Source organism: Pseudomonas sp. BF-R-01 (assembly GCF_019946615.1).
In the GTDB taxonomy this organism is placed as follows: domain Bacteria; phylum Pseudomonadota; class Gammaproteobacteria; order Pseudomonadales; family Pseudomonadaceae; genus Aquipseudomonas; species Aquipseudomonas migulae.
In genome coordinates this window covers 283571-326285 of the sequence record NZ_JAGYFX010000001.1, presented here as the reverse complement: position 1 = coordinate 326285, position 42715 = coordinate 283571, and the positions used below count along the sequence as shown (strand labels likewise).

Sequence of the window (42715 nt, the reverse complement as noted above, 5' to 3'; positions counted from 1 at the left end):
GTTCTGCAATGGGTGACGGTTCGGCCTGACCTGCCCAAGGACGAAAGTCGCCTTTCAGCGCCCGCTGGATCAGGCCCATCAGATAGGCTGCTGGCTTGCGAACTCCTCCGGCCGCACAGCGTGCCCCCCCTTCGTTGAGCACCGCCTGCCGATCCGCTGGTTTGAGCTTGTTCAGCGCCACGGCGACGGCCTGGCGCTCGCTTGGGCTCAGGTGCAGCGGCGTGGGCCAGTGCAGGTTATCCACCGCTGGGGTCGCGCGCGGTACTGTACAAATACTTTCTTTTAATACAGTACAGGCGGCGTTCGGATTCCGAACGGTGCCGGAAACATTGGCGTTCAGGCCGGGTTCGGAATCCGAACGAGGTTCCACACGATTCCGAACGTGGTGATCACCACCCAGTTCGGAATCGTGTAACGCTTCATCAGTTGCCTGATCCAATCCTTGCTGCGTCCAGTGTTCGCCCCAACTGTCGAGCCGCGTCGGTAGTCGACCCTGATCGAGATCCGTATCTTGGCGGACTTCTTCCAAAATGTGCTGGGCGACAATACGCAAAGCCTTGGTGTTATGGCTGAGGCAATATCCGACCAGCTCCAGGTAATCCTGATCCAGTTCCATGGCTTCGGCGGGGGTTAACGGCTCATCGTGCAGGACGTATAGAGAGCCTTGTAGGCGCCCGCTGAGCTGATCGCGTCCGCGACTCACCAAGCTGAGCCAGCGCGTCAGCCTTAGCATCGTCAAGACGCGAGCAATGGTTTCACGGGAGGCTAGCGCACCATAGGGCACGCTCGAAAGGTAAGGCTGCAAATCCTCATAGCGCGGCGTCACCACACCCTGACCTTGCAGCATGAGTCGAAACACCTGCCAGGCATTCCGTTCCAATGGCGTCAGCCGGTTATCCAACAGCAGGCGACGCGGCACGACTTCGTGTGATTGGCCACTGAACAGAAAGCCAGCCTGCAGAGCCTGGTTAGAGGGTGGTTCAGTGTTAGGGCGTGCGGGCCAGCACTCACTCAGCTGCTGGGTGCATTGCTGCAGGACACGCTGCCAGCGACTCGGAGGAGTGGTGTTCATGCTCCGTTGCTGTAATGGTCGATCTGCTGCCAAACGATGGTCAAGCTGATCTGTTGCTCTTCGGCCAGCATCATCATGGCGTCGAGCTGATCCTCGGTACCGTCTTGAGTACGTAGCTGGCACCATCGCTGCCAGAGCGCATGTTCCTGTGCTTCGCTCAAATGCTGAGGGCGGCCTTTACGGGTTTCGATCTTGAGCAGACGTCGGCGCAGGGCGGTTTCCGAATGCGCCAAGCCGAAGCACTGATACATGATGGTACTGCTGGCGCCGAGCTTGAGCGCTCGGTTGATCAAGCGCTCATTTTGCTCGTCGCGTTCGGCTTGCGCGATCAACCGATGCAGTACCGGCGAGTCAATCTTGACCTCAACCCAGGGTACGGTGGCATGGGCCAAGCGCGACAGGGTGGTGGGCGGTAAGGATTGCAACAGGTAGATGTCATCCTCCCCCAGGCCGAGCGCCTTGCAGCGTTGCAGATTACCCGAGCGCAGCTCATGCAGCACCTGAGTCAGCATGGCCTGGTTGAGCACATTGAAGGACAGGTTCATGGCAGCTCCTTCGGTGAGTCGTTTTCAGGGGAAAGCGTTAAGTCGATCAGGCGACGGGCCAGGCGGATCAGGCGATACAATTTGATTAACAGACTGTCGGGCAGTCGCTCCAGTCCTACGTCCACGGCGGGACGATCTGTCAGCGGGAGTTGATAAACCCCCAACAACAACTGCCCGAACAGGGCTGAAGGCAGTTGCCTGCGATCCTCCCAGTTCACTTCATCTTGAGCGCGTAGCAGGGCCATGAGCAGTAGGTGAACGCCGGTTGCGCGAGGCGCTGCAAGATCAAGTGGCTCGATGTTCAGGGCGAAGCCCAAGCCAAGCTTCTGATCGATAATGCTCTCAGGATGTCCGGCATATGCCGCCATTTCCCGAGCCAGCCCGGCAATGGCTGAGCGTAATTGTTCGGGGGTGTCCAGTGCTGGTGTGATGCTCCAGATGTCGTCGATCGTGCAAGTTTCGACGGTCGGTGTTACTTCAGTGGCTGTGTCGCGATCAATCTGTTCGCGAATCTGTTGGACACGTGACGGAGGGCTGACTGCTGATACGACATTCGTTTCGGATGGTGTGGGCAGTTCTTCCTGAGCTGTTTCGGTCTGGGTTCTGGTCTCAGCTGATTTGGGTTGAGACCCGGAGGAGGGAGACTTAACCGCGGCTTCATCAACGTTCGGCAGATGGCCGTTCTTCGAGGGCGTGCTGAGCACAATGCCAGGCGGCGAGATGACGTGTTGGGTATCGCTCAGTTCCAAGGCCAACATACGGTAGGACTGTCCGAGTAAGCGGCTCATGCGTTCGAGCAGTTCATCCTGGATTTGCTCAAGATCGAAAGACTCGGGTTCGGCATCGAAGTCGCCCAGGGTCTCGAGCCAAAATTCGGCGAACGCAACGGTGGCGGCTGGATAACGGTTCCAGGTTCGCTCGGCCTGGCTACGCAGACTAATCAGGCGTTCGATCTGGGTCTTACCCAATCCGGCATACAGGGTTTGTGGAATGGCGGGCAGTAGGTGTTCTAGGGTGTCGAGCATCCGGCTGATGTGCGACTGCGAAATTGGATAGCCCCCAGCGGCAAGACGTCGTGCCAGCTCGCGTTGCGAGAGCACAGCTCCCTCTGGTTCGAGCATGGTTTTGAGATTGGCTACCGCCAGAGCACGTTCAATGAAGATGAGCTGGCCGTGCAGATCGCTTTCGGCCAGATGGCCGAGGAGGGCAGTGATTTCATTGCTCCAAGGTCGGAACAAGCAATGAATGCGAAAGAAACGCTCGTCGCGGGTTTCTTGCCACAGCTCGCCGAGAATCGCCAAGCGAGTATTACCGCCGTTACGGATGATGAAATAGGTTTCTCCCGGGCGGCGGGTAATCGGCGGTGGTTGATCCAGCCCGCGTTCACGGATCGAGGCTTTGATATCGTTGTACAGCGGATTACGGATGAAACGCGGGTTGTGTTCGTAGGGCCGCAACTGCTCCAGCGTGACCAGCATAGGCGTGTCGATGATTGGATCGGACAGTTGCTCCAGTTCTGAACCCCGAGGGAAGTGGTCCTGGTGCAGCTTGTCGGTGATTTCCTCCTGACTGAGCTTCTTCATTTGTACAGCCTCACTTAACGCCGGGTGCGCAAATGGTCACCGACCTCGAACTTGACGATCTCGGCAGCCCCCGAACCTTCGAAATGTTGGGACAGTTCTGCGAGGAACCCACCCATGGCCGAGCGTCCACCCTGCAGGCGAAAGACCACCGTGCAGTACTTCTCGCTAGGTGGGTGGTGTGGTCGAATGGATGGTTGAACGATGATGGGAAACTGATCCAACATCAGAAGACTCCTTGCCAAGCACTTTTGGCCTCAAGGTTGAACAAACAAAATGACTTGGTGAAATGCCGGCTTGGTGATTCGTCTCATTGACCCTCCACGCACCTGCCCACCGTCGAGATCGCTTTGCGCCATTCCGGAAACAGTTCGATGGCTAACGCTTGCATGGTTTCCAGCGCTGATGGCGAGCGTCGTTCAGTTGACCGACGTGTTTCGATTCGGTGGACCGGTAGGCCGAGGGAGGCGGCATTGAGGTAAGCCACTCGGTCTGGAACTACGGTGTCTAGAACCGAGATATTGATCGCCCCAGCGAAGGTTTCGCGCAGGCCACGGATGATCATCCGGGTGTCCACTCGGATCGCGCTCACCTGGTTCAGTAGCAGTCGCAAGGGTGGCGGTGGAATGCCCAGGTGGCGGAATGGTTCGAGTTCACTCAGCAGCTTCAAGGTGCCGCGGTGCAGTTCGCGGGCGGCTAACATTTCCGGGGTGATGGGGGAAAGGGCGAGATCGGAGGCCAGGATGGCCATCTCCAGCAGCACGCTACGTGCGCCCTGGGTGTCGATCAAAAGCAGGTCATAATTGAGGCGGAAATTGGTGAGCAAATTGTGCAGCCGTAATCGCCCGTCGGGGGCATGCAGCAGTAAGGTGCTGAGTCGACCTTGATCGTCGTTGGAGAGGATCAGGTCGAGCCGTGCAATCACTGTCTTGGAAATAATCTGGGTAGGAGTTGTTAGGTTGAGTGCGATGAACTCGTACGCACCTGCACCAGCCCTCTGGCTCAAGGCGTAATAGCTGGAGAGGGTGGGTTGGTTATCCAGATCGAGCAGCAGGACGCGCAGGCCAGCATCTGCCAGCAGACCACCGAGGTTGGCGGCTACTGTGGTTTTTCCTACGCCACCTTTGGTGGAAACCACCGAGACTACACGCATGACATCAGGCCTGCTGATCCAAGCGTTCAACGACCCAACGCTCGATCTCCAGCGAGTCCCAGCCCACCGCGCGCAGTCCAATGCGTTTGGCTTGTGGGAATTTGCCTTCCTTCATCAAGTTGTAGATGTGTGCCCGCTTGAAGCCAGTTTTTCGTTCCACTTCGTCACGACGCATGATGTGACGTTCGACCTGTGGCTGAGGTGCTTCAACGATAGATGAGGATTGGCTTGACATGCTGGTCACTCCTGGCACCGACTGGCGTTTTATGGGAAGTGACCTGAATTCAACACCAGGAAATGAGATTAGTCATTGCTATGCAATTGACAATATTGCACCGCAATCCTTACCGCCTAGCTTGGGTAAGGCTACGTCGACCGGCCGCAAATTTTTCATCCAGCGAACGCTTACTCAACCCTGGAACCTCGCCGTAGTGCGCGGTTATAGAATCGACAATGGATGCTTGACTGTCGAATATAGAATGACGTCTTCCTGCTTCAGAAGAACCGAGCATGATATTGACTAGCGCTCCGATGACGTTGAGGAAACTGGCCTTGCTTTGCTCGCTCATGTCCTTTTTATTTTCGGCAAGCTCGCGAAGACTTTCTCGCTCCAATCCAGCAGCTACCAATTCGTCCATCAGATCCTGAAGTCTCGCTTCGGTTGCTTTTAACCGTACCTGCAGGGCATCTCTGTCTGCTTGCAGGATCAGGTATGTGCCGTAGTGGATAGCTTCGTGGCCAACTGATATTGGGTTAAAGAGAAAAAACGGTCGTTGATCTGGATAACGGTTACACATCCACGACTTTAAGTCCGAATGTCGGATGGTCAGTAGTTTGAGGTCGACAGGTGTTCCTGGCGTAACGGTGGTGCCTAGAGCACCGTAACGCAGCTCCTGATTTCGTATGGCATCCAGGATTTTTTCTAGATTCTTGTACAGACATGGCCATTGCGGAAAAGCTGAGATGAGACGCTCAGGACTATCCCAAGCTAACTCGAGAATCTTGGTTTCGTAATCCATCAAGTCGCACCAGCGTATGACTGCTTCGATGGGTCTGTAAAAGAGCTTTTCATAAGGGTTAACGCTATTAGGTCCGTACATAGAGGTAGCCTCCTGTCAAAGGGCAGACCCGCTAGGTACTGTCTAAAGATCTAATAGGGTGACCTCGGCTTCCGTGCGGTTGCTGTCCTATATTTACCTGATTACTTGCAAGCTTTGTATGTCCTCGTTGTTGAACGTTCGGAGTTATTGGAGCATCGCGCAAACGTGGACTATGCGGATGTTGGGAAGAAGCAATGTCTTTGTATGTCTAGGCTCCCGTAGGGTTTAAATCCTGACAGTTCTTTGTTGTTCACCGCACTGACCAAGCTGCTTCGATGTGACCTCCACATCCGCAAATTTCGCGTCAAGCTGATGTGTTATTGACCCTTGGAGTCATGTCATGCCTTCATTCGAGCCCAGCCAAAAAAACGACAGGTTAAGGCCGGATGGTCAGATATGTGACGATATTACAATTCGGTCACGTGTTGTCAACCGCCTTTGAGATGAGTAAGCTGTTCGCATGAACCAGCCATCAATATCCTCGCCCAGCTCCCGTGGCCCAGCCGAGCACGACATTCGTGACCAGATTGTCGCGGCGGCCAATGAGCATTTCAGTCAGTACGGTTACGGTAAAACCACGGTTTCCGACCTGGCCAAGGCCATCGGGTTTTCCAAGGCTTACATCTATAAGTTCTTCGATTCCAAGCAGGCGATCGGTGAAGCCATCTGCGCCAATTGCCTGGCGCAAATCGTTGCGGCAGTGGAGCAGGCCATCAAAGAAGAGGCCATTACACCGACGGAGCGCTTTCGACGCCTAGTCAAAACCCTGATCACCACAGGGGTGAGTCTGTTCTTTAATGACCGCAAACTCTATGACATTGCAGCGTTCGCAGCGTCGGAGCGCTGGCCCAGTTCGCAAGTTTATGACGCACAGATCAAACGCTTCGTGTTGCAAATCGTGCGCGAGGGGCGAGAGATCGGTGAATTTGAACGCAAGACGCCGTTGGACGAGACAGTAGACGCGATACATCTTGCTTTACGACCTTTCGTCAATCCCTTGCTGTTGCAGTACAACCTCGACTTCGTCGAGGAGGCACCGACGCTCACCACCAACCTCGTCTTGCGTAGCCTCATGCCTTGAGCTTTGACTGACGCTTGTACGCTGACGCATTAGTCATCCAGCTTCAAAAAACTACCCTCGCTTTGGTCGGAGGAAAAGCCTTTATTTATCTGTGTCGTGACTATTGACACAAATGGTCACGTGAATAAACATGGCGCATCTGCTCTTGGGGCATCGCTATGATTCAGCACCGTCATATTCACCGCGTTTTTCTTCGGGTCAGGTCACCACTCATTCAGCACATGCCATCCGATGGCTTCGGCTTTAATAGAGGCAGCTCAAGTGGGCTGTTGCGCGGTGATCAACATCAGTCAGTTCTGGGAGCGTCGACATGATGAGCTTTGCTCAGGTGTTGGCGCAATTTGATCCGGACGCGCCTTTTGTTTCGCCACCTAACTGGCAGCAGGGCCGAACGATCTTTGGCGGCCTGTCCGCAGCGCTGTCGCTGCAAACGGTTTTGCTTGAACGTCCTGTGGGCTTTCCCCCGTTCAAGTCCGCGCAGGTGTCATTTATAGGTCCGGTCACACAGGCGCAAACGTTCGATGTAAGCGTATTGCGTCAAGGGCGATCAGTCACTTCGGTATCGGTCGACTGTCTCTCGGGGGATGACCTTGCGTTGCGCACGACCCTGCTATTCGCCCAGCCGCGTGCGAGCAAGATTACCCATGATTCATGGGGTCCTCCGCTTGTAGATGGCCCATCCCATTACCCCAAAATGGAACTAGACAGCAAGGTTGCACCTGCTTGCGCCAATAACTTTGAGATGCGCCCTGCGGGCGGTTCGCTGCCGGTGTCTGGTGCTGAAAATCCCGAATTATTGATGTGGGTACGCCACTTGGATGCGCAGGGTGTGGACCCGGCAGTCGCCTTGATTGCACTCGCCGACAGTTTGCCGCCGGCAGCCATGACCTGCTTCACCGAACCAGCCGCCATCAGCTCAGCTTCCTGGATGATTGACCTGCCGCAGCCGGCCGTTGTTGGCGAATGGTTCCTTATCCATTCTTTTAGCCAGCAGGCTCTGGACGGTTACTCGTTACAGGATATGGAAATATGGGACGAAAGCGGTCGGCGAGTGCTATGGGCGCGCCAGACCGTGGCGATTTTCACGTAAGACAAAACGAACTGAATCCATTACCACAGCTACTTCGACTACTTCCTCTCAGTGATAACCATAGAGTTCTAATAATGAAAAAAATATTGCTCAAGACCCCTCTTGGTCTCGCGGTTGTGCTCGCATCTTCTAATGTGTTTGCGAGCGGTTTTGCTCTTAATGAACAAAGCATCAGTGGGATGGGCTCTGGATTTGCTGGTCGCTCATCCGCCGCTGAAGATGCGAGCACAGTCTTCGGTAATCCGGCGGGCATGTCTCGATTGAAAAGAGAGCAGGTCAGCGTGGGGGCGGCGACGCTTTTCGCCAAGTCCGACATAAGCCACACCCGCAGTACATTCGGCGGCCAGGAAGATGGTGACATGGTGCCCACGACCACGGTGCCTATGGGTTACTACGTCAAACCCATCGATGAGCATTGGGCTTTCGGTGTTGGTTTTTATGTACCGTTCGGTCTGATGACCGATTATGGCAGCGGTTTCGCTGGTCGTTACTACGCCAACAAAAGTGAGGTCACGACCCTTACGTTCCAGCCCACCATCAGCTATGCCTTCAACGACAAAGTTTCGATCGGGTTCGGTCCCACCATCAACCGTATCAGCGGTGAGATATCCGGGATGGTGCCCAATCCACTTAGCCCTGGTCGCAATGACGGAAAACTCAAAAGCACGGGTGACGACACGGCCCTTGGTTTCAACGCCGGTATCCTGGTGCAGGCTACAGATCGAACCCGTTTGGGCATGACCTACCATTCCAAGGTCAGTTATCAATTGGATGCCAAGACCAAGGTCACTGACGGCATCTTTAGCGTGTTGGGGGTCAGCGGCCGGAGTTATGACGCTTCGCTGGATGTGGATACCCCAGAGTCAGTGGATTTCTCGGTGACTCATCAGCTTAATAATGACTGGACCGTCTACGTGGGGAGTACCTGGACTCGATGGAGCCGCTTCAAAGAGTTAACCATCGAGAACACGGGTCTACCCCCTGCGTTAAGCGGCGCGCTGGGCACCATTACCGAAGAACAGAATTGGCACGATACATGGGCTCACGCTATTGGTACGGCGTATCAACTGAACAACCAATGGGTACTTCGCGCAGGTTTGTCGGTTGATCAGTCTCCCGCCAACAACACCAACCGTGGACCACGTATTCCTACGGGCGACCGGACGGTTATCAGCTTCGGTGCTGGCTGGACACCGGTGGACGATGTCACGATCGATGTCGCTTATTCCTATCTGTGGGAAGAGAGTGTGCAGGTCAACGACACCTCGGCGACCAGAGGTGCATACAGTTCCAAGTATAAGAACAGTGCGAGCGGGCTCGGTACTTCTGTGAGTTACCGTTTCTAGTTGAGTGCTGTTACACGTTAGATGACCGGTCGGGAGCACGCGTTACCTCCCGGCCTTTTAGAACACATTTCGGGCCTTTTCCCTCAGGGAAAAGGCCTCTTTGTCGCCCCGTCAGACTCCCATTACCTGCGCCATCAGGCTCTGATGAAACCGACGTGGCGTGGCCCACGTCAATACAGTGATGGCCTTGTTGCCAAAACCCGGCACCACACTCATACGTCCTGCCTGCAGCGCACGGATTCCTGCCTGCACGACAGGTTGAGGCTGCATCATCACTCTTTTTAATGCGGGCGTGATTTTTTGCCTGGCGCTTGCCGCAAATCCGGTGTCTGACATTCCCGGGCAAAGAGCTGTTACCACCACACCGTCGCGTTTGAGTTCACGATGCAGTGCATCAGAGAATCTGAGCACAAAAGCTTTGGCGGCGGAATAAACGGCAAAATTTTTAACGCCTTGGTAGGACAGCAGGCTGGCAACCATCAAAATATGGCCTTTACGCCTGGCTCGCATATCTTCTGCAAAGAGCCGAGTGATGGCGGTCAGGCTGGCAACATCCAGATCGATCATGGCCAGAGAACTTTCCAGTGGTTCGTCCAGGAACGCCCCCTGTAAGCCGTAACCCGCGTTGTTTATCAGTATGTCGACGACAATATTGCGATCATGCAGATACCGATGCAGATCAATAATCACATTGATGGATGAAAGATCTGCCTGTTTTACGATTACATCAACGGCGAAACGGCTGCGCAATTCATCCGCGAGCGCTTCAAGTTCGTTCAGTCTGCGCGCCACCAGAATCAGCGATCTTCCTTTTGCTGCGTACTGTCGAGCAAACTCTTTGCCGAATCCGCTGGAAGCGCCAGTGATGAGCACCCAGGAATTTTCTCTCGCTGTCATTTTGTTAACCCCTGCTTGAATTTTGAAAAAAACTGTCTGGCCTTGCTGCAGAACAAAAAGTGGGTATGACCATTGGTCTTTGTCAGTCCACCTGTAGGTAATTTGTTAATTGCCTACAGGCTGCGCGATCGCCAAGACGGTGATGGCTGAAGCTTGGATGGTGGAAACTTGGCAAGCTTCATCGCGTCGCAACAGGTAGGGCTTCAGGAGGTTGCCAGCCGCCACCGAGAGCCTTGAATGCCGCGACCGCCGCCCGTGCCGATTCCGTTCGCGCTTGCGCCCGGGCATCGGAAGCTTGCAGCATCGTCTCGTCGGCGTGCAGGACATCGATCAGGCTGGCCGTGCCTTTCTGATAGGCAATGAACGACGATTGGCGAGCCTGTGTCAGAGATGCCTCACCCCCGGTAAGAGTGGTTGCCTGGACTTCCCGATTCACCAGCGCCGAGAAAGCGTTCTCGACATCCTCGGTGGCGCGCAGTACGGACTGGCGGTAAGCGGCCAAGGTTTCGGCGTCCTGTCCTTTGGCTTGATCGATTTGCGCGTTGATGCGACCAAAGTCGAAAAGTCTCCAGCGCAGACCCAGTACGCCCGTCGACTGGTTGGCGCCACCGGTGAAAAGGTTGCCGCCGGACACGGCTGTGGCGCTGCCCAGCAATGCGCTGAGGGAGAATTTCGGGTAGTACTCGGCGATTGCCTCCCCGATGCGTGCATTGGAGGCCGCAAGGCGGCGCTCAGCCACGATGAGGTCCGGCCTGCGGCGCAGTAAATCGGCCGGCGTTCCCATCGCCTTTAACTGCGGTGCTACAGGAATGCTCCCCGCACTTGCCAGTTGCGTGCGGTGAGTGCCTGGCGGCGTGCCGAGCATGACATCCAGCGCATTCATGACAGCATCAAGGCCGGTTTGCAGGACCGGCACTGTTGCTTGGACCTGCGATAGTGCCCCCTCGGTCTGGCGAACCTGATAGTCGGCGGCGAGCCCCTTGCTGTAGAGCAATTGGACTTTCTCTAACAGCGCCTGCTGCGTTTTGACTTGTCGGTTCGCAATGTCCAACCGGGTCTGCAATCCGCGGACAGCGATGTAGATATCGGCGGTCTGCGCGGCGACGGTCAGTCGTGTGGCCGCGACGCCCGCCTCGGAAACCTGGTACTCGGCCAGTGCAGCCTCGCGTCCGCGTCGCAGGCCGCCAAAGACATCCACCTCCCAACCTGCACCGAGGTTGACCTCATAGGAACTTCCGTACCGATCATAGCCGGGGGTTGAGTTCAGCACCTGGCCGAGTGGGGTTTCGATTGACTGGTAGGAACGCGCGGCCTGGCCGCTGATGTTCCCTGAGGGCAGTAAAGCGGCATTTGCCGCACCCAGCCCGGCCCGCGCCTGTGTGACTCGCGCCGACGCCTGCGCCAGGTCCAGGTTTTGCTCAAGTGCCTTGGAGACGAAATCGGTCAGCACTGGATCACCAAAGCCTTCCCACCAGGCGACAAGATTGGCGGGCGTCGCCGCAGACCTTTGTTCGACAGCAGACTGACCCAAGAAACGATCCGAAAGCGGTGCGTCCGGACGATGATAGTCCGGACCGACCGCGCAACCTGCCATCAAGCTGGCGCTCACCAAAAGAGCAAGGGGGCGGAGGGAGAACATTGAGATTCCTTGAGTCAAATGTAATGTGTGACTATATTATATTGCGGTCACTCGTTGTCAATTGACGCTTCTGAGCAAAATTTTAAAAATGATTGAAAGCACACACGCATCCCACCTGCGCGGGCCTTCGGAGCACAGCGTCCGCAACCAAATCGTCGAGGCGGCAACCGCCCACTTCGGGCGCTACGGTTATGAAAAAACCACGGTGTCCAATCTCGCCAAATCCATAGGCTTCTCGAAGGCCTATATCTACAAGTTCTTCGATTCCAAGCTGGCAATCGGCGAGGTGATTTGCGCGAATCGGCTCGCCACTGTCATGGAGACTGTCGACGCCATGGTTTCAGACGCGCTGACGGCTTCCGAGAAGCTAAGGGCCTTATTTCGAGGGCTGGCGGGCGCCAGTAGCGATCTGTTCTTTCATGATCGCAAGCTCTACGACATTGCCGCGGTGGCCGCGCGGGATCAGTGGCCCTTGGTGAAGAGATATGAGGAGCGTTTACGGGAGGTCGTCACGCAAATCATCCTGGTGGGGCGGGAGGCTGGAGAATTCGAGCGCAAAACGCCGCTGGATGAGGTGGTCCACACCATCTATCTGGTTATGCGGTCCTCCATCAATCCAGTGCAGATGCAATACAACCTGAAGATGGTGGGGGAGGCATCGATGCATCTATGTGCGCTGATATTGCGTAGCCTGTCGCCATGAGAGTTGTGACTGTTGACAGTAATGGTCACCTACCTGAGAATATGATTCCTGTTCTATTCATTTAAAAAAGGGAACCTATGCGCCGGCTTCGACCCGTCACCATCGCTGCTTGTTTGCTGCCTCTCGTCCTGACGGCGTGTGGCGACTCATCCACCGTTGAGGATCCGCGTACGCTTGCCCCGCTGGTGAGGGTCTCTGCGGTTCAAGGTTCGTCCGACGTCTCACGTTCTTTCACTGGCGTTGTGGCTGCCCGCGTCCAGAGCGACCTGGGTTTTCGGGTATCAGGCAAGGTGCTTGAGCGTCTGGTGGATACCGGCCAGACCGTTAAACGTGGTCAGCCGTTGATGCGTCTCGACCCAATCGATTTGGGGTTACAGGCGCGAGCAGAGCAAGAGTCGGTCACAGCCGCTCGGGCCCGAGCCAAGCAGACAGCCGATGACGAGGCTCGATATCGCGAACTGGTCGCCGCAGGTGCTATTTCTGCATCGGCCTACGACCAGATCAAAGCAGCGGCCGATACCGCAAAAGCGCAACTCAGCGCCGCGCAAGCACAGGCTGATGTGGCCCGTAATGCGTCTGGCTATGCCGTGCTGCTCTCGGACGCCGATGGCGTGGTGATGGAGACGCTTGCCGAGCCCGGGCAAGTCGTCAGCCTTGGGCAATCCGTGGTTCGACTGGCGAGGGCCGGGCAGCGCGAAGCTGTCGTGCAACTGCCCGAGACACTACGGCCTGCCGCAGAGTCCACCGCACAGGCGACGCTTTATGGCAACACCACGGGTGCTGTCACAGCGAAGCTGAGACTTCTTTCGGATTCGGCCGACCGTGTGACGCGCACCTTTGAGGCGAGGTATGTGCTCGAGGGCGCGTTGGCCAATGCACCGCTGGGCTCGACCGTCACGCTTCGCCTCGCCGAAGGCGCCACGCAAGGGCAGGTTCTGCAAGTGCCGATCGCTGCAGTTTATGACCCGGGCAAAGGCACTGGTGTGTGGGTCATCGCCGGCGAACCAGCGAAAGTGACCTGGCGACCTGTTCTGGTCCTGGGCTTGAGTGACGACTCAGCGCGAGTCGCAGGTGATCTCAAAGTTGGCGAGCAGATAGTAGCGCTAGGCGCACATCTGTTGCGCGACGGGGAGGAGGTACGGCTGACTCAACAGGGCGATGTGAAGGTTGCCGGGAGTCGTCCATGAGCCTCAATCTTTCGGCGATCGCTGTTCGCGAGCGCTCTATCACTGTGTTTCTGATCTTCCTGATCGCCGTCGCGGGCATTCTGGCGTTCTTCCAGCTGGGGCGCGCCGAGGATCCTCCGTTTACGGTCAAGCAATTGACGGTCATCACCGCATGGCCGGGCGCTACGGCCCAGGAGATGCAGGACCAGGTCGCTGAGCCGCTTGAAAAACGCCTGCAAGAACTGAAGTGGTACGACCGCTCGGAAACCTACACCCGTCCTGGCCTCGCCTTCACGATGGTGTCACTGCTCGATAGCACGCCGCCCTCGCAAGTGCAGGAGGAGTTCTATCAGGCGCGTAAAAAGCTCGACGACGAGGCCAGGAAGCTGCCGGCGGGTGTCATCGGGCCAATGGTCAACGACGAGTTTTCGGACGTGACATTTGCGCTGTTCGCCCTGAAAGCCAAAGGCGAGCCGCAGCGACTGTTGGTGCGTGATGCTGAATCTTTGCGCCAACGCCTGTTGCACGTGCCGGGCGTGAAGAAGGTCAACATCATTGGGGAACAGCCCGAGCGTATCTTTGTTTCCTTTTCCCATGATCGACTGGCCACCTTGGGCGTATCCCCCCAGGATATCTTCGCCGCTCTGAACAGCCAGAACGTGCTCACGCCCGCCGGTTCGATCGAAACCGACGGGCCGCAGGTCTTCCTCCGGGTAGACGGCGCCTTCGATAAGTTGGAGAAAATTCGTGATACGCCCCTTGCGATTCAGGGGCGCACGTTGAAGCTCTCGGACGTGGCGACTGTCGAACGTGGTTATGAAGATCCGGCGACCTTTCTCGTGCGCAATAACGGTGAAGAGGCCCTGTTACTGGGAGTCGTGATGCGTGAGGGTTGGAACGGTCTAGACCTGGGCAAGGCGCTGGACGCGGAAACGGTCAAGATAAATGAAGGCATGCCGTTGGGCATGACGCTCACCAAGGTCACCGATCAATCGGTGAATATCGATTCGGCCGTCGGCGAGTTCATGGTCAAATTCTTCGTCGCGCTGCTTGTGGTGATGCTTGTCTGCTTTCTCAGCATGGGCTGGCGTGTCGGTGTTGTGGTCGCGGCGGCTGTGCCCTTGACGTTGGCCGTGGTGTTTGTGGTGATGGCGGCCACGGGAAAGAACTTTGACCGTATTACTCTCGGGTCGCTGATTCTGGCGCTCGGGCTGCTGGTGGACGACGCCATCATTGCTATCGAAATGATGGTGGTGAAGATGGAAGAGGGCTACGACCGGATCAAAGCGTCCGCGTATGCCTGGAGCCATACCGCCGCACCGATGCTTTCCGGTACGCTGGTGACGGCTATCGGCTTTATGCCCAATGGCTTCGCGCAGTCGACAGCCGGCGAGTACACCAGCAACATGTTCTGGATCGTGGGCATTGCCCTGATAGCCTCCTGGGTGGTGGCTGTGGCCTTTACCCCGTATCTGGGGGTGAAGATGTTGCCCAACATCAAGAAGGTCGAGGGTGGTCACGCAGCCATCTACAACACCCGCCATTACAACCGCTTCCGCCAGGTTTTGACACGGGTCATCGCCCGCAAATGGTGGGTGGCCGGTACTGTGATCGCGACGTTTGTTGTGGCGATTCTCGGCATGAGCCTGGTCAAGAAGCAGTTCTTCCCGACCTCAGACCGTCCTGAGGTGTTGATCGAAGTGCAACTGCCCTATGGAACCTCCATCGAGCAGACCAGCGCCACCACCGCCAAGATTGAGGCCTGGCTGCAAAAGCAGGATGAGGCAAAAATCGTCACCGCCTATATCGGGCAAGGCGCGCCGCGCTTCTACCTAGCGATGGCGCCGGAACTCCCTGATCCATCGTTCGCCAAGATTGTGGTGCTGACGGACAGTCAGGAGGCGCGTGAGACCCTCAAGTTCCGTATTCGCGAGGCGGCTGCCGAGGGGCTTGCCCCCGAAGCGCGAGTCAGGGTGACTCAGCTTGTGTTTGGTCCGTATTCGCCATTCCCTGTTGCCTACCGGGTGATGGGATCTGATCCGACAAAATTGCGTGAGATCGCGGGTCAGGTACAGGACGTGTTGCAGGCGAGTCCGATGATGAGAACCGTCAACACCGACTGGGGGCCGCTGACGCCGACGCTGCATTTCACCCTGGATCAGAACCGCCTGCAGGCGGTGGGCCTGACGTCAAATGCAGTCGCGCAGCAACTGCAATTCCTGCTCGCGGGGGTACCGATCACGGCGGTTCGTGAGGATATTCGTTCGGTGCAGGTGATCGGTCGCGCTGCCGGTGATATCCGCCTTGATCCCGCCAAGATAGAAGGCTTTACGTTGGTGGGCGCGGCGGGTCAGCGTATTCCGCTGTCTCAGGTGGGAGAGGTCGATGTTCGTATGGAGGATCCAATCCTTCGACGTCGCGATCGCACGCCGACCATTACCGTGCGTGGCGACATTGCCGAAGGCTTGCAGCCACCGGATGTCTCGAGCGTGATCATGAAGGAACTGCAGCCGGTCGTCGACAAGTTGCCTGACGGGTATCGGATCGAGCAGTCCGGTGCAATCGAGGAGTCGGGCAAGGCAGGTAAGGCGATAGTGCCGCTGCTCCCGATCATGGTTGCCTTGACGCTGCTGATCATTATTCTGCAGGTACGTTCGATCTCGGCGATGATCATGGTGTTCTTCACCGCGCCGCTGGGATTGATTGGCGTGGTGCCGACATTGCTGATTTTCCAGCAGCCGTTTGGTATCAACGCCTTGGTCGGGCTGATTGCGCTGTCGGGCATCCTGATGCGCAATACGCTGATTCTGATCGGGCAGATCCATCACAACACGCAAGAAGGGCTGGACCCGTTCCACGCGGTAATCGAAGCCACAGTACAACGCGCCCGTCCGGTGCTGCTGACGGCACTGGCGGCCATCCTGGCGTTCATCCCCCTGACACACTCCGTCTTCTGGGGGACGCTGGCCTACACACTGATCGGAGGCACCTTCGTCGGCACCATCATGACGCTGGTGTTCCTGCCGGCGATGTACTCCATCTGGTTCAAGATCCGTGCTGACCACACCGCTCACACTGAAACAGTGAGGCAGGCATAAGCAAACGAGCGCTTGTTGCTTCCAGTGGGCGTCGACTGAGAAATGAAGAGGTTCTTATGATTACTTCCGAAGGTCAAAAGCGAATCGTAGTCACGGGTGTCGGCATCGTCGGCCCCCTGGGCTGCGGCGTAGAAGAAGTCTGGCAGAGGTTGCTGGCTGGACGCTCTGGTATTCGTCACCTGCCCGGCGATATCACTGAGGGAACGGGTGTCGCCGTGGGCGGCCAGGTGCCGTCTCTGGAAGAGGATGCCGTTGCGGGTTATGACCCAGAGCGCGTCATCTCGGCCAAGGATCGCAAGAAGATGGATCGTTTCATCGAGTTTGCACTGGTGGCTGCCGACGAAGCGCTGGAGCAGGCAGGTTGGCAACCGATTGAAGCCACAGATCAGGAGCGAACTGCCACGATCATTTCATCAGGGGTGGGTGGGTTTGGTGCGATTGCCGAAGCTGTGCGTATCACCGACTCGCGTGGTCCGCGCCGATTATCACCGTTCACTGCGCCGTCTTTCCTCGCCAACATGGCGGCCGGGCACGTTTCCATCCGGCACGGGTTCAAAGGGCCTCTCGGCGCCCCCGTAACCGCCTGTGCTGCAGGGGTGCAGGCCATCGGCGATGCGGCCAGGCTAATCCGAAGCGGTGAGGCGGATATCGCCCTATGCGGCGGCACCGAAGCAGCGATAGACCGTGTGACCTTGGGCTGTTTTGCTGCCGCCCGCGCGCTATCCATTGGCTTTGCCGAGCGCCCGGAGGAGGCCTCACGCCCCTTCGATCGCGATCGTGACGGCTTCGTCATGTCTGAAGGTGCCGGGTTGCTGGTGATCGAGTTACTTGAGCACGCCCTCGCACGTGGAGCCAAGCCGCTGGCGGAATTGGTCGGCTATGGCACCAGTGCCGATGCCTATCACCTGACGGCAGGTCCGGAAGACGGCAGCGGCGCACGGCGCGCCATGGAGCAGGCGCTGCGCCAAGCCGGTATCAGCCCTGGCGACGTGCAGCACATCAATGCCCACGCGACCTCTACACCGGTTGGCGATAGCGGGGAATTGGCAGCGATTCGCTCGGTGTTCGGGCGTGACTCAGGCGTGGCGATCACCTCGACCAAGTCCGCCACCGGGCATCTTCTCGGAGCGGCCGGGGGTATTGAAGCCATCTTCACGGTACTGTCGCTTCGTGATCAGATCGTACCGCCCACGCTGAACCTGGTTCATCCCGATGAGGCAGCCGACGGGCTCGATCTGGTTGGCCTGAAGCTCCGGAAAATGCCGATAACTCACGCGCTCTCAAATGGGTTCGGGTTCGGTGGGGTTAACGCCAGCGTTCTGTTCCGTCGCTGGGACTCTGAATCTTGAGTGTGGCGCTCAAATGACTGCTTATGACGGGTTGTCGTTAGTTCTCTCACGGCAGGCCGTCATGTGAAACTCGATGGCTGGAGTTATGAATCTGGCAAGAGCGCATTGACTCGATAGGTGTATGTGGAGGGGAGGGCAACGCGCTGCCCTGCGTATGGCGGTTCGTCTCATGCCGGTGATGGGAGCTGATCCGTCAAGCGCGACGAGTGAGGTTTCTGCGGGGAGCGGGGCAAGTCTTTGCGCAGAGTAGTGTTGAGTATGTGTCAGTGGAAGCGTTTTTGAGGAGAACTACATCAATCAAACCTGGTAGTACCAGGAGGCAACAGATGAGTAGCCATAAAGGCAGTAAGGCAGAAGCTACGCGTGTTTTGATTCTGGAGGCGGCTACTAAGTTATTTTTTCAACTCGGTGTCAACGAAGTGAGCATTTCCAGAATCATGGCTGAGATAGGCCTGACAACTGGAGGTTTCTACAAGTACTTCAGTTCCAAGGAAATGCTTGCAGCTGAAATCTGTGACCGAGCGTTTCGTAAGGCGCGAGGTGCGTGGGAGGAGCAAGCCGCACGGGCTCGACAGTCCTCTGAAAACCCATATCGATACTTGATCAACCAGTACCTCTCGTTTGCTGAAAAGGGCCAGTGTGCAGTAGTTGCCTTCAGTCATGACGCGGCGGACACGTCCCATGACCCATTGTTTTCGCAATCATATCGGGAAGGAACGAAAGCTCTTCTTGACTCCCTACTTATTGTTGCCCAAGAGCCGGGCGGGACAGCGCGGGAGCAAGTTCTGGTTCACTTCGCTGCAATGCTGGGGGCAGGTCTCCTATGTCGGGCAACCGGCGCTGAGCAGTGGGTGCGGGAGATCAAAACGGCTTTGCTGGACCAATTGGGCTGATATCAGCTTGTTCTCATGTTGCGGTTGATCGATTTCGCGGAACAGCAGCGGGCTTGGCAAAAGGTACTGAGCCGTCACAGTTGATCAACGCCTTCGTGACTAATTTTCAAAAAATAGCCAGCACTCAAGTCTTTGTCTCATTCCGTGTGAACTCCGCCGCATGGAGTTTGACGCAGTCGCGCATGCTTGTCGGCGCCTTACCGGTGAGGTTGGGGAGTTCGTGTGTTCAAGAAGTTCGTGAGCACCTTACCGGGGGGGCTTCGCGGGACTGCCTAGTAGAAGGAACAGGACCAGCGCGATCAGGCAGGCCGTCACCTGGATGCCACCCAGCGTTGTGACCGGCGCAAAAGTCAGCGCCGACGCCAGCCAGGTTGTCAGCGCAGCCGCGCCCATGGAGACGAATCCAAGCAATGCGGAAGCCAGCCCTGCCTCTCTACCGAAGGGCCCCATGGCGATTGCCGTGCCCAGCGGATTGGCTAGGCCCATACCCCAAAGGAACATGACCATTGAGATGGCATACCATCCAAGGCTTGGATCGGCTGGACCTACGAACAGTAGACTTCCGCCTGCCATGGCGCTGGTAATGCCCAGGATGGTAATGATTCTAGGACCGTGGCGTCGGGCCAGTCGTGGGGCTGCCATGCCTGCTGCGAACACGACGAATACTGTAGCGGCGAAGTACAGGCCAACCTGCAGCGATGTCAAGCCGATCCCCTTCATCAGGATGGTGGGAGCTGCGGCGAATGATGCGAACAAGCCGCTCATCAACAGGCTCATCGAAAGAGCTGGAAGTATGAACCGCTTATCCAACACTAATCTTCTATAGGTAAGCACCACACTCTTGGTCGAATACTGTGCCCGACGATCGGCGGGATGGGTCTCTCCCAGTCCCCAAACGTAAAAGAAGGCGAGCGCAGTAGCGGCTAGTCCCACCAGGATGAAGATGGCGCGCCATCCAAGTGTGTCGGACAGCACGCTGCCGGCTAGTGGCGAAAAGCCAGGCGCCGCGGCAGTGGCGATCATCGTCAGCGACAGGGCGCGCGCGAGCGCCTCTCCTTCAAAGAGATCTCGCGCGATAGCGCGCGACAGCACTGAGGCTGCGCACACACCCAGCGCTTGGACGATGCGTCCTGCAATCAGCATATCGAGGGTGGTGGCGACGCCTCCGATAACGGTACCGACCACGAAGATCGAGAGTCCACCCAACACCAGTTTCTTCCGGCCGTAGCGGTCGGCCAGTGGCCCGACTATCAATTGGCCCAGTGCGAAGGTGATAAAGAAGCTGGACAGTGTCAGGCCGAGCTCGCGAGCGCTCACCCCTAGGTCTTCACCCATGGCAGGGAAGGCTGGGAGGATGATGTTCGTGGACAGCATGCTGATTGCGGCTAGACCTGCAAGCAGCGCCACAATTTTACCGGTCAATGGCTGTCTGGAGGCGTCCGGTTCTGTTCCTGCAGTCGCCAATGAACTTCTAGCTTCCATACGTCGTCTCCTACGCGTGTTGTCGGCGTGCAAAAAAACATTAGCGCCAGGCGGCCTAATTCAGGTACGTGGCCCTGTAGCGTTGCTAGCATCTCGCGCATCACCTCGGAGCTGCCTCGTTATCTACATTATGATTATAATATTTCGGTTGAATATGATGATCATCATTCCGGGCGTCAAGTTAAATATCTGTGGTTCGTAGGTGACATTGGGTGCTGGGCGATCTAGCTGTCCAACGATCGCGCCTGTATAGGCTCCTGACAATGATCAACGGCTTATGGTTTTGTCTGGTGCGCTAGATTCTATCGAGCTATAGAAACTGATGACTGCTAGAAAAACTTCAGCGCACCGCGAAGTGGGGACTCAATTGTCCTTCGCCTTGTATGGTGCTGCCAATCGGATGATCCGCCTCGGCGTGGCAATCTCGCCGCCGAATGCGCCGATATCGGAAAAGCCCAGGTCATCGGCCAGGATCACCAGAAAGTTGGGACGTTGCGACATCAAAAATCTCCTGTTCAGCAGGCAATGAAGGACAGCGGCAGATCACGCAGCTGCACCGGTTCCGGTGGTTGGTAGTGGTCGTCGCTGGTGAGTTCGTGCAGCAGTTCTTCGCGCAGTTGGTGGAAGTCGAAACTGCTGCGCTGGCGTGGATGGGGCAGGGCAATGTCGACCACTTGCTTGATCCGTCCGGGACGCGGCTCCATCACCACCACGCGGTCGGCGAGGAAGATCGCTTCCTCGACATCGTGAGTGACCAGAATCGTGGTGATTTTTGCCCGTGCACGGATCGCCAGCAGTTCGTCTTGCATCTGCTGGCGGGTCAGGGCATCAAGGGCGCCGAAGGGTTCGTCCAGTAGCAAAATCCGCGGGCTGGCCACCAGGCCGCGAGCGATCGCCACCCGTTGCGCCATGCCACCGGAGAGCTGATGCGGATAGGCGCGGGTGAAGTCGCGCAGGCCCACCAGGTCGATGAAATCACTGACGCGTTTCTGCTTTTCATCAGCGCTCAAGGGCTCGTTGACCAGCCCCAGGCCGATGTTGTCGGCCACAGTCAGCCACGGGAATAAACGGTGTTCCTGAAAGACGATGCCGCGTTCGCCACCGATGCCGGTAACGGCTTGGCCATCGACGGTGATCTGCCCGCGAAACTGCGTATCGAGGCCCACCAGCAGCCGCAGCAACGTGGATTTGCCGCAACCGCTGGAGCCGACGATGGCGACGAACTCGCCCTCGGCGATGTCCAGGTTGAATTCGCGAATGGCCTCCAGTTCAACGCCGTCGACGTCGAAGGTTTTGCCCACGTGGTTGAAGCTGACTATCGGTGCGTTCATGCGTGTCTCCAGCGGGTAGCGCGCGTTTCGAGGCGTTGGCCAATGAGGTTGAGCAGGGCACCGGTCAGGCCCACCAGCAGCATGCCGGCCATGATCAGGTCCATGCGCAGCAGTTGTTGGGCGCCGATCATCTGGCTGCCGATGCCGCCGTTGGACGGCATGAAGTATTCGGCACCGATGGTGCCGAGCCAGGCATAGATCAGGCTCAGCCTGAGCCCGGCGAAAATCCCTGGCGCGGCTCCCGGCAGCACCAGTCGGCCGAGGCGTTGTCGCAGGTTCAGGCGCAGCACTTGTGCGGCCTCGTTCAGTTGCGGCGAGAGGTGGGCGACGCTGCGTTGGGTGGCGATAAACAGCGGGAAAAATGCGGCGAGGGCAACGAACACCCATTTGGCCAGTTCCCCCAAGCCGAACCATGCGGTGAGCAGCGGCACCCAGGCGAAAATCGCGATCTGACGCAGTGCGGCGAGGGTCGGGCCGAGTACGCGTTCGCTGGTGCGCGACAGTCCCAGCAACAAGCCCAGGGCAAACCCGAGGCCACCGCCGAGCAACAGACCGCCAAGTGTGCGACCCAGGCTCAGGGCCATGCCGCTGATAAACGTGCCGTCGAGCAAACCGTTCCAGGTGGTCTCCAGCACCGCCAGCGGGCTCACCAGAATGTTGGCGTCGACCCATTGCTGATTCGTTACCAGTTGCCACAGCAGTAGTAACGCCAACGGCAGCAACCAGGGTTGCGCGCGCTGCCAGCCTTGATATTTCGGGCCACGGCGGATTTCGGCCGTGGCGGGATGCGGCCAGTGCACCAGTTTTTTGTCCAGCAGGCCGATGCCACGATCCATGGCCACGCCGATCAACCCAATGACTACGATGCAGACGAATACGATGTCGAGCATGAACAACTGCCGGGCCCAGACCATCAGGTAGCCGATGCCTTCACTGGAGGCGAGCAGTTCGACCGCCAGCAACGAGGTCCAACCGGCGGCCAGTGCCAGGCGCACGCCAGCCATGAAGGCTGGCAGCGCGGCGGGCAGCACCAGTCGGCGGATCAACAGCCGTGACGGCAGGCGCAGCACCGCAGCGGCTTCACGCAGCTTGGGTTGTGCATCTCGTACGCCGACCAGCGTGTGCAGGGTCACCGGCACCACGATGGCCTTGATCAGCACCACCAGTTTCAACACTTCGCCGATGCCGAAAAACACCATGAACAGTGGAATCCACGCCAGCGTCGGGACTTGCGCCAATCCGGCGAATGTCGGGAACACCAGGCGTTCGAGCCGACGACTGAAACCCAGCACCGCACCGAAAATAGCCCCGGCGCTGATCCCGGCGAGCAGCCCCCAAAACAAGCGTTGCAGGCTGATCCACAGATGGCTCCACAATTCGCCGTGGGACAACTTCAGCGCACTGTTCCAGACCAGCGACGGCGCGGGCAGGATCTGCTCGCTCATCCAGTGATTGCGGCTGGCCAGCCACCACAGTGCAAACAGGCTGAGTGGCAACAGCCAGGGCAACAGCCGTTGACTCAGTGTTGGCCAAAGCCGCCGACCGTTGAGTGGTGGCGCGGGCAGCGGCAGGCTGAGCAGGGAAACACGGGCCATGGGCGACCTCCGTTGTCGGGTTTTCGCGATTCGAGAATCAAGATCGAAAGATCGAAAGATCGAAAGATCGCAAAAATGGTTATATAAAAATAAAAATCAATGCCATTGAGAAATAAACGAAACCATTTAAGGCCTCCAGCAATTACGCATCCAATGCATTCGAAGAATATTTTCGATGCTGGTTATGCATATCGCTCCACGGGCCCCGTACTTGCTCGTTTAGTTCTAAAAGATATAAAAATGTGAATTTATAGTATTTAAGTGTTGGCCACGATTCAGCCTACTTTCAGCTCCTCAACACCCGTTGCCCCAAGGAGCCGCACCCATGAACCTTCCCTTCAAACGTGTCATCAGCCTGTTCGCAGCACCGGCTCTGGCGGGTCTGTTGGCCCTTACAGCCAACGCCGGCGAGCTCAAGGAAATCCACATCGCCGTGCCGGACGTGAGCGCCGGTACCCAGCACAGTGGTGGCGGTGTCGTGGATGTGCTGCGCGATCAACAGATCTTCGAAAAGGCTTTCGCCGATGAGGGCATCAAGATTCAGTGGAGCTTCTTCAAGGGCGCAGGCCCGGTGATCAATGAGGCGTTCGCCAACGGTCAGGTTGACCTGGCCTACCTCGGCGATCTGGCGGCCATCATCGGCAAGTCCAATGGTCTGGATACGCGGTTGCTCAGTGCCTCGGCGCGCGGGGTGAAGTTTTACCTCGGTGTGGTGCCGGGTTCGGGGATCAAGACCCTGCAAGACCTCAAGGGCAAGCGCGTGGCCATCTTCCGTGGCACTGCCATCCAGTTGTCCTTCGATGCGGCGCTGGCCAGTCAGGGGTTGAGCGAGAAGGATGTGAAAGTCATCAACCTGGACGTCAACGCGGCGGGCGCGGCACTGGCGGCGAAGCAGATCGATGCATCGTGGGGCGGTTCAAATTTGACGGCGTTGCGAGCCAAAGGCCTGGCCGAGTTGCCGTTGAATACCAAGGACCTGGGCGGCGCGGGCAGTGTTCAGGGCGTATTGTTAGGCAACGGCAAGTTTGTCGACGAGCATCCGCAGGTGGTGGCGAAATTGCTCAAGGCCCAGCAGCAGGCGGTGCAGTGGCTGACCCAGGACAGTAACAAGGATGCCTACATTCAGTTGGTGTCCGGGCTGGCGAGTTATCCGTCGGTGATCCTGACCGAAGATTTGAAGGACCAGAAATTGAGTGAGGTTTTCCCGTCGACCCTGGACCCGGTGTTCCTAGGCAAATTACAGGATTCAGTGGACCTGGCTTCGCAGCAGAAGCTGATTCGCAAGTCGTTCAAGGTGAGCGATTGGGTGGCGCCTGAGTTGGCCGCTGCCAAGCTTTAACGCTTTAACGCTTTAACGCTTTAACGCTTTAACGCTTTAACGCTTTAACGCTTTAACGCTTTAACGCTTTAACGCTTTAACGCTTTAACGCTTTAACGCTTTAACGCTTTAACGCTTTAACGCTGTTGCGGGCCTCATCGCTGGCAAGCCAGCTCCTACAGGGACGCGGTGATCCTTGTGAGCTGCTGAAGGCTGCGATCTTTTGATCTTCAAACCGCAACGGCGATCTCCTGCTTGTCCACCGCCACCAACATTTCGATCATCGCCCGCGCCGCCGGCGACAACCTGTACCCGGTGCGACTGACGATCCCACATCGGGCATTCATGCTCTCGATATTCTGCGGCAGATTGCGCCAGTGCAGCAGCACCAGCGAACCCTGGGCAATGTCCTCGATAAATGCCTCTTGCGTCCCCACGCCAATCGCGTTCGATTGCAGCACGATTTTCACCAGCGCCGGGAAATGCTCGGTCTCGATGGTCGGCGAAAAATCCATGCGCCCGCTGAGGTTCGCCAGCAGTTTGCGGATGCCCGGCGGGATCAGCGTGGTCGCCAGCGGGTAGTCGAACATGTCATTGGTCGACAGGCTTTCCTTGGCCAGCAACGGATGCCCGGGTCGGCAGAAAAACACGCCGCGCTTGGGCGTCAGGGCCTGGGTCTGGAAATTCGGGTCGGACTCGAAATGGCGGATGTCGGCGATGAAGAATTCGATCTCTTCACGGCTCAGGGCGCGGCTGAGTTTTTCCCAGTTATCCACTTCGAAGCAGGTGCGCACTTTCGGGTGCGCGTTGATGAATTGCGCCACCGCATCCGGCACCAATTTCACCGCCGGTGCCGGGCCGCAGCCGAAGCGCAGCTCACCGGCATCGAGCTTGGTCATCTGCGTCACTTCACTGCTGAGCAACGCCGCACCCTGCACCAGGCTGCGGGCATGTTGCAGCACCACCAAGCCTTCGGGGGTGGGGCGCAAATCCTTGTTGCCACGGTCCACCAGAACGCAGCCGAACTCGTGCTCAAGCCCCTGAATGCTACGGCTGAAGGCAGGCTGGGTAATGCCCATGGCCTCGGCCGCGCGCACAAAACTGCGGTGGTCGTTGAGGGCGATGAAGTAACGCAACTGGCGAAGATCCATATGCTTTTCCGGCATCCTAAAAATAGCTCGAAGGCATTTGCGACGAGGGTTGACTGAGGTTTTAAATGCAACCTCTTATTCCGTCAACGAAGCATACGCTTATCTATTAGGTCTAAATAGAATATAGATAGAGCAATGTTTCGCTGCCGGTTCAACCGCAAGCAGTCTGATGAGGGTCTACCCATGAGCAATGCCGCTTTCGCAGTACAATCCGCTGTTCACGCGCTTGAAATCCACCCGGTGGCCGGTCGCATCGGTGCCGAAATCCGTGGCGTACAGCTTTCCGGCGAGCTGGATGCCGCCACCGTCGAAGCCATTCAACAGGCGCTGCTGCAATACAAAGTGGTCTTCTTCCGCGAGCAGACCCAGCTCGACGATCAGCGCCAGGAGGCGTTCGCCCACCTGCTCGGCGAACCGGTGGAGCACCCGACCGTGCCGGCGCGCGAAGGTACGCGTTTTCTGCTGGAACTGGACGGTGCCGAAGGCCAGCGCGCCAGCTCCTGGCACACCGACGTGACCTTCGTCGAGGCCTACCCGAAAGCGTCGATCCTGCGCTCGGTGGTGGCCCCGGCCTTCGGTGGCGACACGCTGTGGGCCAACACGGCAACGGCTTACAACGGACTGTCGACTGAACTGCGTGAGCTGGCCGACAAACTCGTGGCCGTGCACAGCAACGAATACGACTACGCCGGCGCCAAGCCGGATGTCTCGGCGGAGAAGCTGGAGCGTTATCGCAAGATCTTCACCTCGACCGTCTACGAGACCGAACACCCGGTGGTCCGCGTACACCCGATCAGCGGCGAGAAAAGTCTGCTGCTGGGGCATTTCGTCAAACGCATCAAGGGCTATTCCCAAGCCGATTCGGCGCACCTGTTCGGCTTGCTGCAAAGCCATGTGATCCGCCAGGAAAACATCGTGCGCTGGCGCTGGAAGGCGGGCGATGTGGCGATCTGGGATAACCGCTCCACCCAGCACTACGCGGTGGATGACTATGGCACTCAAGACCGCGTCGTGCGGCGGGTGACGCTCAAGGGCGAAGTGCCGGTGGGTGTGAATGGGCAGGTCAGCCAGACCGTGAAAGGGCCGGATATCGGCGGCGTCTGACCTGACCCCATCGCCAGCAGGCTGGCTCCCACAGGGGATCTCCATTGCTCACAAATCCCCTGTAGGAGCGAGCTTGCTCGCGATGGCGGCCTACCAAGCGACAAAGAACTTTTCTGATCGGGAACCCCGCCTTATGAGTCCGTTGCACCTCGCCCCAACCTCGTCACCCCAACGGCTCAAACGCCTGCCACTGGCCCTGTTACTGGCCGGCAGCGCCAGTTGGACCCAGGGTTATGCAGCCGAAAGCGCCACCCCTGAATCCACACCCATAAAAGCCGCCACGGCCGATAGCGCACAACTGGAAACCGTGACCGTCACCACGCGCCGCCGCGAAGAAAGTGCGCAAGATGTGCCGACGCCCATGAGCGTGGTCGGTGGCCAGACCCTGGAAACCCAGCGGGTCTATCGCATTCAGGATCTGCAGCAGTTGGTGCCCAGCGTCAACGTCGCCTACATGCATGCGCGTCAGTCCAGCGTGTCGATCCGTGGCCTCGGTAACAATCCGGCCAGCGATGGCCTGGAAGGCAGCGTGGGGCTCTACATCGACAACGTCTACCTCGGGCGGCCGGGCATGGCGGTGTTCGACCTGATGGACATCGAACAGCTCGAAGTCCTGCGCGGCCCGCAAGGCACGTTGTTCGGCAAAAACACCACCGCCGGGGTGATCAACATCAGCACCCGGGCGCCATCGTTTACCCCCGAGCGCAGCATCGAAACCTCGGTGGGCGAGGACGGTTACTTCCAGACCAAGGGCACGATTTCCGGCCCGTTGAACGACGAACTCGCCGGGCGTTTTTCTGCGTACCGCAGCCGCAGCGACGGCGACATCAAGAACGAGTTCGACGGCCACGAGTTGAACGGAGGCTCGCGCGATGGCTTTCGTGGCCAGTTGCTGTTCAAGCCGAATGAGTCGTTCAATCTGCGCTGGATCGGTGATTACAACGAAGAGGATTCCAGCGCCGGCATCCGCGTGTTGTACAACACCGGTCCGACCATCAATGGTGTCAACCTCTACCAGGCCCGGGCCAATGCGGCGGGCGCCACGCTTATCGATGGCACCCACCGCAAGGTCAACCTGAACAGCGACCAGCACGTCACCGTGCATCAGGGCGGTACGTCGGTCGAGGCCAACTGGAAACTGCCGAGCGACTTCACCCTGACCTCCATCAGCGCCTATCGATGGTGGAATTTCACCCCGCGCAATGATGACGGCCTGGACGTATCCGTCGTCCACAACGCCGGCGTTTCGGTGGAGGATAAGCAGTATTCTCAAGAGTTTCGCCTGGCGTCGCCTACCGGCGGATTCTTCGATTACGTACTCGGCGCCTATTACTTCGGTTCCGACCTGGACAACAAATCCTTCCTCTTTTACGGCCCGCAAGCGGACATCTGGAATGGCACGCCCACCGGTGCGCTGAACAACATCGACAGTGTCGGCAACGGTCATATTGAAACCAACAGCTTCGCGCTGTTCGCCCAAGGCACGTGGCACCTGACTGAACGTCTGGATTTCACCGCCGGCCTGCGCGGCACCTATGAAGAGAAAAACGCCTGGGTCACCCGTGACGCACCGGCCGGTGGTACCGCGGTCACCGGTGCGGCGGCCGCGTCACGACGTGCGCGTGCGGGGGCCTACGATTCCGGCGATCTGAACCAATACAGCTCCAGTCCCTCGGGCCTGCTGAACCTCAGCTACCGCCTCACCGACGACCTGCTCACCTACGCCACGTTGTCCCATGGCGAAAAATCCGGCGGGGTCAACCTGGCCGTCGGTACGGCGCCGGTGGCTGGAGCCGACTCACTGTTGATCGGCACCGAGCGCGCCAACAACGCCGAGCTCGGTTTCAAGAGCACCCTATGGGACCGCCGCCTGCAACTGAATGCCAACGTGTTCTGGAGCCAGGTCAACGGCTATCAGACCAACGCCTACGATGACGCCAACCGCGTGCAGTACCTGACCAACGCCGGCTCGGTACGCTCGCGTGGCGTGGAGTTCGAAAGCACGCTGATCCCGTTACGCGGCCTGACCCTGAACATCAACGGCTCGTATAACGACGTTAGCTACCTCTCGTACAAAGATGCGCCGTGCCCACCGGAAGTCAGCCTGGCGCCGGGCGCTCCGGCCTCTTGCGATCTCACCGGCCACCAAGTGGTCGGCGCTTCGAAGTGGATCGGCAACGCCAATGGTGAATACAAATGGAACCTGAGCAACGGTTTCGAAGAGTACGTCACTGCCAGCTATGCGTTCCGCTCCAAAGCGGTGGGTACGGTGGAGGATTCCGACTTCGGCCAGATCCCGAGTTACGCCGTAGTCAACTTGTCCACCGGCCTGCGCGGCGACTTCAAGCAGGGTCAGTGGGACGTCTCACTGTGGCTGAAAAATGCCTTTGATAAAACCTACTACACGACGCTCTGGACCGGTTCCAACGGCGGTTACGAGGGCTTGCTCGGCACACCACGGACCCTGGGCGTGACCGGTCGCTACGACTTCTGATCAACGCGGCGACGGCGCCGAAAACCATGCCCCTGAGGAATATTTTCAATGCCTGAAAAGCATGTGTTTTCGGCCGCCTGGCCGCAGCCCTTACAGGACAAGGGCTGCAACGAATCGAGCAGTTCATATATTCGATATAGATCTAATTATAAGATTAAATATTACTTTAAGAGATAAGCGTCTAGCTCAATGATTAACCCGCCGATACGTCGTTCGGGGGAATGTCGGGGTCGGCGTATCGGGTAATTCGCAAAAAACCGCAGGGAGTAAATCAATGGGCAATGTCCAGACCGCCGCCAGCGCACACGAGGTGCTTTGGCGCCAGGCGCCAGGTGGCGAGTTGGTCGACCTCGGGCGGGCACACCGCGTGCCCTTGGGCCAGTTGCGTTTGCAGCGAGCGCCCAAGGGTATCCTGAGCCGACGCGAAGCGATCCTGCTCGGTGTGCTGGCGTTGCTGGTGCACGGCGCGGTGATCTACTGGGTCAATCACCAGCCGACCACAGTTCTGCCGATCGTTCCGCCGGTAATTCCGCCGATGACCATCGAGTTTTCGCGTCCGGCGCCGCCAGTGGTCGAGCCGCCGCCAGTGGTGGATGAACTGGCGGCCAAACCGGCGCCGCCAAAACCGATTCCCAAGCCAAAACCAGTGGTCAAACCAGTACCAAAACCGGCGCCCAAAGCAATCGAGCAACCGCCCGCGCCACCACAACCGGCTGCTCCGGTTGCGGCTTCGGCGCCACCTGCACCACCGGCGCCCGCGCCTGTGACACCTGCCTCGGCCAACGCCGCGTACCTGAAAAACCCGGCGCCGGAATACCCGTCGCTGGCCCAGCGTCGCGGTTGGGAAGGCACGGTGTTGTTGCGGGTGCATGTGCTGGCCAGCGGCAAGCCCGGCGAGATCCAAATTCAGAAAAGCAGCGGCCGCGAAGCCCTCGATGAGGCGGCATTAAGCGCCGTGAAACGCTGGAGTTTCGTGCCTGCCAAGCAGGGTGATGTCGCCCAGGACGGCTGGGTCAGCGTACCCATCGATTTCAAGATTCATTAAACCGAAACCTAATTCGCGCGAAACGTTTACACGAGGAATTCACCATGACGTTATTGGCATCTCCACTTGAATCCATCGAAAGCGCGGTGATCTGGCTGCTGGTGGTTTTTTCCGTCGCCACTTGGGGCTTGGCGTTGCTCAAGGGTGTGCAGTTCGGTCGCCTGAAAGCTCAGGACCGCAAATTCCATAACCGGTTTTGGGCCGCTTCGAGTCTCGATTCGGCGGCAGAATTAGCCGAAACCCAACCCGGCGCTGCGGCGCGGGTGGCACAGGCTGGTTATGCGGCGATCCAGGTGGGCGAGGCGCCACTGGCGGCGGATTTGAGCCAGGCGATCAATCATCAGGATCGCCTGGAGCGGGCCTTGCGTCAGCAGATCGTGCGCGAGCGCCGTTCTCTGGAAACCGGGTTGGCGGTGGTTGCAAGTATTGGTAGTACGTCGCCGTTCATTGGTTTGTTCGGCACGGTGTGGGGAATCATGGAGGCGTTGAAAGGCATCAGCGCAGCGGGCTCGGCAAGCCTGGAAACAGTCGCCGGCCCCATCGGTGCCGCCTTGGTCGCCACGGGTGTGGGGATCGCTGTCGCCGTACCGGCGGTGCTGGTTTACAACTACTTTTTGCGCCGTTTGAAACTGACGGCGGCGGACCTGGATGACTTCGCCCACGACTTCTACAGCCTGGCGCAGAAGCATTCGTTCCGCGTGCTGTTGCACCCGGTATTGAGCAAGTCCGGGGCCACGGTCGCCGGTCAGAAAGTCAAGGAGGCCTCCTGACATGGCCTTCTCCACACAAGACAGCGATGAAGTGCTCAGCGAGATCAATGTGACACCGCTGGTAGACGTCATGTTGGTACTGCTGGTGGTGTTCATTGTCACCGCGCCGCTGCTGACCAACGCGATCCCGATCAACCTGCCCAAGACCGAAGCCGTGGCGCCGGTGGAGCAGAAGGACCCGCTGGTGGTGAGCATCGACGGGGCCGGAAAGCTGTTTATCAACAAGGATGAAATCCAGCCGGACTTGCTGGAGTTCAAGCTACAGGCGGCCAAGGCAAAGGACCCCGAAGTGCGGGTGCAACTGCAGGCCGACGACGGCGTGAATTACGGCGAAGTGGCACGGGCCATGGCGTCGATTGAGCGGGCAGGGATTACCAAATTGTCGGTGATCACCGCGCGCTGACAGATTTTCGATTTTCCGGGGCCGTCTCCTCGGCAGGGTGCGGCCCCACCTCTTCATCATCTAAAGACGTCCATGGACGTCTTTTTATATGCCTGAAATCCAGTAGATAGGGGGGCTGCGCTACTGGGTACCTCAAAGGCTTTTTGAGTTCTAGCTCGCCAGCGGTAATGCGAGACGTGTCGAATCGGTTTAGTCACGCCGATTGTCATGCGGTGTAGTACCGCAGGGCCCCATCAGACATGGGTTGCAGCAGGGAGCGGTCTGGCGCAGTGAGGTGGGCCAAGGGAGAAGGTTGCTGCAACGCAGCGAGGAAGGTCCATCGTCTGCCGCAGTGGACAGATCAGTCGAGTAGGCATCCATCACCCTTGGGGAGTGACCGTGCGAGCCGCCAGCTAGATGGCTAAATCGAACGTTTGTGCCGTGGCTGGATCGGTTGCGGTGTAGGTGGCGTCGATACGGCCGATGGTTTCGATAACGTCTATAGCCCGCGTGGACAGTCGCCGGTCAGCCCGGTAGACCACCCCGAAACACGTGCCGCCGATCAGAAGCCCTCGCGGCGCATCGACGAAACTCAAGCGTTCGACGATGCCGTGCGACACCAGGTGGGCCACCACGTCTTCTGCCGCAATGCCCACCAAGTCGGAACTGGTCACCATCTGGATGAGGATGTCGGTGTGCTTGCATTCCATATTGATCGGCAATGAACCTCTGCCGGCGCGTTCCGACAGCAGCACCCGTAACTCGGCGGGCAGTGACGAACAGGCCAGCGGGTAGTCGGCCAGGGCACGAAAAGACAGGTCGTCCGCCGTCTGCAAGGGGTGATGCCGGCGGCAGAACAACTGGAAGCGCCTCGGGCGCAAGGCCTGAGTGACGTAGCCTTTGCTAGTTTCGATATGCCGCAGGTCGGCGATCAAAAACTCGATCTCGCCGTTGTCCAGGTATTCCTTGAGTGCATCCGGTACATCCACCCGCAGGTCGATGCGGGTGTCGCGGTAGCGATCGACGAATTCGGCCAGTGCGGCGGGCACCAGGCGTGCGGCGGGCAAAGGACCGCAGCCCAGGCTCAGCAGCGGTGCCGGCGCTTGTTCCAGACCGATGATGTCGGCGCGCAAACTGCTGACCCCGTCGATGATCTCGCGAGCGCGGCAGCGCAAGGCCCGGCCCTGAACGGTCAGGGCAAAACCACGACCGCCGGTGCCGCGCTCCACCAACTGACAGCCGAGGTTCTGCTCCAGCGCTTGAATGCTGCGGCTGAACGCCGATTGGGTAATGAACGTGGCCTGTGCCGCGCGGGTGAAGTTGCCATGCTCGGCGAGTGCGAGAAAATGTCGAAGTTGATGCAAGTCCATGACCAGTCTCATAGGGAATGACGGTGATGCATAGAATGCGTTTCACAAGGCGTAGGGGCGCTGGCTATATCCCTGACTACAGCAGGCGGGTAGAAGGTACAGTAATAACTTTTTTAGTTTAAATATCATTTTTTTATAACCATATCCTTCCTCGCTGATTTCGTCGCTTGAGGACCTCCCCGATATGCCTTACCCATTCCGAGCACTGGCGCTTCTCCTGAGCGCTTGTGCATTAACCGTGGCGGCGGAGCAATCGCCTTGGTCCGATCAATCGCAACCGACTGCCACCAGAGCCCGACAACTGCTCGGCGCCATGACCTTGGAAGAAAAGTCGGCATTGCTCTACGGCTATGGCAGCAAAGTTGAGGGGCATCAGCAGTGGCAGGTGTATGTCAAAGGCAACCCACGTTTAGGCATTCCCGCCATGACCCAGGGCGACGCGCCCAGCGGGATCATGATCGGCAGCACTGCGGTTACGCAGATGCCGGCCTCGGTCGCCTTGGCGGCAACTTTTTCCCGCCCCTTGGCGTTGGCTTATGGCGATGTGATCGGCCGTGAAACCCGCGATCTTGGCTACGGTGTGATCCATGGCCCTAATGTCGATGTGCTGCGCGACCCGCGCCACGGGCGTGCCCACGAATCCTTCGGCGAAGACCCGGTGCTGGTCTCGGCGATGGCTACGGCGTATGTCCAGGGCGTGCAGCGCCATCAGGTACTGGCCGATGCCAAGCACTTCGCGGTCAATACCGTGGAAAAGGACCGGCTGACGGTCGACGCCAGAATTGATCCGCGAACGCTCAACGAGCTGTATCTGGCGCCCTTCCAGGACGTGGTGCAGGACGGCAAGGTCGCGATGGTGATGTGCGCCTACAACAAGATCAACGGCGTGCACGCCTGCGATGATCGGGACTTGATCGAGAAATTGTTGCGCACGCAGTGGGGGTTCAACGGCATTGTGCGCACGGACGCTGGCGCCAGCCACTCCCTGGACTCGCTGCGGATTGGCGTGGATCAGGAGTTCCGTGTGGAAAGCCAATTCGGCCAGCGACTGATCGCGGCAGTTCGCTCTGGCGATTTCCCTGAATCAGCGGTGGACCGGGCGGTGTTGCGCATCCTCGAAACCATGATGCGCTACGGCATTTTCGACCACCCGCCGCAACGCATCGCCACCGACGTGCAAGCCCACGCGGCCCAGGCGCAACAGGTCGCCGAGCGCAGCATTGTGCTGCTGAAGAACAGCCACGACCTGCTGCCGCTTGCACCGGGCATCGGCACATTGGCGGTGATCGGTGCCAGCGCCGCCGACACCCGCACCGGCGGTGGCCCGGCCAACCCGGCCGTGCAGGGCAAGGACACGCTGTTGCAAGCGTTGCGCGACAAACTGCCGGCGACACGCATCCTGTTCGAACCCGGCACCGACACCGTGTCAGCGGTGTCGATGGCGCCAGGTTACCCACCGGTGCCAGCGGCCATGCTCCAGACCGAGGGGCAGGGCATGCCAGGGATTCAGGCGATCTACCGCACGACGGGCAATCAAACGCTGAAACGGATTGATGCTTGCCTGTGTTTCACCCCGTCACGAGGGTTTGAGGATTTCGCCTTGTCCAGCGTGTCCCGCTACCAACTGCCGCCCGCGAATGTCCGGAGCGTTAATTGGCAGGGGCATCTACGTATCACGGCTGACGGCGACTATGGCGTTGACCTTGTCGGGGGAGGCGTGGCCCGCTTGCAGATCGACGGAAACACCGTGCTGACCCTCGACTCATCACGCCCGGACAGCCGGGTCCAGCGTTCGATTGCCCTCACGGCAGGCCTGCACCGGATCGAACTGGAGCACCAACCGTTGGCCGCCGGCAGCCACTTGAAAGTCGGCCTGCTGGCGCCCGCTGACGTGCTGGATGCGCGGATGCAGGCGGCGGTGGAGGCCGCGCGGCAAGCGGATGTAGTGATTGTGCTGGCGCGGGATCTGGCCAGCGAAGCCAACGACCGACCGAGTCTCGACTTGCCCAATGACCAGAACCGCCTGATCAAGGCCGTCGCGGCGGCCAACCCACGCACGGTGGTGGTGCTGACCACCGGCAGTGCGGTCACCCTGCCCTGGCAAGGGCAAGTGCCCGCGCTGATCGAAGCCTGGTACGGCGGCACCCGCGCGGGTGTGGCCATTGCTCGGGTACTGTTCGGGGAGGTCAATCCGTCTGGACGCCTTCCGGTGTCGTTCCCCGTGCGCGATGCTGACCTGGCCACTTCGGCCCTCAGCAGTTTTCCTGGAGTCAACGCCGTGGCGCGGTATCCCGAGGGCCTGGCAACCGGCTACCGCCACCACAATCGCGCCGCCGCACCGGCAGCAGCCTACCCGTTCGGTTATGGCTTGTCCTATACCCGTTTCGAGTATGCCGACCTGACACTCTCCAACACGCAGTTCGAGGTCGCGAAGCCCGCTGCCGATGGCACGTTCAAGGGCTTAAAAGCGCTGCAAGTGCGTTTCACCGTGACCAACACCGGCCCGCGCGCCGGCACCGTCGTGCCGCAGCTTTACCTGCGTCATCCGTTGCAGGCTCAGGTGCCGACGCCTTTGCTCAAGGCGTTCGACAGCCTGTACCTGGAACCGGGTGAACGCCGGGAAGTGGCGTTCGAGCTGGATCAGCGAGCGTTTTCCACCTTCGATCAAAACCAGCGACGCTGGCAGGTGCTAGCCGGTAGCTACACCGTGCAGGTGGGGGATTCGTCCCGGGAGATCCTGCTTACGGGTGACGTGAGCGCCCGCCTCGAATGACGTCAGACGCGGAATGCATGAGGGGCATGAGATTTTCGGCTTGTACAGCCGGCGGGCCCCGCTGCTAAAACAGCGTCCAGCGGAAGCAACTGTGCTCCCGCTCACCACCGTGCCTTGCCACCTTACGACCTGACCCGATCACGGGAAGCCACAACACCGACCGCACGCCTCTAGCGTCGGCGAGTGTCGGAAGCGGCTGCCATAAAAAACACCCGGGGATCAGATCAATGAAGCCAATCACCACCACCCTCCATCGAGGCGCCTTGCTCGGGCTGTTATGCCTGCCCAGCGCATATGCCCAGAGCGACGAGCCGGCCGCCGAAAAAGGTAGCCAGGTCGCGCCGACGCTCAAGTCGGTGACGGTCACCGCTACACGCCGTGAAGAGTCGCTGCAAAAGGTCCCGGTGGCCGTCACGGTGGTGGACGGCGAGCAACTGGAGCGGGACAACCGCAACAGTGTCGGATCGATCGTTCAGCAGATTCCGACGCTGAACTACCGCACCAGCGCTTCGAACAAGGACAGCTCGCTGTTCGTGCGGGGCATCGGCACCATTTCCACTTCGCCTGGCGTGGAGCCGAGTGTCGCGACGGTGATCGACGGGGTGGTCTACGCCCGTCCGGGCCAATCGACCCTAGACCTGCTGGATGTGGACCGCATTGAAGTGTTGCGTGGCCCTCAGGGCACGCTGTTTGGCAAGAACGCTTCGGCCGGCGTGCTCAACATCGTCACCCGCGACATACAGGACGAGACCCACGGCTTCGTCGATTACTCGCACTTCGGCGGCGGCAACGAAAACCGTGTCCGCTTCGGCCTCGGCGGGCGCTTGAACGACACGCTCAAGGGCTCGCTCACGACCTCGTTCGGCGAGTACGACGGCAACGTCGAAAACGTCGTCAATGGTCACGACACCAATGGGTATGAGCGCAAAGGTGTGCGCGGCAAGTTGCAGTTCCAACCCCAGGACGACTTCAAGTTCACCTTGATCGGCGATTACAGTGACGGCGAAAACGATACGCCGTCGGTGCTGGTCAAACCCAGCGCCGCAGTGGCGGCGGCGATATCGCCAGTGGTGCCGGGCGACGATAACCGCAAGATCAAGAGTGACTACAAGACCTACGTCGAAGACACCAACCGTGGCTTGTCGCTGCAGGCGGACTGGTCGCTGGCCGACTACACCTTGACCTCGATCAGCGCCTGGCGCGGATGGGACAACACCCAATACCAGGACAACGACTACCTGGCTGCCTTGCCCATTACCGCCGTGCACGACAAAGGTGAGGTCGACTATGACCAGTTCAGCCAGGAGTTTCGCCTGACCTCGCCCAAGGGCCAGTTCGCCGAATACGTGCTTGGGACTTACCTGTTCCATGGCAAGTCCGAAGAAACCTATCGGCGTCTGTCCGTCAACAATTCGGTGCCCAACAGCGGCCGCGCCGACTACAGCGCCACCAACAACAGCTACGCGGTATTTGGCGAAACGACCCTGAACTTCCGTGACGACCTGCGCGGGATCTTCGGCCTGCGCTGGACGTTGGACGAGATCGAATACGCCCATCGACGCGTCTCCACCTCACGCGTCGAAGTCAATTCCGTGCGCCCATCCTTCGCCAGCAAGGGGGCCCATGACGACTCGGGTGTGTCCGGGCGCCTCGGCCTGCAATACGACATCAACGACAACCTGACCTCTTACGTCACCTACTCACGGGGCTATAAAGGGCCGGCCTACAACGTCTACTTCAACATGCAAGCAGTGGACCTCGAACCGCTCGATCCGGAAACCTCCGACACCTATGAGCTGGGTCTCAAGAGCAGCGCCTGGAACAATCGCCTGACCGCCAACCTGGCGGTGTTCCATTCCAAATACGACAACTACCAGGCCAACTTTTTCGACGTGGTCGGCACTTCGGTGGTGACCCGCCTGATCAACGCCGGCTCGGTGACCAGTGAAGGCGTGGAACTGGACTACGCGTTGCAGGCGACCCAGCGCCTGAAAATTTCCGGCGCGCTGGCCTACACCCGGGCGCGTATCGACGCCTTCGAATGCCCGGCGGGCGCCGCTGCAAGCTGCAACATCAACGGCAAACCGTTGCCCTTTACGCCGGACTGGAAAAGCTACGTGCGGGCGGACTACACCATCCCGCTGGACAACGGTTGGGACGTGGAGCTAGGCACCGATTACAGCTGGCAGGGCGAGGTTCAATACAGCCTCGACCAGAACCCCAACAGCGTGCAGGGCGCTTTCGGCCTGTGGGGCGCCAGCGTGGCTCTGGCGGATGACAACGCCGGTTGGCGCGTAGCGCTCGTCGGCAAAAATCTGGCCGACAAATCCTATTCCCCCGTGCTGTCGTCGGGTGCCAGTACTACGCGTGTCGTTCCTCGAGACGATGAGCGCTACTTCGGCGTGCAACTGCGCAAAGATTTCTGACCCTCCCAAGGCTGGAGAAAAACCATGAGCTTGACCCTGGAACGTGTGAACCCGCTGCTCGGAGCCCGAGTCAGCGGTATCGACCTGGCCTCTGTCAACGACGAGACCCTGGCGCAGATCGAATCGGCCCTGGTGGCGCATAAAGTGCTGTTCTTCGAAGACCAGCACTGGAGCGCCGCGCAACAAAAGGCCTTTGCCGAGCGCCTGGGCGAACTGCACGTGCACCCGGTGTTCGACGCCGACCCTGCGGTGCGCGAACTGGTGGTCTTCGCCTACGACGACAAGCGCAAGGGTGCCAACGACACCTGGCACGCCGACGTGACCTTCGCCGAGCGCCCGTTGAAGCTGGGCATTCTGTACGCCGAGGAAATTCCCGAAGTCGGCGGCGATACCCTGTGGATCGACACCGAGGCCGCCTATCGCGCGCTGTCGGCACCGTTGCAGGAAGTGTTCGGTGGGTTGAGAGCGGTGCATGACTTCTGCAACGCGAGGAGTCCGGATGCCGCACTGGACATCGAAGGGCTGGAAAGCCTGCGGCGGGTGATGCCGCGACCCACCGTGCACCCGGTGATCCGCACACATCCGGTGTCGGGCAACAAGTCGATTTATGTCAATCGCGCCTTTACCACGCACATTGCCGGCTTGTCGCGGCTGGAGTCCGAACATCTGTTGGCGTTGCTGCTGCAGCATCTGCAAATTCCGGAATTTCAGATGCGTTGGCGCTGGAAGCAAAATACCGTGGCGATTTGGGATAACCGCAGCACGCAGCACCTGGCGGTGGCCGACTACTTTCCGGCGCGCCGTCGGGTGCGGCGTGCGGCGGTATTGGAAGAGGCAAGACCTGTATGAAGTTGCGTGGATTGAAATATTGGCTGGCTGTGCCATTGACGGCGTTCATGGCGCTGGCACAAGCGGAGGATCTGACCATTCGCATCGCCGGCCCGGACCTGAGCGCTGGGGCGAAAGTCAGCGGTGGCCCGGTGGCAGATGTCCTGTACACCCGGCACATGCTCGAAGACGCCTTTGCCGCCGATGGCATCAAAGTGCAGTGGCACTTCTTCAAGGGTGCCGGCCCACTGATCAACGAAGCCATGTCCAACGGCCAACTGGATGTGGCGTTTCTCGGTGACCTGGCCTCGATCATCGGGCGTGCCAGTGGCTTGCAGACCCGACTGTTAATGGCAACGGGCCGCGCCACCAACGGCTACCTCGGCGTGGTTCCCGGCTCCGGCATTCAGCGAATCGAAGACCTGAAGGGCAAGCGCGTCGGCATTTTACGCGGCACCGCCGACCATCTCGCCTTGATCGACGTCCTGGCCAGCGCCGGTTTGCAAGAACGTGACGTCAAGCTGATCAATCTCGACTTCAACGCGGTAAATGCAGCTCTGGCAGCTCGCCAGATCGATGCCAGCTGGGCGCCGGCGCGGCTGTTTGCGCTGAAGCAGAAGGGGTTGATCGAAATCCCGTTGGGTAGTCAGCAGCTTAATGGCAAGGGCGCGGGGCAGGGCGGATTGGTAGTGACTCAGGCGTTTATTGACGCCCATCCGAAAGCCGCACTCCGGTTGGTCGAGGTGGTTGCCCAAGCACTGGATTGGCTCTCGCAGGAAAAAAATCGCCAGGCGCAGATCGACCTCAGCGTCGAACAGTCGGCTTACCCGGCAGCGGTGCTGACCGAGGCGCTGGCCGGTGGCGATCTGGGTTTTATCTATTCGCCCTTGCTGGACGAGCACTACCTAAGTGTGCTGCGCAAGGACGTGCAGCTGGCCACGGATGCCCGACTGATCCGCAAGCCGTTCGATGTGGACCAGTGGGTTGAACCTTCCATTCTTCAACAGGCACTGCAGCAAACCCAGCTCAGCGATGCCTGGAAACCGGCGAGCGAGTATCGCTGGACGATCACCAAGGACACCGCGCAATGAGTCAACCGCACACCTCTTACACCGCCGACCCGCAACGCTATCAGGGTCGTGATTACCGTCGCGCCGGTCGCAGCGGCTTGTTGTTGCCAGCACTGTCACTCGGGCTCTGGCACAACTTTGGCGACGACACACCGCTGGCGCGCCAGCGCGACATTTTGCGTACCGCGTTCGATCACGGCATCACCCATTTCGACCTCGCCAACAACTACGGCGTGCCCTACGGCAGTGCCGAAAGCAATTTGGGGCGGTTGTTACGTCAGGACTTCGGTGCCCATCGCGATGAGTTGATCATTTCCACCAAGGCCGGCTGGGACATGTGGCCCGGACCTTACGGGCAGGGCGGCAGCTCACGCAAATACCTGATCGCCAGCCTCGACCACAGCCTGGCTCGGCTGAGCCTGGATTACGTTGACGTCTTCTACTCCCACCGCTTCGACCCCGATACGCCGCTAGAAGAAACCGCTGAAGCATTGGCCTGCGTGGTGCGCCAGGGCAAGGCCCTGTACATCGGCATCTCTTCTTACTCGGCAGAGCAGGCGGATGAAATTGCCGCGCTGTTGAACGCGCGCCAAGTGCCGCTGGTGCTCCAGCAGCCGCTGTACAACTTGCTGGATCGGTCGATTGAAACTAACGGCGTGCTGCAAGGTGCGCAGGATCGAGGGGCCGGGGTGATCAGCTTCTCACCGCTGGCTCAGGGATTGCTCTCGGGCAAGTACGCCCTAGGTATCCCGGCGGACTCGCGTATTGGCAAGGGCAGCCACTATTTGCCGGAGCAAGTGTTGAACGACAGTCTGCACGCGCGTATTCAGTCCTTTGAGAACGTGGCGGCTCGGCGCGGGCAAACTCTCTCGCAACTGGCACTTTCCTGGACGCTGCGTGACCCGCGGATCACCTCGGTGCTGGTGGGTGTCAGCACACCTGAGCAATTGATGGAAAACCTGCAAGCCCTAACCAATCTGGAATTCACTGCAGAGGAGTTAGAGCAATTGGCCGATACCTGATAGGTCCACCAGGTCTGCGCGCATTGCCTTCGAAAAGAGTTAAGCAAGGCGCTGTTTGGTGCCGTGCAGTTTCGCTCGTTCTTCATTTCACCATCGCTGCAGAGCACCGATGCGACGATTTACAGGAGTAATTACATGGGCAATGTCCAGAGCACTACCAGTGCCCTAGAGGTTTTCCGGTGCCCTCTACATGGAGGAGAAGTACTTGGTCTTGGCCGTCCCTTCCTTGAGCCCCTTGCGTTGTCGCGGCTGCACAGCACACCCAAGCGCGTGCTGAGTCGGCGCGAGGGCGTGCTGCTTGGGGTGTTCGCGCTGGTGCTGCATGGCGCGGTGATCGTCTGGGTCAACCAGAATCCACCGCTGGCACTGCCGGTGGTGCCGCCGATGACCATCGAGTTCTCCCAGCCGGCGCCCCCGGTGGTGGAACCGCCACAGCCCGAGCCGATTGTGCAGCCGGTGGTCGAGCCACCACCGCCGGTGGAGGATGAACTGGCCGTCAAGCCGCCACCGCCCAAACCGATTCCAAAACCCAAGCCTGTGGTCAAGTCGGTCGCCAAATCGGTGGAACAACCGCCTGCGCCACCGGCTCCGCCACAACCGGTCGCCGCCCCAGCGCCACCCGCGCCACCGGCACCAAAATCGGTAACGCCGGCCTCTGCCAGCGCCGGCTATTTGAAGAACCCGGCGCCGGAATACCCGTCGCTGGCGATGCGGCGCGGCTGGGAAGGCACGGTGTTGTTGCGCGTGCATGTGCTCGCCAGCGGCAAACCCGGTGAGATTCAACTGCAGAAAAGCAGCGGTCGCGATCAGCTCGACGACGCGGCGCTGGCCGCGGTGAAGCGCTGGAGTTTCGTCCCGGCCAAACAGGGCGATGTCGCCCAGGACGGCTGGGTCAACGTGCCGATCGACTTCAAGATCAAGTAACTCAATTCCTCATGTGATACCGCGGGCCACCTGACAAAAGGCGCATCGCTACAACTGATCAATGCCTTGCTGGAGAGCCTCACCATGAACCTCATCGCTTCCCCTTTCGAATCCATCGAACACGCGGTCATCTGGCTGCTGATCATCTTCTCCGTGGCGACCTGGGGCCTGGCCTTGCTCAAGGGCGTGCAGTTCACCCGCCTGAAGACCCTGGACCGCCGTTTCCACAAACAGTTCTGGGCCGCGTCGAGCCTGGATTCCGCCGCCGAACTGGCGCACAGCCAACCCGGTGCCGCCGCGCGCGTGGCCCTGGCCGGTTACGCCGAGATTCAGGTCCCGGACGGCGCGCAGGCCACCGACCTCAGCCAGGCGATCAACCATCAGGACCGCCTTGAACGGGCCTTGCGTCAGCAGATCGTGCGTGAACGTCGCTTGCTGGAAAGCGGCCTGGCGATCCTCGCCAGTATCGGCAGCACCTCGCCCTTCATCGGCCTGTTCGGTACGGTCTGGGGTATCATGTCGGCCTTGAAAGGCATCAGCGCCGCCGGTTCGGCGAGCCTGGAAACCGTGGCCGGGCCGATCGGCGCGGCGTTGGTCGCCACCGGCGTCGGCATCGCCGTCGCGGTGCCGGCGGTGCTGGTTTACAACTACTTCCTGCGGCGCCTGAAACTGACCGCGGCGGACCTTGACGACTTCGCCCATGACTTCTACAGCCTGGCGCAGAAACATTCGTTCCGCGTGCTGCTGCAGCCAGTGCAGAAAAAAACCGGCGCCACCTCGACCGGGCAACACGTGAAGGAGGCCTCCTGAGATGGCCTTTTCCACGCAAGACAGTGACGAAGTGCTGAGCGAGATCAACGTGACGCCGCTGGTGGACGTAATGCTGGTGCTACTGGTGGTGTTCATCGTCACCGCGCC

General features: G+C 59.1%; 36 protein-coding genes and 1 pseudogene (1 of these 37 only partly in view). 22 read left to right on the top strand and 15 right to left on the bottom strand.

What is annotated here, in order from left to right; genetic code table 11:
* The 7 genes from KGB27_RS01575 to KGB27_RS01545 form a co-directional block, all read right to left on the bottom strand.
* On the bottom strand, positions 1-1072 hold a 1072-nt coding region (locus KGB27_RS01575), incomplete at its 3' end, for an STY4528 family pathogenicity island replication protein (RefSeq protein WP_223552761.1).
* Positions 1069-1617 carry a DUF2857 domain-containing protein gene (locus tag KGB27_RS01570; RefSeq protein ID WP_223552759.1) on the bottom strand — a complete coding sequence of 183 codons (549 nt, stop codon included), beginning with the start codon at positions 1615-1617 and terminating at the stop codon, positions 1069-1071. The genes KGB27_RS01575 and KGB27_RS01570, both read right to left, overlap by 4 nt.
* Complete coding sequence (locus tag KGB27_RS01565) at positions 1614-3200, bottom strand: ParB family protein (protein WP_223552746.1); 1587 nt, start codon at positions 3198-3200, stop codon at positions 1614-1616. The genes KGB27_RS01570 and KGB27_RS01565 overlap by 4 nt, the downstream gene beginning before the upstream one ends.
* Before the next feature lie 14 nt (positions 3201-3214).
* Positions 3215-3424, bottom strand: coding sequence for a hypothetical protein (locus tag KGB27_RS01560; RefSeq protein ID WP_223552744.1), 210 nt, complete (start codon positions 3422-3424; stop codon positions 3215-3217).
* An 83-nt stretch (positions 3425-3507) separates the two neighbouring features.
* On the bottom strand, positions 3508-4350 hold the full coding sequence (locus tag KGB27_RS01555; protein ID WP_223552742.1) for a ParA family protein: 843 nt from the start codon (positions 4348-4350) through the stop codon (positions 3508-3510).
* 4 nt (positions 4351-4354) lie between these two features.
* Complete coding sequence (locus tag KGB27_RS01550; protein WP_223510758.1) at positions 4355-4585, bottom strand: AlpA family phage regulatory protein; 231 nt, start codon at positions 4583-4585, stop codon at positions 4355-4357.
* 109 nt (positions 4586-4694) lie between these two features.
* Positions 4695-5369: a hypothetical protein gene (locus KGB27_RS01545; RefSeq protein ID WP_223510759.1), complete on the bottom strand. Its 675-nt coding sequence runs from the start codon at positions 5367-5369 to the stop codon at positions 4695-4697.
* 541 nt (positions 5370-5910) lie between these two features.
* Here KGB27_RS01545 and KGB27_RS01540 point away from each other — a divergent pair.
* From KGB27_RS01540 to KGB27_RS01530, 3 genes are all read left to right on the top strand, one after another.
* Positions 5911-6531, top strand: coding sequence for a TetR/AcrR family transcriptional regulator (locus tag KGB27_RS01540; RefSeq protein ID WP_223510760.1), 621 nt, complete (start codon positions 5911-5913; stop codon positions 6529-6531).
* Positions 6532-6841: 310 nt separating this feature from the next.
* Positions 6842-7621 carry a thioesterase family protein gene (locus KGB27_RS01535; RefSeq protein WP_223552740.1) on the top strand — a complete coding sequence of 260 codons (780 nt, stop codon included), beginning with the start codon at positions 6842-6844 and terminating at the stop codon, positions 7619-7621.
* A 74-nt stretch (positions 7622-7695) separates the two neighbouring features.
* Positions 7696-8967, top strand: a complete 1272-nt coding sequence (locus KGB27_RS01530) for an OmpP1/FadL family transporter (RefSeq protein ID WP_223552739.1) — start codon at positions 7696-7698, stop codon at positions 8965-8967.
* 111 nt (positions 8968-9078) lie between these two features.
* On the opposite strand, the gene KGB27_RS01525 is transcribed toward KGB27_RS01530, so the two are convergent.
* Together KGB27_RS01525 and KGB27_RS01520 are read right to left on the bottom strand one after the other, a co-directional pair.
* Positions 9079-9864 carry an SDR family NAD(P)-dependent oxidoreductase gene (locus KGB27_RS01525; protein ID WP_223552738.1) on the bottom strand — a complete coding sequence of 262 codons (786 nt, stop codon included), beginning with the start codon at positions 9862-9864 and terminating at the stop codon, positions 9079-9081.
* 178 nt (positions 9865-10042) lie between these two features.
* Positions 10043-11503: an efflux transporter outer membrane subunit gene (locus KGB27_RS01520; RefSeq protein ID WP_223552737.1), complete on the bottom strand. Its 1461-nt coding sequence runs from the start codon at positions 11501-11503 to the stop codon at positions 10043-10045.
* Between the two features lie 88 nt (positions 11504-11591).
* On the opposite strand from KGB27_RS01520, the gene KGB27_RS01515 reads away from it, so the two are divergent.
* From KGB27_RS01515 to KGB27_RS01495, 5 genes are all read left to right on the top strand, one after another.
* Positions 11592-12206, top strand: a complete 615-nt coding sequence (locus KGB27_RS01515; RefSeq protein ID WP_223552732.1) for a TetR/AcrR family transcriptional regulator — start codon at positions 11592-11594, stop codon at positions 12204-12206.
* 77 nt (positions 12207-12283) lie between these two features.
* Positions 12284-13393 carry an efflux RND transporter periplasmic adaptor subunit gene (locus KGB27_RS01510; protein ID WP_223552729.1) on the top strand — a complete coding sequence of 370 codons (1110 nt, stop codon included), beginning with the start codon at positions 12284-12286 and terminating at the stop codon, positions 13391-13393.
* On the top strand, positions 13390-16470 hold the full coding sequence (locus KGB27_RS01505) for an efflux RND transporter permease subunit (protein WP_223552727.1): 3081 nt from the start codon (positions 13390-13392) through the stop codon (positions 16468-16470). The genes KGB27_RS01510 and KGB27_RS01505 overlap by 4 nt, the downstream gene beginning before the upstream one ends.
* A gap of 56 nt (positions 16471-16526) precedes the next feature.
* A complete protein-coding gene (gene fabF / locus KGB27_RS01500) occupies positions 16527-17819 on the top strand; it encodes a beta-ketoacyl-ACP synthase II (RefSeq protein ID WP_223552725.1) in 1293 nt (430 codons plus the stop codon).
* Positions 17820-18145: 326 nt separating this feature from the next.
* Entirely contained in the window at positions 18146-18712 is a 567-nt protein-coding gene (locus KGB27_RS01495; protein WP_223552720.1) for a TetR/AcrR family transcriptional regulator, read from the top strand.
* A gap of 246 nt (positions 18713-18958) precedes the next feature.
* Here KGB27_RS01495 and KGB27_RS01490 read toward each other — a convergent pair whose 3' ends face one another.
* The 4 genes and pseudogenes from KGB27_RS01490 to KGB27_RS01475 all read right to left on the bottom strand — a co-directional run bounded on the left by KGB27_RS01490 (position 18959) and on the right by KGB27_RS01475 (position 23120).
* Positions 18959-20194 carry a multidrug effflux MFS transporter gene (locus tag KGB27_RS01490; protein ID WP_223552714.1) on the bottom strand — a complete coding sequence of 412 codons (1236 nt, stop codon included), beginning with the start codon at positions 20192-20194 and terminating at the stop codon, positions 18959-18961.
* 411 nt (positions 20195-20605) lie between these two features.
* A pseudogene (locus KGB27_RS01485) lies at positions 20606-20695 on the bottom strand (hypothetical protein); the annotation flags it as partial.
* Between the two features lie 14 nt (positions 20696-20709).
* Positions 20710-21525 carry an ABC transporter ATP-binding protein gene (locus tag KGB27_RS01480; protein WP_223552713.1) on the bottom strand — a complete coding sequence of 272 codons (816 nt, stop codon included), beginning with the start codon at positions 21523-21525 and terminating at the stop codon, positions 20710-20712.
* Entirely contained in the window at positions 21522-23120 is a 1599-nt protein-coding gene (locus KGB27_RS01475; RefSeq protein WP_223552712.1) for an ABC transporter permease, read from the bottom strand. The genes KGB27_RS01480 and KGB27_RS01475 overlap by 4 nt, the downstream gene beginning before the upstream one ends.
* A gap of 325 nt (positions 23121-23445) precedes the next feature.
* On the opposite strand from KGB27_RS01475, the gene KGB27_RS01470 reads away from it, so the two are divergent.
* Complete coding sequence (locus KGB27_RS01470; RefSeq protein WP_223552711.1) at positions 23446-24459, top strand: ABC transporter substrate-binding protein; 1014 nt, start codon at positions 23446-23448, stop codon at positions 24457-24459.
* A 209-nt stretch (positions 24460-24668) separates the two neighbouring features.
* Here KGB27_RS01470 and KGB27_RS01465 read toward each other — a convergent pair whose 3' ends face one another.
* Positions 24669-25589: a LysR family transcriptional regulator gene (locus KGB27_RS01465; RefSeq protein WP_223552707.1), complete on the bottom strand. Its 921-nt coding sequence runs from the start codon at positions 25587-25589 to the stop codon at positions 24669-24671.
* Between the two features lie 183 nt (positions 25590-25772).
* On the opposite strand from KGB27_RS01465, the gene KGB27_RS01460 reads away from it, so the two are divergent.
* The 5 genes from KGB27_RS01460 (at position 25773) to KGB27_RS01440 (ending at position 31405) form a co-directional block, all read left to right on the top strand.
* A complete protein-coding gene (locus KGB27_RS01460; protein WP_223552705.1) occupies positions 25773-26693 on the top strand; it encodes a TauD/TfdA dioxygenase family protein in 921 nt (306 codons plus the stop codon).
* Positions 26694-26826: 133 nt separating this feature from the next.
* Positions 26827-29187 carry a TonB-dependent receptor gene (locus KGB27_RS01455; RefSeq protein WP_223552703.1) on the top strand — a complete coding sequence of 787 codons (2361 nt, stop codon included), beginning with the start codon at positions 26827-26829 and terminating at the stop codon, positions 29185-29187.
* Between the two features lie 274 nt (positions 29188-29461).
* On the top strand, positions 29462-30232 hold the full coding sequence (locus KGB27_RS01450) for an energy transducer TonB (RefSeq protein WP_223552701.1): 771 nt from the start codon (positions 29462-29464) through the stop codon (positions 30230-30232).
* 44 nt (positions 30233-30276) lie between these two features.
* Entirely contained in the window at positions 30277-31002 is a 726-nt protein-coding gene (locus KGB27_RS01445; protein ID WP_019691759.1) for a MotA/TolQ/ExbB proton channel family protein, read from the top strand.
* 1 nt (position 31003) lies between these two features.
* Positions 31004-31405, top strand: coding sequence for an ExbD/TolR family protein (locus tag KGB27_RS01440; protein WP_008055381.1), 402 nt, complete (start codon positions 31004-31006; stop codon positions 31403-31405).
* Between the two features lie 392 nt (positions 31406-31797).
* On the opposite strand, the gene KGB27_RS01435 is transcribed toward KGB27_RS01440, so the two are convergent.
* Positions 31798-32754, bottom strand: coding sequence for a LysR family transcriptional regulator (locus KGB27_RS01435; protein WP_223552699.1), 957 nt, complete (start codon positions 32752-32754; stop codon positions 31798-31800).
* 184 nt (positions 32755-32938) lie between these two features.
* On the opposite strand from KGB27_RS01435, the gene KGB27_RS01430 reads away from it, so the two are divergent.
* The 8 genes from KGB27_RS01430 to KGB27_RS01395 form a co-directional block, all read left to right on the top strand.
* The gene (locus tag KGB27_RS01430; RefSeq protein ID WP_223552696.1) at positions 32939-35527 is read left to right on the top strand and encodes a beta-glucosidase; all 2589 of its coding nucleotides are present in this window, start codon (positions 32939-32941) and stop codon (positions 35525-35527) included.
* Positions 35528-35754: 227 nt separating this feature from the next.
* Complete coding sequence (locus tag KGB27_RS01425) at positions 35755-37953, top strand: TonB-dependent receptor (RefSeq protein ID WP_223552688.1); 2199 nt, start codon at positions 35755-35757, stop codon at positions 37951-37953.
* A 24-nt stretch (positions 37954-37977) separates the two neighbouring features.
* On the top strand, positions 37978-38802 hold the full coding sequence (locus KGB27_RS01420; RefSeq protein WP_223552685.1) for a TauD/TfdA family dioxygenase: 825 nt from the start codon (positions 37978-37980) through the stop codon (positions 38800-38802).
* On the top strand, positions 38799-39872 hold the full coding sequence (locus KGB27_RS01415) for an ABC transporter substrate-binding protein (RefSeq protein ID WP_223552677.1): 1074 nt from the start codon (positions 38799-38801) through the stop codon (positions 39870-39872). Before KGB27_RS01420 ends, KGB27_RS01415 begins: the two co-directional genes overlap by 4 nt.
* Positions 39869-40873 carry an aldo/keto reductase gene (locus KGB27_RS01410; RefSeq protein WP_223552674.1) on the top strand — a complete coding sequence of 335 codons (1005 nt, stop codon included), beginning with the start codon at positions 39869-39871 and terminating at the stop codon, positions 40871-40873. The genes KGB27_RS01415 and KGB27_RS01410 overlap by 4 nt, the downstream gene beginning before the upstream one ends.
* A 135-nt stretch (positions 40874-41008) precedes the next feature.
* The gene (locus KGB27_RS01405) at positions 41009-41797 is read left to right on the top strand and encodes an energy transducer TonB (RefSeq protein WP_223552665.1); all 789 of its coding nucleotides are present in this window, start codon (positions 41009-41011) and stop codon (positions 41795-41797) included.
* Between the two features lie 84 nt (positions 41798-41881).
* Positions 41882-42607, top strand: coding sequence for a MotA/TolQ/ExbB proton channel family protein (locus KGB27_RS01400; protein ID WP_223552662.1), 726 nt, complete (start codon positions 41882-41884; stop codon positions 42605-42607).
* Between the two features lies 1 nt (position 42608).
* Positions 42609-42715, top strand: partial view of an ExbD/TolR family protein gene (locus tag KGB27_RS01395; protein WP_223552659.1) — the start only. It continues 295 nt past the right edge of the window; 107 of the gene's 402 nt are visible here — the first part of the coding sequence; the start codon lies at positions 42609-42611; the stop codon falls past the right edge of the window.

Excerpts from the sequence above, each read along its gene's own strand:
- KGB27_RS01535 (WP_223552740.1), top strand. The coding sequence starts at position 6,842 with ATGATGAGCTTTGCTCAGGTGTTGGCGCAATTTGATCCGGACGCGCCT.
- KGB27_RS01465 (WP_223552707.1), bottom strand. The coding sequence starts at position 25,589 with ATGGATCTTCGCCAGTTGCGTTACTTCATCGCCCTCAACGACCACCGC.
- KGB27_RS01435 (WP_223552699.1), bottom strand. The coding sequence starts at position 32,754 with ATGGACTTGCATCAACTTCGACATTTTCTCGCACTCGCCGAGCATGGC.
- KGB27_RS01420 (WP_223552685.1), top strand. The coding sequence starts at position 37,978 with ATGAGCTTGACCCTGGAACGTGTGAACCCGCTGCTCGGAGCCCGAGTC.
- KGB27_RS01530 (WP_223552739.1), top strand. The coding sequence starts at position 7,696 with ATGAAAAAAATATTGCTCAAGACCCCTCTTGGTCTCGCGGTTGTGCTC.
- KGB27_RS01425 (WP_223552688.1), top strand. The coding sequence starts at position 35,755 with ATGAAGCCAATCACCACCACCCTCCATCGAGGCGCCTTGCTCGGGCTG.
- KGB27_RS01555 (WP_223552742.1), bottom strand. The coding sequence starts at position 4,350 with ATGCGTGTAGTCTCGGTGGTTTCCACCAAAGGTGGCGTAGGAAAAACC.
- KGB27_RS01410 (WP_223552674.1), top strand. The coding sequence starts at position 39,869 with ATGAGTCAACCGCACACCTCTTACACCGCCGACCCGCAACGCTATCAG.
- KGB27_RS01440 (WP_008055381.1), top strand. The coding sequence starts at position 31,004 with ATGGCCTTCTCCACACAAGACAGCGATGAAGTGCTCAGCGAGATCAAT.
- KGB27_RS01540 (WP_223510760.1), top strand. The coding sequence starts at position 5,911 with ATGAACCAGCCATCAATATCCTCGCCCAGCTCCCGTGGCCCAGCCGAG.
- KGB27_RS01405 (WP_223552665.1), top strand. The coding sequence starts at position 41,009 with ATGGGCAATGTCCAGAGCACTACCAGTGCCCTAGAGGTTTTCCGGTGC.
- fabF (WP_223552725.1), top strand. The coding sequence starts at position 16,527 with ATGATTACTTCCGAAGGTCAAAAGCGAATCGTAGTCACGGGTGTCGGC.
- KGB27_RS01480 (WP_223552713.1), bottom strand. The coding sequence starts at position 21,525 with ATGAACGCACCGATAGTCAGCTTCAACCACGTGGGCAAAACCTTCGAC.
- KGB27_RS01415 (WP_223552677.1), top strand. The coding sequence starts at position 38,799 with ATGAAGTTGCGTGGATTGAAATATTGGCTGGCTGTGCCATTGACGGCG.
- KGB27_RS01495 (WP_223552720.1), top strand. The coding sequence starts at position 18,146 with ATGAGTAGCCATAAAGGCAGTAAGGCAGAAGCTACGCGTGTTTTGATT.
- KGB27_RS01460 (WP_223552705.1), top strand. The coding sequence starts at position 25,773 with ATGAGCAATGCCGCTTTCGCAGTACAATCCGCTGTTCACGCGCTTGAA.
- KGB27_RS01430 (WP_223552696.1), top strand. The coding sequence starts at position 32,939 with ATGCCTTACCCATTCCGAGCACTGGCGCTTCTCCTGAGCGCTTGTGCA.
- KGB27_RS01400 (WP_223552662.1), top strand. The coding sequence starts at position 41,882 with ATGAACCTCATCGCTTCCCCTTTCGAATCCATCGAACACGCGGTCATC.
- KGB27_RS01510 (WP_223552729.1), top strand. The coding sequence starts at position 12,284 with ATGCGCCGGCTTCGACCCGTCACCATCGCTGCTTGTTTGCTGCCTCTC.
- KGB27_RS01570 (WP_223552759.1), bottom strand. The coding sequence starts at position 1,617 with ATGAACCTGTCCTTCAATGTGCTCAACCAGGCCATGCTGACTCAGGTG.
- KGB27_RS01505 (WP_223552727.1), top strand. The coding sequence starts at position 13,390 with ATGAGCCTCAATCTTTCGGCGATCGCTGTTCGCGAGCGCTCTATCACT.
- KGB27_RS01515 (WP_223552732.1), top strand. The coding sequence starts at position 11,592 with ATGATTGAAAGCACACACGCATCCCACCTGCGCGGGCCTTCGGAGCAC.
- KGB27_RS01490 (WP_223552714.1), bottom strand. The coding sequence starts at position 20,194 with ATGGAAGCTAGAAGTTCATTGGCGACTGCAGGAACAGAACCGGACGCC.
- KGB27_RS01450 (WP_223552701.1), top strand. The coding sequence starts at position 29,462 with ATGGGCAATGTCCAGACCGCCGCCAGCGCACACGAGGTGCTTTGGCGC.
- KGB27_RS01560 (WP_223552744.1), bottom strand. The coding sequence starts at position 3,424 with ATGTTGGATCAGTTTCCCATCATCGTTCAACCATCCATTCGACCACAC.
- KGB27_RS01475 (WP_223552712.1), bottom strand. The coding sequence starts at position 23,120 with ATGGCCCGTGTTTCCCTGCTCAGCCTGCCGCTGCCCGCGCCACCACTC.
- KGB27_RS01545 (WP_223510759.1), bottom strand. The coding sequence starts at position 5,369 with ATGGATTACGAAACCAAGATTCTCGAGTTAGCTTGGGATAGTCCTGAG.
- KGB27_RS01525 (WP_223552738.1), bottom strand. The coding sequence starts at position 9,864 with ATGACAGCGAGAGAAAATTCCTGGGTGCTCATCACTGGCGCTTCCAGC.
- KGB27_RS01455 (WP_223552703.1), top strand. The coding sequence starts at position 26,827 with ATGAGTCCGTTGCACCTCGCCCCAACCTCGTCACCCCAACGGCTCAAA.
- KGB27_RS01445 (WP_019691759.1), top strand. The coding sequence starts at position 30,277 with ATGACGTTATTGGCATCTCCACTTGAATCCATCGAAAGCGCGGTGATC.
- KGB27_RS01565 (WP_223552746.1), bottom strand. The coding sequence starts at position 3,200 with ATGAAGAAGCTCAGTCAGGAGGAAATCACCGACAAGCTGCACCAGGAC.
- KGB27_RS01550 (WP_223510758.1), bottom strand. The coding sequence starts at position 4,585 with ATGTCAAGCCAATCCTCATCTATCGTTGAAGCACCTCAGCCACAGGTC.
- KGB27_RS01520 (WP_223552737.1), bottom strand. The coding sequence starts at position 11,503 with ATGTTCTCCCTCCGCCCCCTTGCTCTTTTGGTGAGCGCCAGCTTGATG.
- KGB27_RS01470 (WP_223552711.1), top strand. The coding sequence starts at position 23,446 with ATGAACCTTCCCTTCAAACGTGTCATCAGCCTGTTCGCAGCACCGGCT.